The organism is Pseudomonas sp. TR47 (assembly GCF_044143025.1).
Lineage (GTDB): Bacteria > Pseudomonadota > Gammaproteobacteria > Pseudomonadales > Pseudomonadaceae > Aquipseudomonas > Aquipseudomonas putida_E.
Genome location: NZ_JBHFCS010000030.1, coordinates 1 through 49581 on the forward strand (window position 1 = coordinate 1; position 49581 = coordinate 49581).

Below are 49581 nucleotides of genomic sequence, written 5' to 3' on the forward strand. Positions count from 1 at the left end.
CACTCCAGCCGCTGGCTGAAGAACCAGTTTGTGATCCGCATGCACCATCGACTCAGCGACGCGGCACTGCATGAGATTCAGGAAGCCTTTGCCGATTTACGACTGAGCGGGAAGTACCATCAACATGCCGACAGTGGCGTAGAGCATGAAGTAGGCAACTACAACCATCTGACCCGCCTGACCTTTGCCTTCAATGGGCGTAATCAAGGGCGTCTGCGTGAGCTGGTGGATTTCATCAACCTGCCGGAGAACTGGGCAAAGCCACAGCCGATGCATACCACGCAGCGGGCGCGGGAGGCGTTGAAGGTCAGCTGAGTGCGCCTGCGATGTGGCTGTTAGATCAGTAGTCGTCCAAGTCTCGGCCGCTGAGCAGGCGGCCGATCATGTCCAAGGGAAACCCACGGTAAGCGAGAAACCGGGTTTGCTGGGCACGGCTGCGGGGGTCATGCGGACGTAGCCCGGCATATTTGCGCTGCCAGGCATCCTGTAGCCGCTCTGCCCAGTTCACACCACAGTCACGCAGTGCCTGGTCAATATCGCCTCGGTTCAGGCCACGCTGGCCCAGCTCCTCGCGAATACGCGCTGGGCCATAGCCGGCATTGGAACGGTACCTGATGAAGCTTTCAAGGTAGCGGGCCTCACTGAGCAGCCCTTCTTCGGCGAGCCGATCGAGAGCGGGCTCAATCAGCTCATCCGTAGCGCCGCGCTGGCGCAGTTTGCGCGTCAGCTCGACGCGACCATGCTCGCGGCGCGCAAGCAGGTCCATGGCTGTCCGCCGAACGGCGACGGGGGTGTCGAGTACGACGGACATGATCGGCCAAGCAGCTATCAATAACCGGCGTCGGCGTCAGCCACGTCGTCGGCTTTGGCATCGGCTGCAGCAGCCTTGCCCGCTTCGGCAACAACACCCGCCTTGAGCAGCTTCTCGCGAATCTGCTTCTCGATCTCGGCACCAATGGCCGGGTTTTCTTGCAGGTACTTGGCTGCGTTAGCCTTGCCTTGGCCGATCTTGTTGCCCTGGTAGGCGTACCAGGCACCCGACTTCTCGACCAACCCTTGAGCAACGCCCAGGTCAATGATTTCGCCGTTACGGTAGATACCCTTACCGTAAAGAATCTGGAACTCAGCCTGACGGAACGGCGGCGAGACCTTGTTCTTGACGATTTTGACGCGGGTTTCGCTGCCGACGACTTCGTCGCCTTCCTTGACTGCACCAGTACGACGGATGTCAAGGCGCACCGAGGCGTAGAACTTCAGGGCGTTACCACCGGTGGTGGTTTCCGGGCTGCCGAACATCACACCGATCTTCATACGGATCTGGTTGATGAAGATGACCAGGCAGTTGGCGTTCTTGATGTTACCGGTGATCTTGCGCAGCGCCTGGGACATCAGACGGGCCTGGAGGCCAACGTGCATGTCACCCATCTCGCCTTCGATTTCTGCCTTGGGCACCAGGGCAGCCACGGAGTCGACGATGATTACGTCAACGGCGTTGGAACGCACCAGCATGTCGGTGATTTCCAGCGCCTGCTCGCCGGTATCCGGCTGCGAAACCAGCAGGTCGTCGACGTTGACGCCCAGTTTGCCGGCGTACTCAGGGTCGAGAGCGTGCTCGGCGTCGACGAAGGCGCAGGTGGCGCCGCTTTTCTGGGCTTCGGCGATGACCGACAGGGTCAGTGTGGTTTTACCCGAAGACTCCGGGCCATAGATCTCGACGATACGGCCTTTTGGCAGACCGCCGATGCCCAGGGCGATGTCCAGGCCCAGGGAGCCTGTGGAAATGGCTGGAATGCCGGTGCGCTCGTGATCGCCCATGCGCATGACCGCGCCTTTGCCGAATTGGCGTTCGATCTGACCCAGGGCCGCAGCCAAGGCGCGCTTCTTGTTGTCGTCCATTGAAATCCTCACGTGTTCGACTTGGCCCTGATGGCCGGAATACCTGTATAAGTAGCCAGTATTATTCCACAGGGAAGCGTTTGAGCAAACCCCTGTCGTCGATTTACTCGGCACCAAGCTGTAACAAGCCGTCTAACGCGGCGATCACCGTCTGTCGGCGCACTGCTTCACGGTCGCCGTCGAAGTGGCGACGCTCACTGCTCACGTGACTGCCATCGGCCCATGCCAGCCACACGGTACCGACCGGTTTGGCCGGCGAGCCACCGTCGGGCCCGGCCACGCCACTGACTGCCACGGCAAAACGCGCACCGCTGGCCGCCTGGGCGCCGCGAACCATGGCTTCGACCACCTCCTGGCTGACTGCACCGACTTGGGCGAACAACGGTTCTGGGACCCCAAGCTGGCGAGTCTTCTGGGCGTTGGAGTAGGTGACATAGCCTGCCTCGAACCAGGCGGAGCTGCCAGGTACGCGGGTGATGGCTTCGGCGATGCCGCCGCCGGTGCAAGATTCGGCGGTGGTGACCTGGGCGCTGAAGCGGCGCAGGTGTTCGCCCAGCCGGGCGGAGAGAACGGTGATCGGGTCCATGGGCAACTCCTGGAAGAGGCTGAGCGACACCCTAGCATTTGAGGGGGCTGATCGGGACAGGCATTGTTCTACCCATGCTCAAACTTTCGCACGCACATCCTCCTGGTCATTCATCGCTCGACGCGGTGCCACGCAAGCCCAGCCGCCTGATCGCCCAGCACTCATAAAGGCGCATGGCTACATCGGCTCCACCTACCGCGGTCAGGCAACCAAATGCGCTGGCCGCCCAGATCGACAGGCCGCTGGCATACAGCAACATCACCGTCGAAACTCCGCAGACGATACAGGCGCCGGAGCGCAGCGCCAGCCGTCGCAGCAGCGACCAACCGGTGGCGCCCGCCTTGTCGGCCCGCCACATTTCGCCGCTGAGACCGCCCAGCGATGCCAGGACGATTACCAGCCAGAGCGGCATCTCCAGTAACACTTGTTGCTCGTTCGTCACTGTCCTGTCTCCTGTGTAACAAAGGCTCAGTCCGCCTCGAGATACAAGCTATGCGTTATCGCATATCCAGTCAATGCATTTATTCATTTAACTGTAGGCATGACTTTGCTAACACGCATGAGTGCTTTTGCTCATCAGGCTGTAGGGCTTTTCTCCAGACGAAAAAAAACCGCCGAAGCGGGTTTTCTTGAAAAAGGCCTGGTCAGCGGGCGTACATGCCCCACCAGAACACATGCCCGAGCAAGCTGATCTGCTCCTCCTGCAACTGCTGAAAGCTGTAGTCTTCATCAGGGTGTTCGTCGCGATTGAAGCTGCGCAGGCGAATACCGGTGGGCAGCCGATACACCTGCTTCACGCGCAATTGACCATTGTGGTTGATGGCGTAGAGATCACCATCGATGATGTCACCGATCGAACACTTGCCGGTGTTTACCCCGACCGTCGCCCCGTCGCGCAGTACCGGCAGCATGCTGTTGCCGCGCACGGTCACGCATTTGGCCTGGTCGAACTGCACGCCGTTATGGCGCAGGCTGCGCTTGCCGAAGCGCAGGCGGGCGCGCTCGCTTTCCTCGATGACGAACCTTCCTGATCCTGCTGCCAATTCGACCTCACGAAGAAAGGGTACTGACACCTCGTCGTCCTCGACGGGCGTTTCATCGTCCCACAGGCTGATGTCGCTGAGGTCCGCATGGCCGCGGGCCGGCAATGCGGCTTCGCGTGAGGCGCCAAGCTCGGCGCGGCCGCGCAGCTGTTCGGTGTTGACGCCGAAATAGTCGGCAATTTTCGACACGTGCCTATCCGAGGGATCGACGATCTTCTCGCTGAGGATCCGCGACAGGGTGGATTGAGGCACGCCCGTGCGCCGGTGCAGCTCTGTGGGGGACAGGCCGTGGCGGGCGAGCAACTCTCTGAGTACGGTGGCTACATTGCGTTTTTGCATAGCATGCATGATGCAGCGCCGCCGCAGGAAATGCAATCCATGCAGCCGGGGCGCGAGGGCACTTGCCCGCCGCCTGCATCTCGGCCAAAAAGCCTGTACCATTGCCGGTTTTACAATCGCCAACCAGATCCCCGCTGTAAGGCCCTGAATGTCTGATCTTTCCGCACACACCCCAATGATGCAGCAGTACTGGAAGCTGAAAAACCAGCACCCGGACCAGCTGATGTTCTACCGCATGGGCGACTTTTACGAAATCTTCTACGAAGATGCGAAAAAAGCCGCAAAACTGCTGGATATCACCCTGACAGCCCGTGGCCAGTCAGCCGGCCAGTCGATCCCCATGTGCGGAATTCCGTTCCACTCGCTGGAAGGCTACCTGGCCAAGCTGGTCAAGCTCGGCGAGTCGGTGGTGATCTGCGAGCAGATCGGTGACCCCGCCACCAGCAAGGGCCCGGTAGAGCGTCAGGTGGTGCGCATCATCACCCCGGGCACGGTCAGCGACGAAGCGTTGCTCGACGAGCGCCGCGACAACCTGATTGCCGCACTGCTGGGGGATGAGCGCCTGTTTGGCCTGGCGGTGCTGGATATCACCAGCGGCAATTTCAGCGTGCAAGAAATCAAGGGCTGGGAAAACCTGCTGGCCGAGCTTGAACGCATCAACCCTGTCGAGCTGCTGATCCCCGACGACTGGCCACGCGACCTGCCGGCCGAGAAACGCCCAGGCGCACGCCGACGAGCCCCTTGGGACTTCGACCGCGACTCGGCACGCAAGGCTCTGTGCCAGCAGTTCGCAACCAAAGACCTCAAGGGCTTTGGTTGCGACAAGCTGACCCTGGCCATCGGCGCCGCCGGCTGCCTGCTGACCTACGCCAAGGAAACCCAACGCACCGCCCTGCCCCACCTGCGCAGCTTGCGCCACGAGCGCCTGGACGACACCGTGATCCTCGACGGGGCCAGCCGCCGCAACCTGGAGCTGGACATCAACCTGGCAGGTGGTCGCGACAATACCTTGCAGTCGGTGATCGACCGCTGCCAGACCGCGATGGCCAGCCGCCTGCTGACCCGGTGGCTGAACCGTCCGCTGCGCGACCTCAAGGTCTTGCAGGCGCGCCAGGATTCGATTCGCTGCCTGCTCGATGGCTACCGCTTCGAAAAACTGCAGCCGCAACTCAAGGAAATTGGCGATATCGAGCGGATCCTCGCCCGTATCGGCCTGCGCAATGCCCGCCCGCGCGACCTGGCGCGCCTGCGTGATGCCCTCGGCGCCCTGCCCGAACTGCAGAACGCCATGGCTGAGCTGGAAGCCCCACACCTGGCGCGCCTGGCGGCCATCACCGGCACCTACCCGGAGCTGGCCAGCCTGCTGGAGCGGGCAATCATCGACAACCCGCCAGCAGTGATCCGCGACGGCGGCGTACTCAAGGCCGGCTATGACAACGAGCTGGACGATCTGCTGGCGATCAGCGAGAACGCCGGCCAGTTCCTGATCGACCTGGAAGCCCGCGAGAAGGCCCGCACCGGCCTTGCCAACCTGAAAGTCGGCTACAACCGCGTGCATGGCTACTTCATCGAGCTGCCGACCAAGCAAGCCGAACAGGCCCCGGGCGACTACATTCGTCGCCAGACCCTCAAAGGGGCCGAGCGTTTCATCACGCCGGAGCTCAAGGCTTTCGAGGACAAGGCGCTGTCGGCCAAGAGCCGCGCCCTGGCCCGCGAAAAAATGCTGTACGACGCGTTGCTCGAGACCCTCATCAGCCACCTTGCACCGCTGCAGGACAGCGCCGCGGCGCTGGCCGAGCTGGACGTGCTGAGCAACCTTGCCGAGCGGGCGCTCAACCTGGACCTTAACTGCCCCCGTTTCGTCGACGAACCTTGCCTGCGCATCGATCAGGGGCGTCACCCGGTGGTCGAACAGGTACTGACCACGCCGTTCGTAGCCAACGACCTGGGCCTGGACAACAGCACCCGGATGCTGATCATCACCGGCCCGAACATGGGTGGTAAATCCACCTACATGCGCCAGACCGCACTGATCGTGCTGATGGCGCACATCGGCAGTTTCGTTCCGGCGGCCAGTTGCGAACTGTCGTTGGTCGATCGCATCTTCACCCGTATCGGCTCCAGCGACGATCTGGCTGGCGGTCGTTCGACGTTCATGGTCGAGATGAGCGAAACCGCCAACATTCTGCACAACGCCACTGACCGCAGCCTGGTACTGATGGACGAAGTCGGCCGTGGCACCAGCACCTTCGACGGCTTGTCGCTGGCCTGGGCGGCTGCAGAGCGCCTGGCGCAGTTGCGTGCATACACGCTGTTCGCCACACACTACTTCGAGCTGACCGTACTGCCGGAAAGCGAACCACTGGTGGCCAACGTCCACCTGAACGCTACCGAACACAACGAGCGCATCGTGTTCCTGCACCATGTGCTGCCTGGCCCCGCCAGCCAGAGCTACGGCCTGGCCGTGGCGCAACTGGCAGGCGTGCCGTCGCCGGTCATCCAGCGGGCGCGCGAGCACCTGGGCCGGCTAGAGACCAGCAGCCTGCCCCACGAACAACCCGTGTCGAACAAAGCCAAGGGCGAGCCACAAGCACCGCACCAGAGCGACCTGTTCGCCAGCCTGCCACACCCGGCCATCGAGAAGCTGGGCAAGCTGGAGCTGGACGACATGACCCCGCGTCAAGCTATCGAAATGCTATATCAACTAAAGAACCTGTTATAACGGCGGGCACTACAAGCTGGTAGAATCCGCCGCGGTTTGCTGGTGCTGCAGGTTATTAGCCTGGCCTGCAGCCACATGCCCGTAAACCGCGCGGCCCTGAGAGGAAGGGCCGCCGCCGTTGCCTGAGGAGAGAACTAGAAATGACCTTCGTCGTCACCGACAACTGCATCAAATGCAAATACACCGACTGCGTGGAAGTCTGTCCGGTGGACTGCTTCTACGAAGGCCCGAACTTCCTGGTCATTCACCCGGACGAGTGCATCGACTGCGCACTGTGCGAGCCTGAATGCCCGGCCCAGGCCATCTTCTCGGAAGACGAAGTGCCTGCGGGCATGGAGAACTTCCTTGAGCTCAATGCCGAGCTGGCGGAGATCTGGCCGAACATCACCGAGCGTAAGGATGCCCTGCCTGACGCCGAAGAGTGGGATGGCAAGCCTGGCAAGATCGCCGATCTGGAACGTTAATCGCCCAGATACGAAAAAGGCCCGCAACGGGCCTTTTTCATTTTCTGCGGGCAAAAAAAGGGGCGGTTTGACCCGCCCACATTTTTTCCGTAGTCCCTGCTTGTCCTGAACATCGTCCTGATGAATCGCGTCTTGCGATGTCCTTGGCGTTCTTCCTGAACGCCTGTGCATGTCCGTGTGCACAGTTCGAATACTAGCGAGTTCTGCAGCGCAGGCAACCGCGAACCCTCACAAGACATTACCGGGGACACATTTCCACAAATCTGAAAAGTTCAATTATTTCAGTTAGTTGAGAAAAAAACAGATCTGGAAACGACAATGATTTACTGGCCTTTACGTGTATGGCTTACACAACAAGTAAGCAAAGGCTTACACGCAGTGCATCAGGGGTAGCAAGTTACACATTGATCACCCCCAGATAATTGCCAGCCGCTCTGGCCTGCGCATAAAAAAACGCCCCGAGGTCATCAGGGCGTTTTTGCATACCGGCATGCAGTGCTTACTGGAACAGCGACTCACTGGACAGGCCATTCTTCTCCAGGATCTCACGCAGGCGCTTGAGCCCCTCTACCTGAATCTGCCGCACTCGCTCGCGGGTAAGGCCGATTTCCAGGCCTACATCCTCCAAGGTGCTGCTTTCATGCCCGCGCAGACCAAAACGGCGTACCACCACTTCGCGCTGCTTGTCGGTGAGCTCGCCCAGCCACTGGTCGATGCTCTGTGACAGGTCGTCATCCTGCAGCAGCTCGCACGGGTCGGTAGGACGATCGTCGGTGAGTGTATCGAGCAGGGTCTTGTCCGAATCTGGCCCGAGCGAAACATCCACCGACGATACCCGCTCGTTAAGACCAAGCATGCGCTTGACCTCGGCAACGGGTTTTTCCAGCAGGGTGGCGATCTCTTCAGGGGAAGGTTCGTGGTCGAGCTTTTGGGTCAACTCCCGCGCGGCACGCAGGTAGACGTTGAGCTCCTTGACCACGTGGATCGGCAGACGAATGGTGCGGGTCTGGTTCATGATCGCCCGCTCGATGGTCTGGCGGATCCACCACGTCGCATAGGTCGAGAAACGGAAACCGCGCTCCGGGTCGAACTTCTCGACTGCACGAATCAAACCCAGGTTCCCCTCCTCGATGAGATCGAGCAAGGACAGGCCGCGGTTCACGTAACGACGGGCGATTTTCACAACCAGGCGCAGGTTGCTTTCGATCATGCGCTTGCGCCCGGCTGGGTCACCCTTCTGCGACAGCCGCGCGAAGTGAACTTCCTCTTCCGGTGAAAGCAGAGGCGAGAAACCGATCTCGTTGAGGTACAACTGGGTGGCATCGAGCGCCCGGCTGTAATCGATGTATTTATGCTGCTTGAGCGTAGAGCCTGACTTGGCCCTGGTCCGAACCGACGGTACAGCAGGTTCGTCTGACACCACATCCGTTTCCAAAACGATGCCCGTCTCCATCAGGAGAACGTCATCGTCGATGTCAAACTCCGGCGCTTCTTTATTGAGAGCCATTGTTATAGTCCTTTGCTGAGTTCGAACTCAGACTCGAGCGGCGCCTGCATCCCTGGCATCGCTGGAGCCTCTCCCCTCTACTTCAGAGGAACAGGCCGGGGACAACAATCAACGCCGTGGCAGGAACTGGAGAGGATCGACGGGTTTGCCCTGGCGGCGAATCTCGAAATGCAGCTTCACCCGATCAGTGCCCGTGGACCCCATTTCAGCAATCGACTGCCCTGCCTTGACCTTCTGCCCCTCCCGAACCAACAGCCTGCGGTTGTGACCGTAGGCACTGACGTAGGTATCGCTGTGCTTGATGATGATCAGTTCGCCGTAGCCCCGCAAGCCACTCCCGGCGTAGACCACCGCACCATCAGACGCAGCAAAAACAGGCTGTCCCAAATCACCGGCGATATCAATGCCTTTATTCAAACTACCGTTTGAAGCGAATTTTCCAATCAGCACGCCATTTGCAGGCCATGTCCAACCGCCCACCGCGCGCTCTGCGGCGGGCACCGTGGTAACGACCGGCGTAGGCGTGGTTCGCGTTGTTGGCGTCGTTTTCCCGCCGCTGGCGGGCGCCGTGATAGGTTTTCCAACGGGGCGACGAATGACCGTCGTCCTGCTCGAAGAAGAGGGGCTGGACACCACCGTGGTACTGCCGGTAGCGCCGCTGCTGAAGCGGATCGCCTGGCCAGGCCGGATGGTGTACGGGGCAGCGATGCCATTGCGTGCGGCGAGCTCCTTGTAGTCCCAGCCGTAGCGAAACGCAATGGAGAACAGCGTATCGCCTGGTTTGACCACATACTGCCCGGAGGTCACGGTCGGCCGCTTGGGCGCCGCATTGCTGCGGTCGACCACGCGTGCGCCGCCCGAGCCGGTGCTGGAGCAACCCGTCAGCAGGGCGCCCATGGCCAGTGCAATCACCAGAAGCTTGAAACCCAACCAATCCTTGCGCTGCCGAATGACTGTGTGCCCCACCCGCGCTCCCCTCATGGTGCCGAAAATCGAAAATACAGAAAGAAATGCAATAATGTTGCAATTATAACCGAGCGCCACTGCATTGGCAGGCTCGGTGCACAGGCTCAGTAAAGAGCCGGGATGCCCCGCCAGATAGACAGGGCGATGCGGCAAGAATTCGTCGCCACCACAAATATTCCCTGCAGCTCAAGCCACCGGGCCATTGAGCAGCGGTACAAAGCGCACAGCGCCCAGTACACGGCGAGAGAAGCCCTGCTCCTCACGCACGATAAGCATCAACTGCTGGACTTCACCAGCAGGGCCTACCGGGATGACCATTCGCCCACCAGGAGCCAGCTGGTCGAGCAGTGCCTGCGGCACTTCCGGCGCCACGGCGGTAACGATGATGCCGTTGTAGGGGGCCAGCGCCTGCCAGCCGTCGCACCCATCCCCCCAGCGGAACACCACGTTGCGCAGGTTCAATTCAACCAGGCGCTCCTTGGCTCGGTCCTGCAGGACCTTGATGCGCTCCACCGAGAACACCCGCTCCACCAGTTGGGCAAGGATGGCCGTCTGGTAACCGGAGCCGGTACCGATCTCCAGCACCTTGTCCAGCGGCCCGGCCTCCAGTAGCAGCTCACTCATGTGTGCGACCATGAATGGCTGGGAGATGGTCTGGTTGTGCCCGATCGGCAGCGCGGTGTCTTCGTAGGCGCGGTGGGCCAGGGCCTCATCGACGAACAGATGGCGCGGCGTACGGCGGATGGCATCGAGCACCTTGGGGTTCGATACACCCTCTTCGCACAAGCGCTGGATCAGGCGCTCGCGGGTACGCTGGGAGGTCATGCCGATACCTCGGCGCTGCAGATCGTCCTGTTCGCGCATCAGAGCACGCCCTCCAGCCAACCGTGGAGCTGCTCGAAGGCATCGTTGAAGGTGCGGTCCAGTTGCAGCGGGGTGATCGACACGTAACCTTGCATCACCGCGTGGAAGTCGGTACCCGGCCCACCGTCCTCGGCATCACCGGCCACGGCGATCCAGTAGCCTTCCTTGCCGCGCGGGTTGACCACCTTGGTCGGTGCCGCCGCCCGCGCCCGGTGACCTAGACGGGTGACCTGTATGCCACGGATGTGCTCCAGCGGCAGGTTGGGAATATTGACGTTGAGGACCGTACGCGGCGGCAGTTCCAGGCGTGACTGCGCCTCGACCAGCCGGCGGGCGATGAACGCTGCAGTCGGCAGGTTGTCGGGCAGACGCGACAGTAGCGAGAATGCCAACGACGTACCGCCGAGGAAGCGCCCCTCCAGCGCGGCAGCGACCGTGCCGGAATAGATCACGTCATCCCCCAGGTTGGCACCGAGGTTGATCCCCGAGACAACCATGTCCGGTGTTTCCGGTAACAGGCCATTGAGCCCCAGGTGCACGCAATCGGTGGGCGTGCCATTGAGGCTGATGAAACCGTTGGCCAGGGTTTGCGGGTGCAACGGCCGGTCCAGCGTCAGCGAACTGCCGGCGCCGCTCTTGTCTTGATCCGGGGCGATCACCACGCACTCGGCATAATCCACCAGCGCACCGTGGAGCGCGGCGAGGCCAGGTGCCGTAACACCGTCGTCATTCGAAATCAGAATACGCATGGGCTGTCCGTCTGCCCTGCCGGCACCAGATCGACGAGTTCGCGCACCACCACGGTGGCGAAGCATCCGGCCGGAAGGACGAATTCCAGTTGCAGGATATCAGGCTCGGGATAATGCCACGTCAGGCCGCCAATAGGGAGCCGCAGGATGCGCCGTTCGTGACTCATGCCTGCATTGGCCAACCATTGGCACAGCAATGCATGCTGCTCGCCTATCGTCGTCTCCAGCGTCGCGGCCGCGCCGGCCGCAGGAGACGGGCCTTCGCCCCACATCGGGCCGGTAGGATGCAAGTCCAGAATGGCCAGGCGAGGGTCTGAGCATTCCTGTTCACCCGCCGAAAAAAAACTGCGGCTATCGGTGAATGCCAACAGGTCACCGATTTGGGCCCGCTGCCAGCTGCCGTCGGCAACGCGGGCAGCCAGTACCTGGTTGAACAGGTAGCTGCGGGCAGCCGAGAGCAGCCGCGAACGTACGTTGCGCTGCTCGGGCAGGGCCTTGCGGGCAGCCCAGTGCTGGGCATCCTGGACATTGCCGCCGCCATGCCCGAAACGCTGGCCGCCGAAGTAGTTCGGCACACCCTGCTGTTTGAGCGTCTGCAGGCGGGCATCGAGGGCAGCATGATCAGCCGCCAGCGCCGTTAGGCGCAGGGTGAAGCCATTGGCCGAATGGGCGCCGCGCTGCAGTTTGCGCTGGTGACGCACCTGCTTGAGCACACGCAGGGTGGCATCTTCGGCACGCGACAGGTCGGGGTCTGCCTTGCCAGGCAGGTGCAGGCTGAACCACTGGCGCGTCAGGGCCTGGCGGTCCTTGAGGCCGGCGTAGCTGATCGAGCGCACCGGCACACCAGCGGCTCGCGCCAGGCGGCGGGCAGCTTCCTCAGTGTTGAGGTCGCGCTTCTCAACCCACAACCACAGGTGCTCGCCCTGGCCCGAAAGCGGAATGTCCAGCACCTCATCGACCTGGAAGTCTTCGGCCACAGCCTTGAGTATCGCAGTGCCCAGGGGTTGGCCCGATGCGCGCGGGCCCAGCAGTTCCAGTTCGGTCATGCTGGCAGCAGCAGGGCGACCGCGTGCACGGCGATACCCTCCTCGCGGCCGGTGAAACCGAGTTTCTCGGTGGTAGTGGCCTTGACGTTGACCTGGTCGAGTTCGACCTGCAGGTCCTCGGCGATCCGTTGGCGCATGGTTTCGATATGCGGAGCCATTTTCGGCGCCTGAGCAACGATGGTGGCGTCGACATTACCGACTTTCCAGCCTTTGGCCTGGACGATGCCGACCACATGGCGCAGCAGCACACGGCTGTCGGCACCCTTGAATTGCGGGTCGGTATCGGGGAAGTGCTTGCCGATGTCCCCGAGCCCCGCCGCGCCAAGCAAGGCATCGCTCAGGGCATGCAGCAGCACGTCACCGTCGGAATGGGCCAGGAGGCCGTATTTGTGGGGGATACGCACCCCACCCAGGGTAATGAAATCACCGTCGCAAAAACGGTGCACATCGTAGCCGTGGCCAATACGCATAGAAAAACGCCCTGATTGAGTCAGGGCGTGATTCTACCTTCATTTGGAGCTGCAAGCTGCAAGCTGCAAGCCACAAGCAAAAAGCAGGCGTTGTGCTGCCCGCACTTTCTTGCGGCTTGAAGCTTGCAGCGTGTAGCTGCAGCCCTACCCCCGGCCAAGTGCCACTGCGTGATGGCGCAGGTGCTCATCGATGAAGCTGGCGATGAAGTAATAGCTATGGTCATAGCCAGGTTGCAGGCGCAGGCTCAGCGCATGCCCCCCTTTGCGGGCCGCCTGCTCCAGCGCTTCAGGCTTGAGCTGCTTGGCAAGGAAGTCGTCACGGTCGCCCTGATCCACCAGCAACGGCGGGCATTCGCCCGCTGGCGTCTCGGCAAGCAGCACACTGGCATCCCACTCGCGCCAGCGCGCCCGGTCTTCACCCAGATAACGGCTGAAGGCCTTTTCACCCCAAGGGCAATCCATCGGATTGCTGATCGGCGAGAACGCCGACACAGAGCGGTAGCGCCCCGGGTTGCGCAGGGCGCAGACCAGCGCGCCGTGCCCACCCATGGAGTGGCCACTGATGCTGCGCTGATCCGAGGCCGGGAAGTGCGCTTCGATCAGCTCTGGCAGCTCCTGGACCACATAGTCGTGCATGCGGTAGTGCTTCGCCCAAGGCTGCTGGGTGGCATTGAGGTAGAAGCCGGCGCCCAGGCCGAAGTCCCAGGCGCCGTCAGGGTCGCCCGGCACCTGTTCGCCACGCGGGCTGGTATCGGGCGCGACGATGATCAGGCCAAGCTCGGCGGCCAGGCGCTGGGCGCCCGCCTTCTGCATGAAGTTCTCGTCGGTGCAGGTCAGGCCGCTGAGCCAGTACAGCACTGGCAGCTTTTCGTCCTGTTCGGCCTGCGGCGGCAGGTAAACGGCGAACACCATGTCGCAACCCAGCACCTTGGAGTGATGCCGGTAACGCTTGTGCCAGCCGCCGAAGCTTTTCTGGCAGGAGATGTTATCCAGGCTCATGGCTCACCTCAGAAGTGGATCACGCTGCGGATGCTCTTGCCTTCATGCATCAGGTCGAACGCCTTGTTGATATCTTCAAGGCCCATGGTATGCGTGATGAAGGTGTCCAGCGGAATCTCGCCCTTCTCGGACATTTCCACGTAGCTTGGCAGTTCGGTACGGCCGCGCACGCCACCGAAGGCAGAACCGCGCCAGACGCGACCGGTCACCAGCTGGAACGGGCGAGTGGCGATTTCCTGGCCGGCACCGGCGACACCGATGATCACCGACTCACCCCAACCCTTGTGGCAGCACTCCAGGGCCGCGCGCATCAGTTGCACGTTGCCGATACATTCGAACGAAAAGTCCACGCCGCCATCGGTAAGGTCGACGATCACTTCCTGGATCGGGCGATCGTAATCCTTCGGGTTGATGCAGTCGGTGGCGCCCAGTTGACGGGCGATCTCGAACTTGGCCGGGTTGATGTCGATGGCGATGATGCGCGATGCCTTGGCTTTGACTGCGCCTATGACCGCCGACAGGCCGATACCGCCCAGGCCGAAGATGGCCACTGTGTCACCCGGCTTGACCTTGGCAGTGTTGAGCACCGCACCGATACCGGTGGTCACGCCGCAACCGAGCAGGCAGACCTTTTCCAGCGGCGCTTGCTTCTGGATCTTGGCGACGGAGATTTCCGGCAGCACGGTGTACTCGGAGAAGGTCGAGGTGCCCATGTAGTGGAACAGCTGCTGGCCCTTGTACGAGAAACGAGTGGTGCCGTCCGGCATCAACCCCTTGCCCTGGGTGGCACGTATGGCCTGGCACAGGTTGGTCTTGCCCGAGCGGCAGAATTTGCACTGACCACACTCAGGGGTATACAGCGGGATCACGTGATCGCCGACCGCCACGGAGGTGACGCCCTCACCTACCGCCTCGACGATCGCGCCACCCTCATGACCCAGAATCGACGGGAAGATACCTTCCGGGTCGGCACCCGAGAGGGTATAGGCGTCAGTGTGGCAAACACCGCTGGCCACAACACGCAGCAGGACTTCGCCGGCCTTGGGCATGGCCACATCCACTTCGACGATTTCCAGAGGTTTCTTGGCCTCGAAGGCTACAGCGGCACGGGACTTGATCATCAAAGGTCTCCAGACAAAGGGTCAGTTCAGACATGCAGTGTAATTCAGCTTGTTTTGATGAATAATCGCGACGAAGACAAAACATTATTGCCGTACAGGGACAATCAATGAGCAGCCGCTGGGAGGGTATCGATGAATTCGTAGCCGTGGCCGAATCGGGCCAATTCACGGCCGCTGCCGAGCGCATGGGCGTATCGTCGTCGCACATAAGCCGGCAGATCGCCCGCCTTGAGGAGCGTTTGCAAACCCGCCTGCTGTATCGCAGCACCCGTCGCGTGACCCTGAGTGAGGCCGGGCAGACATTCCTGCAACATTGCCAACGCCTGCAGGATGGCCGTGAAGAAGCACTGCGTGCCATGGGCGACTTGGCCAGCGAACCCAAGGGGCTATTGCGCATGACCTGTGCTGTGGCTTATGGCGAGCGCTTCATCGTGCCGCTGGTGACGCGCTTCATGACGCTGTATCCACAGTTGCGGGTCGAGGTGGAGTTGAGCAACCGCAGGCTGGACCTGCTGCACGAAGGCATGGACCTGGCGATTCGCCTGGGGCGGCTTGCCGATTCGAGGTTGGTGGCGACGCGCCTGGCGCCACGGCGCATGTACCTGTGCGCTTCACCCGCCTACCTTGAGCGCTACGGCCGTCCACACAGCCTGTCGGAACTGGCCCGGCACAACTGCCTGGTGGGCAGCACGGACCTGTGGGCGTTGCAACAGGACGGGCGCGAGATCAGCCAGCGGGTGCAGGGCAACTGGCGGTGCAACAGTGGCCAGGCGGTGCTGGATGCCGCTTTGCTGGGAATGGGGCTGTGCCAGCTGCCGGATTACTACGTACTGGAACACCTCAACAGCGGCGCGCTGGTGTCGCTGCTGGAGGCGCATCAGCCGCCCAATACGGCGGTGTGGGCGCTGTATCCGCAGCAGCGGCACCTGTCGCCCAAGGTTCGGCGGCTGGTGGATTATCTGAAGGAAGGGTTGGCGGGGATGCCTGAGTACCGAATGGTCTGACAGTTTACCGGGTCCGCTTTGCGGCCCAATCGCCGGCAAGCCGGCCCCCCCACTGGGTTTGCGCTGAACTTGAGAGCAGCGGGGTAACCTGTGGCCGGCTTGCCGGCGATTGGGCCGTGAGGCGGACCCGGCAATCTCAGCGGCGCCCTGACCAACGCTGGCGCAGCCACTCCAGGTCTTCCGGGCGGGTCACCTTGATGTTGTCGCTGCGCCCTTCGATCAGCCGCGGCGCCTGGCCGGACCATTCGATGGCCGAAGCTTCATCGGTGACCACCACATCGGACACCAGGCACTCGGCCAAGGCCCGATGCAAAGCCCCCAGGCGGAACATTTGAGGCGTAAAGGCCTGCCAGATGGTGCTGCGATCCACGGTAGCGCTGACTCGCCCGCTGGCATCGGCCCGCTTCAGGGTATCGCGTGCAGGAACTGCCAGCAGCCCTCCTACCGGGTCATCAGCCAACTGCGACAACAAACGGTCAAGATCCGTGCGTGCCAAGTTTGGCCGCGCCGCATCGTGCACCAACACCCAGTCAGTGTCCGCCGCACCTTGGGCATGCAACAGCAACAAGGCATTGAGCACCGAGTCGGCGCGCTCACGCCCACCTGACGCTCGCTGGATGCGGGAATCGCTGGCGCAGCGCAAGCCAGGCCAGTAAGGATCATCCGCAGCAATGCTGACCACCACGCCCTTGAGCGCCGGATGGCCAAGAAAACAGTCGAGGCTATGCTCGAGAAGGGTCTGCCCACCCAATTGCAAATACTGCTTCGGGCGGTCGGCAGCCATGCGGGCACCAACACCCGCAGCAGGAATCACGGCCCAGAAGGCCGGTAGGGTTTCGATCATTTTTGCGGCAGCTGGAAGAGGGTTTCACCCTCTTTGACCATCCCCAATTCGTGGCGAGCCCGTTCTTCAACGGTCTCCATACCTTTTTTCAATTCCAGGACCTCGGCATAGAGCACGCGGTTACGCTCCAGCAGCCGCTCGTTCTCGGCATGCTGCTCGTCGATCTGCTGCTTGAGCTCAGCCACTTGCGCCAGGCTGCCGTTACCCACCCACAGGCGGTACTGCAGGCCACCAAGCAGCAGGAGCAGGACAAGGAACAACCAATAGGGACTGCGCATCAAGGTATCCAGGTTAAAAAGACCGCCGCGAACAGGCAGACCTCAAATAGCACGAAGCCTGGCCGAGGCCAGGCTTCGTCGACAGAAACCCGCATCATGTGTCAGAAATTTCAGTAAGAAAGTTCCGACAGCTTCGGCTGCTGTCTTTTTACCATCTCTTGCTTAGCCGCGAAACTCGGCACGACCGCGGTAAACCGCTTTGGCGCCCAGTTGTTCTTCGATGCGCAGCAACTGGTTGTACTTGGAGACGCGGTCGGAACGGCACAGCGAGCCGGTCTTGATCTGGCCAGCGGCGGTACCCACAGCCAGGTCGGCAATGGTCGAGTCTTCGGTTTCACCGGAGCGATGCGAGATCACAGCGGTGTAGCCTGCGGCCTTGGCCATCTGGATGGCTTCCAGGGTTTCGGTCAGCGAGCCGATCTGGTTGAACTTGATCAGGATCGAGTTACCGATGCCCTTCTCGATGCCTTCCTTGAGGATCTTGGTGTTGGTCACGAACAGGTCGTCACCGACCAGTTGCACCTTCTCGCCGATCTTGTCGGTAAGGATCTTCCAGCCAGCCCAGTCGGACTCATCCAGACCGTCTTCGATCGAGATGATCGGGAAGCGCTCGGTGAGGCCTTTCAGGTAGTCGGCAAAGCCTTCGGCGTCGAACGACTTGCCTTCGCCGGACAGGTTGTACTTGCCGTCTTCGTAGAATTCGGAGGCTGCGCAGTCGAGGGCCAGGGTCACGTCGGTGCCCAGTTTGTAGCCGGCTTTTTCCACGGCTTCAGCGATGGCGCCCAGGGCGTCTTCGTTGGAAGCCAGGTTCGGCGCGAAGCCACCTTCGTCACCCACTGCGGTGTTCAGGCCACGGGCCTTGAGCACAGCCTTGAGGTGATGGAAGATCTCGGTGCCCATGCGCAGGCCATCGGAGAAGGTCTTGGCGCCAACCGGCTGCACCATGAACTCCTGGATGTCGACGTTGTTGTCGGCGTGCTCGCCACCGTTGATGATGTTCATCATCGGAACCGGCATCGAATACTGGCCTGGGGTGCCGTTGAGGTTGGCGATGTGCGCGTACAGCGGCAGGTCCTGGTCCTGGGCAGCAGCCTTGGCAGCAGCCAGGGAAACAGCCAGGATGGCGTTGGCGCCCAGCTTGGCCTTGTTCTCGGTACCGTCCAGTTCGATCATGGCGCGGTCCAGAGCCTTCTGGTCGGAAGGGTCCTTGCCCAGCAGCAGGTCACGGATCGGGCCGTTGATGTTGCCAACAGCTTTCAGCACGCCCTTGCCCATGTAACGGCTCTTGTCGCCATCACGCAGCTCCAGCGCTTCGCGCGAGCCGGTGGAAGCACCGGACGGCGCGCAAGCGCTGCCGATGATGCCGTTGTCGAGCAGTACATCGGCTTCCACGGTGGGGTTGCCACGCGAATCGAGAACTTCACGACCTTTGATGTCGACGATTTTTGCCATTGTTGTAAGCACTCCAGAATTGACGAAAACAACGCAGCTTTAGGAAATTCTTGCCTTGCACCAGGCGTAGATGCAGCAGGCAGGCCTGGCAGAAGCAGCCCCTGACCGGCGGGTCAGGGGCAGAACGGACGGTACTTTACCCGAGAAATGAGCTTTGCGCGGTTTATACCGTCGGAAAACTCACAAAGCCTGGGCTCAGGCCTTGTTCTTCTGCGCCAGAGCGGCCTTGACGAAGCCGCTGAACAGCGGGTGGCCATCACGCGGGGTCGAGGTGAACTCAGGGTGGAACTGGCAGGCGACGAACCACGGGTGGTCCTTGGACTCGACCACTTCAACCAGCGCACCGTCTTCGGAACGACCGGATACCACCAGGCCGGCATCGACCAGTTGCGGCAGCAGGTTGTTGTTCACTTCGTAGCGGTGACGATGGCGCTCGGTGATCACGTCCTTGCCATAGCAGTCATGCACCTTGGAGCCGGCAGCCAGTTGGCAATCCTGCGCACCCAGGCGCATGGTGCCACCCAGGTCGGAGGCTTCGGTACGGGTCTCGACAGCGCCAGTGGCATCGGCCCACTCGGTGATCAGGCCAACGACCGGGTGGCCGCTGTTGCGATCGAACTCGGTGGAGTTGGCGTCTTTCCAGCCCATCACATTGCGGGCGAATTCGATCACGGCAACTTGCATGCCCAGGCAGATACCCAGGTATGGCACCTTGTTCTCACGGGCATACTGCACCGCGGTGATCTTGCCTTCCACGCCACGCAGGCCGAAACCGCCCGGTACCAGAATGGCGTCTGCGCCTTCGAGCAGGCTGGTGCCCTGGTTTTCGATATCTTCGGAATCGATGTAACGCAGGTTGACCTTGGTGCGGTTGGTGATGCCGGCGTGGCTCATCGCTTCGATCAGCGACTTGTACGCGTCCAGCAGCTCCATGTATTTGCCGACCATGGCGATGGTCACTTCGTGCTCAGGGTTGAGCTTAGCGTCGACTACCTTGTCCCACTCGGACAGGTCGGCGCTGCTGCACTGCAGGCCGAAGCGCTCGACGACGAAATCGTCCAGACCCTGGGCATGCAGAATGCCCGGGATCTTGTAGATGGTGTCGGCGTCTTCAAGGGCAATCACCGCACGCTCTTCAACGTTGGTGAACTGGGCGATCTTGCGGCGCGACGAGTTGTCGATCGGGTGGTCGGAGCGGCAGACCAGCACGTCAGGCTGCAGGCCGATGGAGCGCAGTTCCTTGACCGAGTGCTGAGTCGGCTTGGTCTTGGTCTCACCAGCGGTGGCGATGTACGGCACCAGCGTCAGGTGCATCAGCATCGCGCGCTTGGCGCCGACTTCGAAGCGCAACTGGCGGATCGCCTCGAGGAACGGCTGCGACTCGATGTCGCCCACGGTCCCACCGATTTCCACCAGGGCCACATCGGCATCGCCGGCGCCCTTGATGATGCGACGCTTGATCTCGTCGGTGATGTGCGGGATGACCTGGATGGTCGCGCCCAGGTAATCACCACGACGCTCTTTGCGCAGCACGTGCTCGTAGATACGGCCGGTGGTGAAGTTGTTGTTCTGGGTCATGGTCGTGCGGATGAACCGCTCGTAATGGCCCAGGTCGAGGTCGGTCTCGGCGCCGTCGTGGGTGACGAATACTTCACCGTGCTGGAACGGACTCATGGTGCCAGGATCGACGTTGATGTACGGATCCAGCTTGAGCATGGTGACCTTTAGCCCCCGCGCTTCCAGGATGGCCGCCAGGGAAGCCGAGGCAATGCCTTTCCCCAATGAAGAAACAACACCGCCCGTGACGAATATGTAGCGCGTCATGAAAAACCCTAGAAGTCTGCGTTAAGGCGGCCAGCGCCGCCGGAGAAAGCGAAGGAAGGCCGAAGCCCCCGATCACCTGCGTCAATCACAGTGCATCTCGAAAAACTGCCGCGTCTGTACAGACCAGGGTTATCCCCGGCATGGAGCTCGCTCGTCATTTCCAGAATCAGCCCAGCAAAAAACTGCGTGGTAATCGGCAACTGCCGTGTTTCCGAGGAACGCACAGAAGTTGTATCAAGAAGGGAGGGTAGTCTACCGGAATGTACCCTTCAGCTCAAACCTTGCGCGTTCGTCGGAGGCTGCCAGTGGAGCTGGCAATCGGCCTGCGCCAATCGGGGCAGATTGGCCACTGCCAGCAAGCGCTCGCCACGATACAGCAGTGGCAGGCGCGGTCGCACGAAGTGCGGGACGTGCAGCTCATTGAGCAGGCGCTTGAGGTCGCGCTTGCCCCGCCCTGGTATGTCCAGCACTTCCCCGCCCTGGCGGTAGGCGATGCGCAAATCACCTAGCGGGGCGCCCTGCAGGCTGACGCTGCCGTTCCCGGGCAATGGCAACGGGCTACCGGGCATCTCCCAGCGCAGCGTCCCGCCGACAGGCTGCAGCCAGTCGCCACACAACCACCAGATCCGCCCGTGGCTGCGCTCCAGCTTGCCGTCGGTCAGCTGCCACGCTGGCTGGGAATCGACTGCCGCATCACGCAGGGCTGCCCAACCGGCCCAATGCCGGGTGTCGGGCAGACGGGTGCGCAGGCTCAACCAATATTGCAGGGCATTGCGCTGACGGGCTGGCGAAAGCGCCACCAGGCTCGCGAGGTCAAGCGAGTCGATCCCTGACCACATGGCAGGCGCCCCCTCCCGGGCCACGGCCAGGTCAGCCTGGGCCAGCTCATCAAGCAGCCCGAGCGCCTCACCCAGATGCTCGGCACCGCGAGCCAGGGCCTGGCTGGCCTTCGGCCAACGCTGCTGCAATAGCGGGAACACCTCTGCGCGCAGGAAGTTGCGGGCAAAGGCCGTATCTGCGTTGGACGGATCTTCGGCCCAGATCAACCCATGGGTTTGTGCATACTCATGCAACTGCGCGCGAGAAACGTTCAGCAGCGGCCTGACCACGCGGCCGCGCCCCAGCGGGCGCTGCTGCGGCATTGCGGCCAGGCCACGCAGGCCGGCACCGCGCAGAAGCCGGAACAGCAAGGTTTCGGCCTGATCATCACAGTGCTGCCCCGTGAAAAGGACGTCGCCCGCGCCAAGAACGGTCTCGAATGCCGCATACCGAGCATCGCGCGCAGCCTGCTCCAGGCTCGCCCCGGCAGGGACCTGAACGTGGATGACGGTGAGTTCGATGCCCAGCCGCTCACACACCGCGGTGCAATGGCCTGGCCAGGCATCGGCGGCAGGTTGCAGGCCGTGGTGGATGTGGATGGCATGGAGCGGCGGCGTTGCGTGGATGCGGGCGTAGTCGGCCAGCCAGTGCAGGAGGACGGTGGAGTCGAGGCCACCGGAGAAGGCGATGTACCAGGCAGGGGCATTGAGCCAAGGGGTGAGGTTGATCATTGGAGCCTCACGCGGCTTGAAAGCGTTGGGGGCGCTTTGCGCCCCCAGCGGTGCATCAGAGACCGTAGCTCATCAAGCGCTCATAACGACGGGCCAGCAGCGTGTCGTTGTCGAGCTTGCCGAGCATGTCCAGCTGCTGAACCAGGTCAGCGCGAATGCTTTCGGACATCTGCGCCGGGTCACGATGGGCGCCGCCCAGCGGTTCCTGGATGACCTTGTCGACGATGTTCAGGCTTTTCAGGCGCTCGGCGGTGATGCCCATGGCCTCGGCAGCGTCCGCAGCCTTGTCTGCGGTCTTCCACAGGATCGAGGCGCAACCTTCCGGCGAGATCACCGAGTAAGTGGAGTATTGCAGCATGTTCAGCTGGTCACACACACCGATGGCCAGTGCACCGCCGGAACCACCTTCACCGATGACGGTGGCGATGATCGGGGTCTTCAGGCGTGCCATGACACGCAGGTTCCAGGCGATCGCCTCGCTCTGGTTGCGTTCTTCTGCGTCGATGCCTGGGTATGCACCCGGGGTGTCGATGAAGGTCAGGATAGGCATCTTGAAGCGCTCGGCCATTTCCATCAGGCGGCAAGCCTTGCGGTAGCCTTCAGGGCGCGGCATGCCGAAGTTGCGGCGAACCTTTTCGCGCACTTCACGGCCCTTCTGGTGGCCGATGACCATGACCGGCTTGCCATCCAGGCGCGCGGTACCACCGACGATGGCAGCATCATCTGAGAAGTGACGGTCGCCGTGCAGCTCTTCGAACTCGGTGAAGATGTGCTCCAGGTAGTCCAGGGTGTAAGGACGACGCGGGTGACGGGCCAGGCGGGCGATCTGCCAGCTGGTCAGGTTGCCGAAGATGCTTTCGGTCAGAGTGTTGCTCTTGTCTTGCAGACGGGCAATTTCATCGCTGATGTTCAGCGAGTTGTCGTTACCCACCAAACGCAGCCCTTCGATCTTGGCTTGCAGGTCGGCAATCGGCTGTTCGAAATCGAGAAAATTCGGGTTCATAGTTATCCGTCTTGGGTCTACGGCCAGGCGGCCGGCCGGTTGATCCGTTTGGCGCCCTACCTTAAGGGATCAGGCGCATTCAGGTCGAGATTAAATTTCGTCGGTTCAACGATATTGCAGGAAGACGTTCTCACGCCCGAACTGGTCACGCAGCGCCTGAATCAAGCCATCGGCCGGGTCGATCGACCATTGGTCGCCAAACTGCAGCATCGCCTTGGCGTCGCTGCCGGTGTATTCGAGGGTGATCGGGCAACCACCGCGATGGCGGGTGATCAGCTCGCCCAGCCAGTTCAGGCGGTCGCCCTTGAGGGCATCGTGGGTGATCTTCAGGCGCAGGCTCTCGGCCAGCTTGGTACGGGCATCTTCCATGGTCATCACCTGCTTGACACGCAGGCGCAGGCCACCGGAAAAGTCGTCATTGCTGACCTCACCCTCAACCACGACCATGGCATCGTTCTGCAACAACGCCTGGGCGCCCATGAAGGCATCGGCGAACAGCGACGCTTCGATACGCCCGGAGCGGTCATCGAGGGTGACAAAGCCCATCTTGTCGCCCTTCTTGTTCTTCATCACGCGCATGGCAATGATCATGCCGGCGATAGTCTGCGTCTCGCGGGAGGGTTTCAGATCGATGATGCGCTGGCGGGCGAAACGGCGGATCTCCCCTTCATATTCATCGATCGGGTGGCCGGTGAGGTATACGCCAAGGGTATCCTTCTCGCCCTTCAGGCGCTCCTTGAGCGTCAGTTCACGCACCTTGCGGTGGTTGGCGTAAACATCGGAGTCCTCCTCGACGAACAGCCCGCCGAACAGATCGACGTGACCGCTATCGGCGGTGCGTGCCGTCTGCTCAGCAGCCTTGATCGCTTCTTCGAGGGCCGACAGCAAGGTCGCGCGATTGATGTCGATACTGGCGTGGTAGGCCTTGATCTCATCATGAAAGTGCGGGCCCAGGCGGTCCAGTGCGCCACTGCGGATCAGCGCATCGAGTGTGCGTTTGTTCACCCGCTTGAGGTCGACCCGCTCACAGAAGTCGAACAGGTCCTTGAATGGGCCACCCTCGGCGCGTGCCTCGACAATGGCCTCCACCGGGCCTTCACCCACGCCTTTGATGGCGCCCAGGCCATAGATGATGCGGCCGTCGTCATTGACCGTGAACTTGAACTCCGAGGCATTCACGTCAGGCGCATCGAGGCGCAGCTTCATGCTGCGCACTTCTTCGATCAGCACCACCACCTTGTCGGTGTTGTGCATGTCCGCCGACAGGACCGCGGCCATGAACGGCGCCGGATAATGAGTCTTGAGCCAGGCGGTCTGGTAAGACACCAGACCGTAGGCCGCCGAGTGGGACTTGTTGAAGCCGTAACCGGCAAACTTTTCCACCAGGTCGAAGATGTTGCCGGCGAGGTCTGCATCGATGTTGTTGGCGACGCAACCTTCGATGAAGCCACCGCGCTGCTTGGCCATTTCCTCAGGCTTTTTCTTACCCATGGCGCGGCGCAGCATGTCGGCGCCGCCGAGGGTGTACCCCGCCATGACCTGGGCAATCTGCATCACCTGTTCCTGATACAGGATGATGCCGTAGGTCGGCGCAAGAACAGGCTTGAGGCCTTCGTACTGGTAGTCCGAGTGCGGGTAGGCGAGTTCGGCGCGGCCGTGCTTGCGGTTGATGAAGTCGTCCACCATGCCCGATTGCAGGGGGCCTGGGCGGAACAATGCCACCAGTGCGATAAGGTCTTCCAGGCAGTCGGGCTTGAGCTTTTTGATCAGCTCCTTCATGCCGCGCGATTCGAGCTGGAATACCGCCGTGGTTTCGGCCTTCTGCAGCAACTCGTAGGTCTTGCGATCGTCCAGCGGGATGAAGTCGATGTTGACGTCGGGCAGGTTGTTCTTGGCCTGCTCGCGGTTGATCGTCTCCATCGCCCACTTGATGATGGTCAGGGTACGCAGGCCAAGGAAGTCGAACTTGACCAGGCCGGCGGCCTCGACATCGTCTTTGTCGAACTGGGTCACCAGGCCGCCGCCCTCTTCGTCACAGGCGATCGGCGAGAAATCGGTGAGCTTGGTCGGGGCGATTACCACACCACCGGCGTGCTTGCCGGTACCCCGGGTGACACCTTCGAGCTTGAGCGCCATCTCCCAGATTTCGCGGGCGTCTTCGTCGCCCTTGAGGAAGTCGCGCAGGATCTCTTCCTGCTCATACGCCTTCTCCAGGGTCATGCCCACTTCGAACGGGATCATCTTCGACAAACGGTCGGCCAGGCCATAGGACTTGCCCTGCACCCGCGCCACGTCGCGTACCACTGCCTTGGCGGCCATGGTACCGAAGGTGATGATCTGGCTGACCGCATTGCGCCCGTAGGCGTCGGCCACGTAGTCGATCACCCGGTCGCGGCCATCCATGCAGAAGTCGACGTCGAAGTCGGGCATGGAAACACGTTCGGGGTTGAGGAAACGTTCGAACAGCAGGTCGTAGGCCAGAGGATCGAGGTCGGTGATCTTCAGTACGTAGGCCACCAGCGAGCCGGCACCCGAACCACGGCCCGGGCCTACCGGCACGCCGTTGTTCTTGGCCCACTTGATGAAGTCCATCACGATCAGGAAGTAACCCGGGAAACCCATCTGGATGATGATGTCCAGTTCGAACTTCAGGCGGTCCAGGTAGAGCTGGCGCTTCTCTTCGTAATTGGGCGTGGTCTCCTTGGGCCAGAGCACCGCCAGGCGCTCCTCCAGGCCTTCGTGCGAAACATGGCGCAAGTAGTCGTCGATGCCCATGCCATTGGGCGTCGGGAAGTCGGGCAGGAAGTACTTGCCCAGCTGGACCTGGATGTTGCAGCGTTTGGCGATTTCGACGGTGTTGGCAATCGCGTCGGGCAGGTCGCTGAACAGCTCGGCCATTTCATCCGCGCTTTTGAGGTACTGCTGGTCGCTGTACATGCGCGGGCGACGCGGGTCGTCCAGGGTCCAGCCTTCACCGATGCACACGCGGCTTTCGTGGGCGTCGAAGTCCGACTGCTTGATAAAACGCACATCATTGGTGGCCACCAGCGGCGCGCCGACCTTGTCGGCCAGCGCCACGGCAGCGTGCACGTATTCTTCATCACCGGCACGATTGGTACGCTGCACCTCGACGTAAAAACGTTCGGGGAACATGCCCATCCAGTCGTGCAGCAGCGCCTCGGCCTCAGTGGTACGGCCGGCCATCAGGGCCATGCCGATATCGCCCTCTTTGCCGGCGGACAGGGCAATCAGACCTTCGCTGGCCGGGGCGATCCACTCACGCTGCAGAATGACCAGGCCATTGCGCTGGCCGTCAGTCCAGCCTCGGGAGATCAGCTCGGTAAGGTTGCGGTAACCCTTGGGGTTCATCGCCAGGAAGCAGATGCGCGACAGCGGCGCTTCAGGGTCGGCACCGGCCAGCCACAGGTCAGCACCGCAGATCGGCTTGATGCCCGCGCCCATGGCGGCCTTGTAGAACTTCACCAACGCGCACATGTTGCTCTGGTCGGTGATCGCCACCGCGGGCATGTTCATCCCGGCCAGCGCCTTGGCCAGCGGTTTGATCCGCACCAGACCGTCGACCAGCGAAAATTCGGAGTGGACGCGCAGGTGAACGAAGGGAACCGACATGGAAGATCCTGTAGCAGTGCTGAACGACAAGGGCGGGATTGTAGCGTAAAAGCGAGGGGGTTTTGGGGACGCAAGGCGCCCCCAACAGGCTAGATCAGAGAATCGGTAATGCCTTCGCGGGCTTCCCAAGCGGCCCGTACCGGCGCAAAGGAGCGCCGATGAATGGGCGTGGGCCCTAGCCGGGCCAAGGCTTGCAGGTGTACCGGCGTCGGATACCCCTTGTGCCCGCCAATCCCATAGCCCGGATAGATCAGCTCGAATGCGCTCATCTCGCGATCGCGGGTCACTTTGGCCAGGATCGACGCTGCAGCGATGGCCGGCACCTGGCTATCACCCTTGATAACCGGCGCAGCCGGCACCGACAGTTTGGGGCAGCGGTTACCGTCGATCAGTGCGAGCCTGGGTGTGACACTCAAGCCCTCCACTGCACGCTGCATGGCCAGCATGGTGGCCTGAAGAATGTTCAGCCGATCGATTTCCTCGACCTCGGCGCGCGCGATGCAAAAGCTCAGGGCTTTGGCACAGATCTCGTCGAACAGCGCTTCGCGCTTGGCTTCGGTGAGTTTCTTCGAGTCGTTGAGGCCGAGGATCGGCCGCGCCGGGTCAAGAATCACCGCCGCTGTGACGACCGCCCCGCACAGCGGGCCGCGCCCGACTTCGTCGACCCCGGCAACCAGGTCCTCGACCAGGTTGAAATCCAGTCCTATCTGCATGTCAGCGGTCCTTGAGCAAGGCCAGCACCGCGTCGGCTGCCTGATTGGAGGCGTCGCGGCGCAGGGTGCGGTGAATCTCGTCGAAGCGCTCGGTCTGCTGGCTGCCATCGGCCACCAGGGGGGCCAGGGTTTGTGCGAGGGCCTCGCTGGTGGCGGCATCCTGCAGCAACTCTGGCACCAACTCGCGCTGGGCGAGCAAGTTGGGCAACGACACGTAGGGGCTTTTCACCAGACGCTTGAGAATCCAGTAGGTCAGTGGCGCGAGGCGATAGGCAACGACCATGGGGCGCTTGTACAGCATGGCCTCCAGGGTGGCGGTACCCGACGCGATCAGCACCGCATCACAGGCTGCCAGGGCCTGATGCGACTGGCCATCGAGCAGCGTCAGCGGCAAGTCGCGACCTTCAAGCATCTGTTCGAGCTGTGCACGCCGTGCCCCATTGGCGCATGGCACTACAAAGTGCACGCCGGGTATCAGCTCGCCCAAGCGCTGCGCCGCATCCAGGAACAACGCCCCCAGGCGCCCGACTTCCCCGCCACGGCTGCCAGGCATCAGGGCAACCACCGGCCCTGCACCCAGCCCCAGCGCCGTGCGCACAGCCTGCCGATCCGCAGCCAACGGTATGGTATCGGCCAACGGATGGCCGACGAACCTAACCGGCACGCCCTGCTCTTCATAGAAGCGCGCTTCGAATGGCAGCAGCGTCAGCATCAGATCGCAACCTTCACGAATCTTCAGCACACGCTTCTGCCGCCATGCCCAGACCGAAGGGCTGACGTAGTGCACGGTCTTGATACCGGCCTGGCGTAGCTTCAGTTCGATATTGAGGGTGAAGTCAGGTGCATCGATGCCAATGAACACATCGGGCTTTTCGGCAATCAGGGTCTGGATCAGTACCTTGCGCCGCTTGAGCAGCTCGCGCAGGCGCCCCAGCACTTCTACCAGGCCCATGACCGCCAGACGTTCCATGGGGAAATACGACTGCATGCCCTCGGCTTCCATCAGCGGGCCGCCGACGCCGATGAAACGCACCTGGGGATGGCGCGCCTTCAAGGCGCGCATCAGACCGGAACCGAGAATATCGCCGCTGGCCTCACCCGCAACCAGGGCTACGCAAAGTTGCGCCATGTCAGCGGGTAATGCCGCGGGCAGAATTCACGATCGACTGACGGAACAAGTCGACCTCTGGGTGTTTGCCTGCCAGCTCATCCAGTTCCTTGACCGCTTCTTCGACGGTCAGGCCCTGGCGGTAGACGATCTTGTAGGAACGACGCAGGGCATGGATGACCTCGTCGCTGAACCCGCGACGGCGCATGCCTTCGAAGTTCATGCTGCGGGCTTCGGCGGGGCTGCCGAATACCGTGACGAAAGCCGGAACGTCCTTGCCGATCGCCGTGCCCATGCCGGAGAAGGCATGCGCGCCGATGTGGCAGTACTGGTGCACCAGGGTGAAACCGGACAGGATCGCCCAGTCACCCACATGCACATGCCCGGCCAGCGCAGTGTTGTTGACCAGGATGCAATGGTTGCCGATCACACTGTCATGGCCGATGTGGGCATAGGCCATGATCAGGTTGTGGTCACCCAGCGTGGTTTCAGCGCGGTCCTGGACCGTGCCACGGTGAATGGTCACACCCTCGCGAATCACGTTGTGATCACCGATCACCAGGCGCGTTGGCTCCCCTTTGTACTTCAGGTCCGGGGTGTCTTCGCCGATCGAGGAAAACTGGTAGATGCGATTGTGCTTGCCGATCCGGGTCGGCCCCTTGAGCACCACGTGAGGACCAATGACGGTACCCTCCCCGATTTCGACATCAGGGCCAACGATCGACCACGGGCCGACCTCGACACCATCGGCCAGTTTGGCCGACGGATCGATGATCGCCCGCGGATCAATCGAATTCATAGCTCACGTTCCGCACAGGTGATCTCAGCCGAGCACACTGGCTTGCCATCGACCAGTGCCCGGCACTCGAACTTCCAGATGGTCTTCTTACGGCCGATGAACTTGGCCTCCAGCACCAACTGGTCGCCCGGCAGGACGGGCTGACGGAAACGCAACTTGTCGGAACCGACGAAGTAATAGAGCGTGCCGTCGGCCGGCTTGGCGTCGAGCATCTTGAAACCGAGAATGCCTGCAGCCTGTGCCATGGCCTCGATGATCAGCACGCCTGGCATCACCGGGTGTTCCGGGAAATGCCCGTTGAAGAACGGCTCGTTGATGCTGACATTCTTGTAGGCACGAATGCTCTGGGCCTCGAAGTCCAGATCCGTTACACGATCCACCAACAGGAACGGGTAACGGTGAGGCAGGTATTCGCGAATCTCGTTGATGTCCATCATTTCGGGGGGAAGCCTGTAATAAGAATAGGGAGCGCAGGTGCTGACCACACGCTCCTTTTGCAATCCAAAGAGGAGCCAGCTAGCGACTGTTCACTCTTGCTCAGGAAATGGTATCAGCCTTCTGATGTCGGCTGGCCACCTGAGGTCACGGTATCGACACGTTTTTCCAGCTGCTGGAGACGTTTGGACATGTCATCCAGCTGGCGGATACGCGCAGCGCTCTTGCGCCAGTCAGCCAGTGGCTGCATGGCAGTGCCGGAAGAATACGCACCCGGTTCGGTGATCGAACGGGTGACCATGGTCATCCCGGAAACGAATACGTTGTCGCAGACATCAATGTGCCCCACCATGCCCACGCCACCGGCAATGGTGCAGTGCTTGCCAATGCGCGTGCTGCCGGAAATCCCGACGCAGGCAGCCATGGCCGTGTGCTCGCCGATCTGCACGTTGTGAGCGATCTGGATCTGGTTGTCGAGCTTGACGCCGTCGGCGATCCGCGTGTCGGACAAAGCGCCCCGGTCGACAGCGGTGTTCACGCCGATTTCGACGTCATCACCTATGGTGACACCGCCGATCTGGGCGATCTTGCGCCATACGCCCTTCTCGTTGGCAAAGCCGAAGCCCTCACCACCGATCACCGCGCCAGACTGGATGACCACGCGCTTGCCTATGGTCACGTCGTGATACAGCGTGACCCGCGGTGCCAGCCAGCCACCCTCGCCAACCACACAACGGGCACCGATCACGCAATGCGCACCGATGCTGACGTTGGCGCCAATGCGTGCGCCGCTCTCGATGACCACGAACGGCCCGATGCTGGCACTGGCATCCACCTGCGCATCCTCGGCAACCACGGCGCTGGGATGAATTCCCGCTACAGCCTTGGGTTTGGGATCGAACAGGTGGGAAATGCGCGCGTAGGCCAGGTACGGGTCCGCCACGATCAACGCATTGCCGGCAAAGCCTTCAGCATCTGCAGCCTGCAGCAACACCGCTGCTGCCTGGCAGTTATCCAGGTATTTGCGGTACTGCTTGTTGGCGAGAAAGCTCAACTGACCGGGGCCGGCCTCCTGCAAGGTGGCCAGCCCGGTGATCTGCAGCGCCTCGGAGCCTTTGAGAGTGGCCCCGAGGGCCTCGGCCAACTGGCCGAGCGTCATGGTCACGGTCATATCAACGGGCTTGGTTCATGCGCTCGATGACTTGGCGGGTGATGTCGTACTGAGGCTTGACATCAATGACCGCGCCACGCTCGAGGACCAGGTCGTAACCGCCTTTCTTGATCACTTCCTCGACAGCGCCGTCGAGCTTGGGCTTGAGCTGCTTGAGCATGTCGCGGTCAGCAACCGCCTTGGCTTCATTCAGTTCCTTGGACTGGAACTGGAAGTCACGGGCCTTTTGCTTGAACTCAAGCTCCAGGCGCTCACGCTCCGGCTGGGCCATCTTGTCGCCGCCTTTGATCAAGCGGTCCTGAATGCCTTTGGCGCTGCTTTCCAGGGTCTTGAGCTTGGTCAGCTGCGGGCCGAACTTCTTCTCGGCATCCACCGCGTATTTCTTGGCGGCATCAGATTCGAGCAACGCCATCTGATAGTTCAGCACGGCAACCTTCATTTCGGCGAAAGCCGGGGTGGCGACCAGCGCCGCGGCCAGTAAGGCCAGTTGAGTCAACTTACGCACGATGCACTCCTGGATAAACCGTTGTCGTTAAGCAAGGGCCGACCTTAGAAGGTCTGGCCCAGAGAGAATTGGAACACCTGGGTATCGGCATCGTCCGGCTTCTTGACCGGCATTGCCAGGCTGAAGCTCAACGGGCCCAGCGCGGTGATCCAGGTCACACCCAGGCCCACAGAGCTGGCCATGTCCGAGAAACCGACCTTGGCGCAGTCAGGCTTGGAACCGCAATTGGTGTCGAACACGTTACCCACATCCCAGAACACGGAGGTGCGCAGCGAACGCTGGTCCTTCACGAACGGCAGCGGGAACAACAGCTCTACGCCACCTTGTACCAGGACGTTGCCACCGAACGGCAGTGGGTCTTGGTCCGGATCACGCTCGGTACCGTTGTTCCCGGTACTCGGTGTACTACGTGGACCCAGGCTGCTGTCCTTGAAGCCGCGAACTGAGTTGAAGCCACCCGCATAGTAGTTCTCGTAAAACGGCAGGCCCGAAGTGCCACCGAAACCATCACCATAGCCCAATTCGGTGTGCAGGCGCAGGGTGTACTCGTTGTTGATCGGCTTGAACAGCTGGCCGCGATAATCAAGCTTGTAGAACGACAGGTCGCTGCCTGGAATGGTCGATTCCAGGGTCAGGCTCTGGGAGTGACCACGGGTTGCCAGCACACCTTTGTTCAGGGTCGACTCGGACCAGCCGACGGACGCCTTGAAGTTCAGGAAGCTGTCGCCCTCCTCCTTAAGGAAGTCGAAGATCTCGTCAACGGTATAGCGACCGGTCTTGATCTTGTCCTGCTGCACGCTGAGGCCGTAAGTCAGACGCGAGGTTTCACTGATCGGGTAGCCAAGGCTGACGCCTGCACCCAGGCTGTCGACCGCATAGCTGGCCACGTCAACGTCAAGGTCGTCGTAGTCGGTGCTGCGGTAGAACGCGTTGTAACCCAGGCTGACGCCGTCGGCAGTGAAGTAGGGGTCAACGAAACCGAAGTTGTAGCGGGTCTGGTATTCCGAACGGGTCAGGCCGATGGACACCTTGTTACCGGTACCGAGGAAGTTGGTCTGGCTGATCGAACCGCCCAGGATCAGGCCGGCGCTCTGGGCGAAGCCCACGCTGGCGGTGATCGAGCCGGATGCCTGCTCTTCGACGCTGTAGTTGACGTCGACCTGGTCGTCGGTACCCGGCACTGCCGGGGTCTCGACGTTGACTTCCTTGAAGAAGCCCAGGCGCTCCAGGCGGGTCTTGGACTGGTCGATCAGGTAGGTCGAAGCCCAGCCGCCTTCCATCTGGCGCATTTCGCGGCGCAGCACTTCGTCTTCGGTCTTGGTGTTGCCGCGGTAGTTGATGCGGTTGACGTAGGCACGCTTGCCCGGGTCGACCACGAACATGATGTCGACGGTATGGTCTTCGTCATTGGGCTGTGGCACGCCGTTGACGTTGGCGAAGGTATAGCCTTCGTTACCAAGGCGGCGGGTGATCAGCTCGGACGTGGTGGTCATCACCTTGCGCGAGAACACCTGGCCCGGCTGCACCAGCAGCAGCGACTTGACCTGGTCTTCCGGCACCTTCAGGTCGCCCGACAGCTTCACGTCACGAACGGTGTACTTCTCGCCTTCGTTGACGTTGACGGTGATGTAGACGTGCTTCTTGTCCGGGGTGATCGACACCTGGGTGGAAGCGATGTCCATGTTGATGTAGCCGCGGTCCAGGTAGTAGGAACGCAGGCGCTCCAGGTCACCGGAAAGTTTTTCGCGGGCATACTTGTCGTCGTTCTTGAAGAACGACAGCCAGTTGGTGGTCTTGAGCTCGAACAGCTGCGCCAGTTCTTCATCGTCGAACACGGTGTTGCCGACGACGTTGATGTGCTGGATGGCAGCGACGGTGCCTTCGTTGATCTTGATCTTCAGGGCAACCCGGTTGCGCGGCTGCGGCACCACCTCGGCGTCGACCTCGGCCGAGTAGCGGCCCTGGGCCACGTACTGGCGCTGCAGTTCGTTACGCACGCCTTCGAGGGTGGCACGCTGGAAGATCTCGCCTTCGGCCAGGCCCGACTGTTTCAGGCCCTTCATCAGGTCTTCGGTGCTGATCGCCTTGTTGCCTTCGATCTCGATGCTCGACACCGACGGGCGCTCGACCACGTTGATGATCAGGACATCGCCGTCGCGGTTCAGCTGGATATCCTGGAAGAAGCCGGTCTTGAACAGCGAACGGGTGGACTCCACCAGGCGCCGGTCATCGGCCTGATCGCCCACGTTCAGGGGCAAGGCACCGAAAACGCTGCCGGCGGATACCCGCTGCAGGCCGTTGACACGAATATCGGAGATGGTGAAGGACTCGGCGTGAACTTCAGCGATCATCAATGCGGAGAGGACCGCAGTTAGCAGCAGACGTTTCATGAAGTCCTTTTATTCCAACTGGCAATAAACAACCTGCCGCAAATGGCGGCAGGTTTGCAATGCGAAGCTTTTATAGTCGACCCAGATCGTTGATCAGGGCGAGCAACATCACCCCTATGACCAAACTGATACCGATCTGGACCCCCCAACCTTGAACCCGATCCGACAATGGACGACCGCGCGCCCACTCGACCAGGTAAAACAGCAAATGCCCCCCATCCAGCACTGGAATGGGCAGCAGGTTAAGAACCCCCAGGCTAATGCTCAGGTAGGCGAGGAAATTCAGGAAATCCCCCACGCCGGACTGGGCTGAAGCGCCCGCCACTTTAGCAATGGTTATCGGTCCGCTCAAGTTTTTTACCGAGAGCTCACCGAACAGCATTTTCTTCAGGGATTCGAGGGTCAGGACGCTCATGTTCCACGTCCGGGACAGGCCCTCGCCTACCGCGTCCAGCGGACCGTAGCTGACCTCACGAAGCATGTCGGCAGGCCATTCGCCACTTTTCACCCCGGCACCCAGGTAACCACCGGCAGCCTCGCCCTCACCTTTTCGTGCCAGTGTCACCGGCACATCCAGCGCTGCACCGTCGCGCTCGACACGCACCACCACCTTGGCTTCAGGGCGGGCGCGCACGCTATCGACAACCTGCTGCCAGTCAGTCAAGGCGACCCCATCGAGACTCAGCAGCCGGTCACCGGTTTTCAGACCGGCAGCCGCCGCTGGCCCTTTTGGATCGATCTCGGCCAGCACGGGCGCAACCACAGGGCGCCATGGCCGCAGCCCGAGCGACTGAATCGGATCAGGCTCGTCCGCGCCCTTGAGCCAGCTGTCGAGCTTGACCTGCAACTGACGCTCGGCACTGGAGCCCTCATCGCGCACGCCAACCTGCAATGTTCCGCTTTCGCCCAGGCGACGCACCAACTGCAGATTGACGGCCGACCAGCCACTGGTCGCCTTGCCATCGATGGACACAATTTCCTGGCCGGCAACCAGGCCCGCCGATGCTGCCAGGCTGCCTGGCTCTACCGCACCGATGACCGGACGGATCTGCTGGGTACCGAGCATCGCCAGCAACCAGAAGAAAACGATGGCCAGCAGGAAGTTGGCAATCGGACCGGCGGCGACGATGGCGATGCGCTGGCGAACCGATTTGCGATTGAAGGACTGCTCGGCCAGCGCTGGCGGCACTTCGCCTTCACGCTCGTCGAGCATCTTGACGTACCCACCCAAAGGAATGGCCGCCACCACGAACTCGGTACCGTGGCGGTCATGCCAGCGCAATAGCCCGGGGCCGAAGCCCACGGAAAAGCGCAGCACCTTGACCCCGCAACGCCGGGCCACCCAGAAGTGGCCGAATTCGTGGAAAGTGACCAGTACACCCAGGGCCACCAGGGTGCCGATAATCATGTACAGCGCAGTCATGTCTTTCTCCGAATGACGTTCAGCGGAACGACTTTTCGCACATCCTCTGGGCCGGGCAGCATCAGCGGCCGTGGCGCCTCAACCACTCGCGGGACAACTCTCGGGCGCGCTGATCGGCAGCAAATACCGCATCCAGCGAAGGCACAGGCACCACGGGTTCCTGAGCCAGTACCTGTTCGATCATACCCGCGATCTCCGGGAAGCGGATACGCCGCTCAAGAAATGCATCGACCGCAACTTCGTTGGCCGCATTGAGTACCGCTGGCGCGCTGCTGCCCGCCTCGGCAGCCTGCCGTGCCAGGCGCAGGCACGGAAAGCGCAGTTCGTCGGGGGCCTGGAAATCCAGGCGAGCAATGGCGAACAGATCCAGCGGGGCCACACCAGAATCGATCCGCTCCGGCCAGGCAAGGGCGTTGGCAATGGGCGTGCGCATATCCGGGTTACCCAACTGGGCCAGCACCGAACCGTCAACGTAGTCCACCAGGGAATGGATAACGCTCTGCGGGTGCACCACCACTTCGACCTTGTCCGGCGCCGCATCGAACAACCAGCAAGCCTCGATCAGTTCCAGGCCCTTGTTCATCATGCTCGCCGAGTCCACCGAAATCTTGCGCCCCATGGACCAGTTCGGGTGGGCACAAGCCTGCTCTGGCGTGACATCGGCCAAGTCAGCCTGAGGCGTCTCGCGAAACGGCCCGCCCGAGGCTGTCAGCAGAATGCGACGCACACCCACCTGGCTCAGACCACGGTCATAGTCACCCGGCAGGCACTGGAAGATAGCATTGTGCTCGCTGTCGATCGGCAGCAGCACTGCACCACTGCGGCGCACAGCTTCCATGAACAGCGCGCCGGACATCACCAGCGCCTCCTTGTTGGCCAGCAGCACCTTCTTGCCCGCCTCGACGGCGGCCAGTGTCGGGCGCAGGCCAGCAGCGCCGACGATGGCAGCCATCACCGCATCCACTTCAGGGGCGGCCGCAACCTCACACAGGCCCGCCTCCCCTTCGAGCACCTCGGTGGCGCAGCCCGCAGCCGCCAGGCCTTCACGCAAGCGCACGGCTGCTTCGCCGTTGGGCACCACGGCATAGGCCGGGCGATGCAGCACGCACAGCGCCAGCAGTTGATCGATGCGCGAATAGCCGCTCAATGCAAATACCTGGTAGCGCTCGGGATGGCGGGCAATCACATCCAGGGTACTGAGGCCGATGGAGCCGGTGGCGCCCAGGACCGTAATGCGCTGTAGCGCTGTCACATCACACCCCATTCAGCAGCCCACAGCAATACCGCGAAAACCGGGATGGCCGCAGTCAGGCTGTCGATGCGGTCAAGCACCCCGCCATGGCCAGGCAGCAGGTTGCTGCTGTCCTTGATACCGGAGCGGCGCTTGAACATGCTCTCGGTCAGGTCACCAATCACCGATGACATGACCACCAGCGCAGCCCCCACGAGCCCCAGCAGAATCTGGCCGACGCCCCAATCGCGAGTGATGCCGACCGCAAGCGTAATCACCAGGCTGACCGCCAGGCCGCCATAGACGCCTTCCCAGCTTTTACCCGGGCTGACTTGGGCAGCCAGCTTGCGCTTGCCGAAAGCACGGCCCGAGAAGTACGCGCCGATATCGGCCGCCCACACCAGCACCATGACAGACAGGATAAGCCAGTTACCCAGCGGCCAGTGCTTGAGCAGCACCAGCCCTTGCCAGGCAGGCAGCAGGATCAGCAGACCGATCAGCAGACGGCAGGCAGCACTGGCCCACAGCTCACTGCTGCGCGGATAAGTCAGCACCAACCAGGTGGCCATACCCCACCAGATGACCGACGCACCAAGCACCCAGGGCGCCAGGTCAGGCATCAGGTAGAGCAGCATCAGCACACCGGCGACGACAGCGGCATAGGCAATGCGCAGCGGCTGGGCCATCAGCCCGGCCAGGCGCGCCCATTCCCAGGCCGCCAGGGTCACCACCAAGCCGATGAACAGAGCGAAATCCCCGCCGTTGAGCAGGAAGAAACCACCCAGCGCGACCGGCAGCAGGATCAGCGCGGTAATGATGCGTTGTTTAAGCATTAAGCACGAGCTCCAGCCTCGACCTGCTCGCTGGTCTTACCGAAGCGGCGCTGGCGCGAAGCGAAATCGGCCAGAGCATTGCGCATGGCCTCGTGTTTGAAGTCCGGCCAGTACAGGTCGGAGAAATACAGTTCGGCATAGGCCAACTGCCACAGCAGGAAGTTGCTGATGCGGTGCTCACCACCGGTGCGGATGCACAGGTCCGGCAACGGCAATTCGCCCGTCGCCAGGCAGGCTTGCAAAAGCCCTGGAGTGATGTCGTCCGGACGCAGATGGCCGGCCTGAACCTCACGCGCCAGGCGCTGGGCGGCCTGGGCAATATCCCACTGGCCACCGTAGTTGGCGGCGATCTGCAGGATGAAGCGATTATTACCGGCGGTCTGCGCCTCGGCCTCACGCATGGCGGCCTGCAGCTCTGGATGGAAACGCGAACGGTCGCCAATGATGCGCAGGCTGATATTGTTCTCGTTCAGGCGTTTGGCCTCACGGCGCAGCGCCGAGAAGAACAGCTCCATCAACGCCCCCACTTCCTCGGCAGGGCGCTGCCAGTTCTCACTGGAGAAGGCGAACAGGGTCAGCACCTCGACCCCGGACTTGGCGCATACCTCGATAACCGCACGTACGGCATCGACGCCGGCCTTGTGCCCGGCTACGCCGGGCAACAGGCGCTTCTTCGCCCAGCGATTATTGCCATCCATGATGATCGCGACGTGTCGCGGCACCGAAGACGGTGCCGCCAGCTTGGTCTTTTCCATTAAAAAACCTCGGCCTTAGACGGCCAACAGGTCCTTTTCCTTGGCTTTGAACGCAGCGTCGATTTCGGCGACGAACTTGTCGGTCAGCTTCTGGATCTCGTCAGCAGCACGACGCTCTTCGTCTTCGCTGATTTCCTTGTCCTTGGTCAGCTTCTTCAGGTCAGCCAGGGCATCACGACGCACGTTGCGCACGGCAACCTTGGCGTCTTCGGCAACGGCGCTGGCCTGCTTGGTGTAACCCTTGCGGGTTTCCTCGGTCAGGGCCGGCATCGGTACACGGATGGTGGTGCCGGCGCTGGACGGATTCAGGCCCAGATCGGAAGTCAGAATGGCCTTCTCGATGGCAGCGCTGAGGTTCTTGTCGTGGGCGACGATCTTCAGGGTGCGCGCATCTTCAACAGAGACTGCAGCGACCTGGTTCAGCGGCATTTCGCTGCCCCACGCCGGGACCTTGACGCTGTCCAGGATGCTTGGGTGGGCGCGACCGGTGCGGATTGACGCCAGGTTGCGGCCCAAAGCCTCGATGGACTTGCCCATGCGATCCTGAGCGTCTTTCTTGATGTCGTTGATCATTTTTGAACTTCCTCGATCAGAGTTCCTTCCGCGCCGCCATGCACGATGTTCAGCAAGGCGCCGGGTTTGTTCATGTTGAAGACGCGCAGCGGCATCTTGTGGTCGCGGCAAAGGCAGATTGCCGTGAGATCCATTACACCCAGCTTGCGATCCAGCACTTCATCGTAGGTCAGATGATCGAACTTCTCGGCATGCGGGTCCTTGAATGGATCTGCAGTGTATACACCATCGACCTTGGTTGCCTTCAATACCACGTCGGCATCGATTTCGATGGCACGCAGGCATGCGGCGGAGTCGGTGGTGAAGAACGGGTTGCCAGTACCGGCAGCGAAGATTACGACTTCTTTGGCGTTCAGGTGACGCATGGCTTTGCGGCGGTCATAGTGATCGGTCACGCCCACCATGGAAATGGCCGACATGACGATGGCGGTAATGTTCGCCCGCTCCAGCGCATCGCGCATGGCCAGGCCATTCATTACGGTCGCCAGCATGCCCATGTGGTCGCCGGTAACACGGTCCATGCCGGCTGCACTGAGCGCCGCGCCACGGAACAGGTTGCCACCGCCGATCACCAGGCCGACCTGGACACCGATGCCGACCAACTGGCCGACTTCCAGGGCCATGCGATCCAGGACCTTGGGGTCGATCCCGAACTCTTCCGAGCCCATCAGGGCCTCGCCGCTAAGTTTGAGTAGAATGCGTTTATAGCGAGCCTGATAACCACTGCCCTGCTGAGCCATTGCGAATCTCTCCTGCGGCGTTTGTAAAATTCTGGCGGGCTGCTTGAGCCTGCGTGTAACTCTAACGTGACGCAGCGACTGCGTCAGCGAGCACGGCCTTGAAAACCGCTCCCGCTTTGACAAAGAGGCTGCGCGCGTGAGCGGGCAGCCTCTTTGGGGCGACAGACGAGTCTGTCTTACTGCTTGGCGGCAGCTACCTGAGCGGCAACTTCAGCAGCGAAGTCGTCGACCGGCTTCTCGATGCCTTCGCCTACTTTGAAGTAGGTGAAGGAAACGATTTCAGCACCGGCCTTCTTGGCCAGCTCGCCGACTTTGACTTCCGGGTTCATGACGAAGGCTTGCTCTTTCAGCGAGGCTTCGGCCTTGAACTTGGTGATACGGCCGTTGATCATGTTTTCAACGATGTTTTCCGGCTTGCCGGCGATCTTGTCAGCGTTCAGCTGCAGGAAGACGTTCTTCTCGCGCTCGATGGCCTCGGCGGAGATTTCCGACGCATCCAGGAACTCTGGGTTCGAAGCTGCAACGTGCATGGCAATGTTCTTGGCCAGCTCGACGTCGCCACCCTTGAGGACGACAACAGCACCGATCTTGTTACCGTGCAGGTAAGCACCGACAACGTCACCCTCAACGCGCACCAGGCGACGGATGTTGACGTTCTCGCCGCACTTGGCGACCAGGGCTTCACGAGCAGCTTCGCGCGAGGCGATCAGCGGAGCGGCATCGGTCAGCTTCTGGGCGAAAGCTTCTTCGAGGCTTTCAGCGACGAAGTTCTTGAAGTCGTCTTGCAGAGCCAGGAAGTCGGTCTGCGAGTTGACTTCCAGCAGGACGGCGGATTTACCGTCGGTCTTGACGGCGATCGCGCCTTCGGCAGCGACGTTGCCAGCCTTTTTGGCGGCCTTGATGGCGCCCGAGGCACGCATGTCGTCAATGGCTTTTTCGATGTCGCCGCCGGCCTTTTCCAGGGCCTTTTTGCAATCCATCATGCCTTCGCCGGTACGCTCGCGCAGTTCTTTGACCAGCGCTGCAGTAATTGCTGCCATTTCAAAATCCTCTTGGAAAGTTTTTCAACCATTCCACCCGCTCATCACGGGCGTTCAATTCTGCAAATCCGCTGTTTCAACCTCAGCCGGCCCATAATGCGGGGCGCTTGCTGACAGCAGGATTTCAAGGTGGCAAAAAGGGGGCCAAGCCCCCTTTTTGCGTGCCAAGCAGACGCTAGCGTCTATTACTCGGCAGCAGGTGCAGCCGCTTCTTCAGCGTAGACTTCGGTGCCGCCAGCAACGTTGTTGCGGCCGCGGATGACGGCGTCAGCCATCGAAGTCATGTACAGCTCGATAGCGCGAATGGCGTCATCGTTACCTGGGATGATGTAGTCAACACCTTCTGGGCTGCTGTTGGTATCGACAACGCCGATAACCGGGATGCCCAGCTTGTTGGCTTCGGTGATGGCAATGCGCTCGTGGTCAACATCGATCACGAACAGGGCATCAGGCAGGCCGCCCATGTCCTTGATACCACCCAGGCTGCGGTCCAGCTTTTCCAGATCGCGCGAACGCATCAGGGCTTCTTTCTTGGTCAGCTTGGCAAAAGTGCCGTCTTCGGCCTGGGTTTCCAGGTCGCGCAGACGCTTGATCGAAGCGCGGATGGTTTTGTAGTTGGTCAGCATGCCGCCCAACCAGCGGTGGTCAACGTATGGCGAACCGCAACGAGCAGCTTGCTCGGCGACGATCTTGCCGGCGGAACGCTTGGTGCCGACGAACATGATCTTGTTCTTGCCCTGGGCCAGGCGCTCTACGAACGACAAAGCGTCGTTGAACATTGGCAGGGTTTTTTCCAGGTTGATGATGTGGATCTTGTTACGCGCGCCAAAAATGTACTTGCCCATTTTCGGGTTCCAGTAACGGGTCTGGTGGCCGAAGTGCACACCGGCCTTCAGCATATCGCGCATGTTGACTTGGGACATGATAGTTCCTTGATAAGTCGGGTTGGGCCTCCACGTATCCCAATGACCAACCCACGCACCTGAACAAGAACTTCGAGAATGCGGGGCACCCAGGTCATCGTGTCGACACGTGTGTGGGTTTGAGCTGACGGGGTCGTCCCCGAAAGCGGCGCATGTTATACCACAGACCGCCAACGAACGGAACCCGCAGAAGTGAACTGCGAATCCAGCCTCAAGCTTGATGCTGGGTTCGCAGCCGCCCTCTGATAGAATAAGGGCCTTTTCCGTTTGTTCGCGCCGCCTGCGGCGCCGTAGAGAGCCAGTAATGACCGTTACCATCAAGACCGCAGAAGACATCGAGAAGATGCGCATCGCCGGCCGCCTGGCCGCCGAAGTGCTGGAAATGATCGAAGAACACGTCAAGCCCGGTGTCACCACCGAAGAGCTCGACCGCCTGTGCCACGACTACATCGTCAACGTGCAGCAGGCCATTCCGGCACCGCTCAACTACAAGGGCTACCCCAAGTCGATCTGCACCTCGATCAACCACGTGGTGTGCCACGGCATCCCCAACGACAAGCCGCTCAAGGACGGGGACACGCTGAACATCGATGTCACCGTGATCAAGGACGGCTACCACGGCGACACCAGCCGCATGTTCCACGTCGGTACCGTGCCGGTATGGGCCGAGCGCCTGTCCAAAGTCACCCAGGAGTGCATGTACAAGGCCATCGAGCTGGTCAAGCCTGGCTGCCGCCTGGGTGATATCGGTGAAGTGATCCAGAAGCACGCTGAGAAGAACGGCTTTTCGGTCGTGCGTGAGTTCTGCGGCCACGGCATCGGCAAGGTGTTCCACGAAGAGCCACAGATCCTCCACTACGGCCGTGCCGGCACCGGCATGGAGCTCAAAGAGGGCATGACCTTCACCATCGAACCGATGATCAACCAGGGCAAGGCCGACACCAAGGTGCTGGGCGACGGCTGGACCGCCATCACCAAGGACCGCAAGCTCTCGGCGCAGTGGGAGCACACCCTGGTGGTGACCGCCACCGGCTACGAGATCTTCACCCTGCGCAAGGACGACACCATCCCGCGCACTTCGGCCTGAGTTCACGCCAAAGCCTCTACGACAGGAACGCGATGCATGCCCCAGGTGGATCCCGAGCTGTTCGACCGCGGCCAGTTCCAGGCGGAACTGGCCCTCAAGGCGAGCCCCATCGCCGCTTTCAAGAAGGCCATCCGCCAGGCCGGCGAGGTGCTCGACAGGCGTTTCCGTGACGGCCGCGACATCCGCCGGCTGATCGAGGACCGCGCCTGGCTCGTCGACAACATCCTGCAACAGGCCTGGAAGCAGTTTGACTGGGGCGACGCTGACGGTATCGCCCTGGTAGCGGTCGGGGGCTATGGGCGCGGTGAACTGCACCCGCACTCGGACATCGACCTGCTGATCCTGCTGCGCGACGCCGAACACGAGCAGTACCGCGACGCCATCGAGCGCTTCCTGACACTGCTGTGGGACATGGGCCTTGAAGTGGGCCAGAGCGTGCGTACCGTGGACGAGTGTGCCGAACAGGCCCGCGCCGACCTGACGGTCATCACCAACATGATGGAAAGCCGCACCATCGCCGGCCCCGAAGCCCTGCGCCAGCGCATGCTCGAGGTCACCAGCACCGCGCACATGTGGCCGAGCAAGGAGTTCTTCCTGGCCAAGCGCGCAGAGCTCAAGGCCCGCCACCACAAGTACAACGACACCGAGTACAACCTCGAGCCCAATGTAAAAGGCTCGCCCGGTGGCCTTCGCGACATCCAGACAGTCCTTTGGGTAGCCCGTCGCCAGTACGGCACCCTGAACCTGCACGCCCTCGCTGGCGAAGGCTTCCTGCTGGAAAGCGAAAACGAACTGCTGGCCTCCTCCCAGGACTTTTTGTGGAAGGTGCGCTACGCCCTGCACATGCTCGCCGGCCGCGCCGAAGATCGCCTGCTGTTCGACCACCAGCGCAGCATCGCCGCACTGCTGGGCTACAGCGACGAAAACCCCAAACGCGCCATCGAACAGTTCATGCAGCAGTACTACCGGGTGGTGATGAGCATCAGCCAGTTGTGCGACCTGATCATCCAGCACTTCGAGGAAGTCATCCTCGCCGACGATGACAGTGGCACCACCCAGCCGCTGAATGCGCGCTTCCGCCTGCACGACGGCTATATCGAAGCGGTCAACGCGAACGTTTTCAAGCGCACGCCGTTCGCCATGCTGGAGATCTTCGTGCTGATGGCGCAGCACCCGGAAATCAAGGGCGTGCGCGCTGACACCGTGCGCCTGCTGCGCGAGCACCGGCACCTGATCGACGACACCTTCCGCAACGATATCCGCAACACCAGCCTGTTCATCGAGCTGTTCAAGTGCGAAATCGGCATCCATCGCAACCTGCGGCGAATGAACCGCTACGGCATCCTCGGCCGCTACCTGCCAGAGTTCGGCCTGATCGTCGGGCAGATGCAGCACGACCTGTTCCACATCTATACGGTCGATGCGCACACCCTCAACCTCATCAAGCACCTGCGCAAGCTGCAGTACACGCCGGTGTCCGAAAAATTCCCGCTGGCCAGCAAGCTCATGGGCCGCCTGCCCAAGCCTGAGCTCATCTACCTGGCCGGGCTGTACCACGACATCGGCAAAGGCCGTCAGGGCGACCACTCCGAACTGGGCGCTGTGGACGCGAATAAGTTCTGCGAGCGCCATCAATTGCCCGCCTGGGATAGCCGCCTGATCGTCTGGCTGGTGCAAAACCACCTGGTGATGTCCACCACCGCCCAGCGCAAGGACCTGTCCGACCCACAGGTGATCAACGACTTCGCCCTGCATGTCGGCGACGAGACGCGCCTGGACTACCTCTACGTGCTGACCGTGGCCGACATCAACGCCACCAATCCCAGCCTGTGGAACTCCTGGCGCGCCAGCCTGCTGCGCCAGCTGTACAGCGAGACCAAACGCGCCTTGCGACGCGGCCTGGAAAACCCGCTGGACCGCGAGGAGCAGATCCGCCAGACACAGAGTGCGGCGCTGGATATCCTCGTGCGCGAGGGCACCGACCCGGACGACGTCGAGCAACTCTGGTCGCAACTGGGTGACGACTACTTCCTCAAGCACAACGCCGCCGATGTGGCCTGGCACAGTGATGCGATCCTGCAGCAGCCCGCCGACGGCGGGCCGCTGGTACTGATCAAGGAAACCACACAGCGGGAGTTCGAGGGCGGCACGCAAATCTTCATCTACGCCCCCGACCAGCACGATTTCTTCGCCGTGACCGTGGCGGCCATGTCGCAGCTCAACCTGAACATCCATGACGCGCGCATCATCACCTCGAGCAGCCAGTTCACGCTCGACACCTACATCGTGCTCGACAATGACGGCGGCTCCATCGGCGATAACCCGCAACGGGTCAAGCAGATCCGCGACGGCCTGACCGAGGCGCTGCGCAACCCCGAGGACTACCCGACCATCATCCAGCGACGGGTACCCCGCCAGCTCAAGCATTTCAACTTCCCGCCGCAGGTGACCATCCTCAACGATGCACAGCGGGCGGTGACCATCCTTGAGATCACCGCGCCGGACCGCCCGGGGCTGCTGGCGCGGATCGGGCGGATCTTCCTGGAGTTCGACCTGTCACTGCAGAACGCCAAGATCGCCACCCTCGGCGAACGCGTGGAAGACGTATTCTTCATTACCGATGCCGACAACCAGCCGCTGTCCGACCCGCAGCTGTGCAGCCGCCTGCAGGAAGCGATCGTGCAGCAGCTGCAGGCCGGCCAGGCCAGCGATGCCAGCCCGACTCGCGTGACCTTTTAACGATTAGACGATTGACGAGACCTTGCGCCGATGAACCATGCCTTGACCCAGCTTCAGCCCTACCCGTTCGAGAAACTCCGCGCCCTGCTGGGCAGCGTGAAGCCCGCGGCGGACAAGCGCGCCATCGCCCTGTCGATCGGTGAGCCGAAGCACGCATCCCCGGCGTTCGTCGCCCAGGCCATGGCCGACAACCTCGACAAGCTGGCGGTCTACCCCAGCACCATCGGCCTGCCAGAGCTGCGCCAGGCCATCGGCCAATGGTGCGAACGCCGGTTCGGCGTGCCGAGCGGCTGGCTGGACGCGGACCGCCATGTGCTGCCGGTCAACGGCACCCGTGAAGCACTGTTCGCCTTTACCCAGGCCGTGGTCAACCGCGCCGATGATGGCCTGGTGGTCAGCCCCAACCCGTTCTACCAGATCTACGAAGGCGCGGCCCTGCTCGCCGGCGCCACCCCGCATTACCTGCCGTGCCTGGAAAACAACGGTTTCAACCCGGACTTCGATGCCGTACCCACCGAGGTATGGAAACGCTGCCAGATCCTGTTCCTGTGCTCACCGGGCAACCCCACCGGCGCACTGGTACCGATGGACACCCTGAAGAAGCTGATCGCACTGGCCGACGAGCATGATTTCGTGATCGCCGCCGATGAATGCTACAGCGAGCTGTACTTCGACGAAGACGCGCCACCACCGGGCCTGCTCAGTGCCTGTGCCGAACTGGGCCGCAGTGATTTCAAGCGTTGCGTGGTATTCCACAGCCTGTCCAAGCGCTCCAACCTGCCGGGCCTGCGTTCGGGCTTCGTTGCCGGCGACGCGGCCATCATCAAGCCGTTCCTGCTGTACCGCACCTACCATGGCTGCGCCATGCCGGTGCAGACCCAGCTGGCCAGCATCGCCGCCTGGCAGGATGAAGCGCATGTGCGCGAAAACCGCGACCTATACCGCGCCAAATACGATGCCGTGCTGGATATCCTGCAGCCCGTGCTGGACGTACAGCGGCCCGATGGCAGTTTCTACCTGTGGGCCAAGGTACCGGGGTGCGATGCCGACTTCACGCGTGACCTGTTCCAAGCCCAGCATGTGACGGTGGTACCTGGTTCGTACCTGTCGCGTGAAGTGGATGGCGTGAACCCGGGGGCCGGGCGGGTACGCATGGCACTGGTCGCACCATTGGCCGAGTGCATCGAGGCGGCTGAGCGGATTCGTGCGTTTGTGCAAACCCGTTGATTGACCGAGTGCCGCACTGTAGCTCAAACACCGGCTCGCCGGCGCTTGAGCTACAGCGGCTCATTTGACTGCCCCCAGGTTCGCCTCGCTCAAGTCCAGCTCCCCCAACACTTGCCGCACCACCTCATCACCAACCAGATGCTGGCGATGCAGGTTATACAATTCCAACCGCTGCGCCCGAAGCGCCCGCAGGCGCAGACGTCGTTCCAGCAAGTCCATCTGCTCCGCCAAGGCCCTCGCCTCGGCCGTGTCGTTGTAACTGTCCAGCTCATCGCGGTATTCGGCCATCAACCTTGCCTTGAGCTCGGTGGCCAGGGTCGCCTGCGCCGCATCCTGAGGTGCGCTGGCATCAACCACGTCCTCGGCCTCCAGGGCATGAATCGCAGCCTCGGCCGTGCGCCGCCAGGCTTCCTGCACCTCCTGATGCAGCCGTTCGTCCGGGCTTCGGGTGACGCCTCTCAAGAGAAAGGGCAACGCCACGCAGGCGCTGACCAGCGACAGCAAGATGACGCCGGCAGCGATGAAAATCAGCAGGTCGCGCTCCGGGAAAGCCTGGCCTGCCCCGATCAGCAGCGGTATCGACATCACACCCGCCAGCGTCACCGCACCCCGCACCCCGCCAAGGGTCAGCAACCAGCATGAGCGCGCCGTGGGCATCAGCACCAGTGCCGGCTTGCCGCGCCAGCGACGCACTACCCCGACCGCCCGCCAGATGCTTTGTACCCAGATGAAACGCAGCAGGATCAGCGCCGCAAAGATCGCCAGCACATCCAGGCAACGCCATGCCAGTGTCGGCCAGAGGGTAGGTTCGTGGCTGACCACCGCCTTGATGATGTCCGGCAATTGCAGGCCCAACAGCAGGAAGATCAGGCCATTGAAGGCGAATTCCAGTAGCGACCAGACGCTACGGTTGAGCAGGCGGGTGCTGGTCTGGCGCGGCAGCAGGTCGAGCCAGCTCTGCATCATGCCGGCGGCCACCGCCGAGAGGATGCCCGACACCCCAAGGCGCTCGGCCAGCACATAGGCGGCAAACGGCAGCAGCAGCATGAAGACCACGTGGGTGGCCGGGTCATCCCAGCCACGTGCGATCATCCAGGCGCGCAGCCTGCCAATCAGCCAGCTCAGGGCAACACCGACCGCCAGCCCGCCGATGGCAACCAGGACAAAGCTGAAGCTGGCATCGGCCAAAGAAAATACGCCGGTGATCGCCGCTGCCAGCGCGAACTTGAAGGTCACCAGGCCAGAGGCGTCATTCATCAGCGCTACTCACCATATGTGGACACAAATCCACATCTCGCCATACACACAGATGGACAGACAGATCTTGCAGGCATGCGACCAAAAGGGAGTGCAGCCGCCCCTCCCCGTTACTAACACGAGGAGAAGGCAGGCAATAGAACAGGCTTTAGCTTAGGTGCGTCGCAGGAGAGGGTTAGGCGTAGAGGCTGAGTTTCAACTCACCTCAAGCCTTGATGTCCACGACGAACTGGCCACTTCGAGCAGCACAATAGTTGTCTTTCACGATGAAGCACTCAATGGTGTGGGTGCCGATGTACAAGGCCGTTTCATCCTTCCAGAGACTGCCCAGCTCAGAGGTCGACATTTCGAATCCGCCTCGAAGGCCCTTGTCCTTGGCAGCCTCCTTTCCTGTGTTCACGATCTGCCAATAAACCTTGAAAGGTGGCGCTACGTCGGTGGTTGCCATGAAGTTGAGAGAGCAGCCTCTCCTTACAGGCACTCCGCTGCTGACATAACCGGTGCGGAAACCGTTCTGTGACGAGCGAGCTAAAAGGTGCACGTTCCCTCCGGGGACTTTAGGCCAGGTCATTGGTTTCCGGTGCGGTGCATCAGCTAGGCGCTGGTTCGGGCTCCTGCGCTTCTCCCTCGATCTTGCGAGGGCCTGGAAGCTAGTCGGCAGAACTGCGCTCTCGACAAGAGGACGGCCCATGCGTGGCGCAAGTATGTCTATGACCGACTCCATGTCGTCCTGCTGAGCGGCGAGGGCAAAGTCTGACCTAGCCACTTCCAACCACTCATAGAATCCCTCTTTCAGGACAGGCTCATGCTCCCATCCGTCCGCGAAATTCTCACGGGGGTTAGAAGGGTTCTCAATCCATGTCACCCCGTTCCGCTCATGAATGAATTGATCCATGGAGGCAAGGATAGATAGGAGCGCCCCCGTTACAGACCCCTCTTGGTTGTAAGCATGAGCAGCCAAGGTACTGATGATTATCGATGAGGGTCTTCCGTCTTCCACCTCAGAAAACCGCATGTCTCGATGTCGCTTCAGCAGTTGGATGGCCGCCTGCAGAGGTGTCTTCACCCGGAACGATGGGATGTCTTCAACATCTGCTTTCGCTTCAGCCAGCATCATCGCTCGACGCCTCTGATCGAAGGCAGGCTTCATCCTGGCGTAGAACCAATCCGCATACCCCTTGGGATTGCTCGAAGGCCAGTCATCTGATCGAAGCCTGTAGTTTACGTGGGTGCGATCAGTGATGGAGATTGAGGTCTGGACGTGTGCCAAGCTCAACATTCGTTGTTCACGAAGAACCCGCTGTCGCTGTCCATCAGGAACTGAAGGCAGCAGATCCATGTGAAACTGTGCAGAGTCCGAATAATTCAGCGTCCAGCAGCGATCCCAACCCTGCGGCGGCTCCATACCGTAGCGTCTTGCATAGGCCATCAGCTCGGCCCCCAGAGCCTCGTACACGTCTTCCTGGGTATTGCGCCCCTTACTCAGGTCAAACTCGAACACGACATCTAGGTCGTATTCCTCCTCCCCGCTTAACGGACGGATGACGGTGCCCAGTCGAAATGAGCCTTGGGCATACGCCTGGATATCAACACCGTTGAACTGCGAATCGGCTCTCTCCAGCCAGGTGCACACCGACCGGTAGCTCCGATCCGCAGCCTCGTATCGCTCAGGCGGAATATCCAATGCAGTCGCGAGATCGCCAATGAAGTGTTCGCCAGCTGTTGCTCGATTCATCGCTGGCCCTCCTTTCGGAATGCCTCAGGAAGGAAGCAGTCAACTTCATCGTTCGAGAGGGTGTATTCCTCGTTGAGCTTCAGGGCATCCTGAGCCTTTTTGTAGGCTTTCCCATTGGTCTGTGGGGCGCTCTTGTAGACTGCAGCCAGCTGGGCCTGCAGAGCTTCGCGACGTATCGCAGCCTGGTCGTAGGTAATCTGGCCGGCGTTGATATCCGTGAGCAGCGATAGGTAGGACTCACGGATAGTCCAAATACTCGCAGCAGCATCGCGGTGCTTTTGAGCAACCCCTCCTGGATCAAAACCCTTCATGTAGCTGGTGATAAGCAGGGTTATGACGGAACATACCCCGGTAGCAATTTTGATCCACTCCGGGTCACAGAAGCCTGCTGCAACGGCGACCGTAGCCGTCGCAGCCGAGGCAATGAGCTGGGCCATTTTCCACCCATTGAGCCTTGCTGAGCAGGCATCCGCCATTTTTTCATGGGTCTTGTGGGTGTAGACGACACGGCCAAAGCAATCCCTTACTTGGGCCTCAAGG

43 protein-coding genes and 2 pseudogenes are annotated in these 49581 nt (G+C 61.5%); 7 read left to right on the forward strand and 38 right to left on the reverse strand.

Going from position 1 to position 49581, the window contains the following annotated elements; all coding sequences use genetic code 11:
• Positions 1 to 315: pseudogene (locus tag ACEWE8_RS23225) on the forward strand (cytochrome D ubiquinol oxidase subunit II); the annotation flags it as partial.
• A 25-nt stretch (positions 316 to 340) separates the two neighbouring features.
• Here ACEWE8_RS23225 and recX read toward each other — a convergent pair.
• The 5 genes from recX to ACEWE8_RS23250 form a co-directional block, all read right to left on the reverse strand.
• The gene (recX, locus tag ACEWE8_RS23230) at positions 341 to 811 is read right to left on the reverse strand and encodes a recombination regulator RecX (protein ID WP_046788328.1); all 471 of its coding nucleotides are present in this window, start codon (positions 809 to 811) and stop codon (positions 341 to 343) included.
• A 17-nt stretch (positions 812 to 828) separates the two neighbouring features.
• Complete coding sequence (recA, locus tag ACEWE8_RS23235; protein WP_046788327.1) at positions 829 to 1896, reverse strand: recombinase RecA; 1068 nt, start codon at positions 1894 to 1896, stop codon at positions 829 to 831.
• Positions 1897 to 1999: 103 nt separating this feature from the next.
• Complete coding sequence (locus tag ACEWE8_RS23240) at positions 2000 to 2482, reverse strand: CinA family protein (protein WP_012315851.1); 483 nt, start codon at positions 2480 to 2482, stop codon at positions 2000 to 2002.
• A 106-nt stretch (positions 2483 to 2588) separates the two neighbouring features.
• Complete coding sequence (locus ACEWE8_RS23245) at positions 2589 to 2924, reverse strand: phage holin family protein (protein ID WP_115274050.1); 336 nt, start codon at positions 2922 to 2924, stop codon at positions 2589 to 2591.
• Between the two features lie 202 nt (positions 2925 to 3126).
• Positions 3127 to 3873, reverse strand: coding sequence for a S24 family peptidase (locus ACEWE8_RS23250; protein ID WP_046788325.1), 747 nt, complete (start codon positions 3871 to 3873; stop codon positions 3127 to 3129).
• Positions 3874 to 4012: 139 nt separating this feature from the next.
• On the opposite strand from ACEWE8_RS23250, the gene mutS reads away from it, so the two are divergent.
• Positions 4013 to 6586, forward strand: a complete 2574-nt coding sequence (gene mutS, locus ACEWE8_RS23255) for a DNA mismatch repair protein MutS (RefSeq protein ID WP_046788324.1) — start codon at positions 4013 to 4015, stop codon at positions 6584 to 6586.
• A gap of 140 nt (positions 6587 to 6726) precedes the next feature.
• On the forward strand, positions 6727 to 7050 hold the full coding sequence (gene fdxA / locus ACEWE8_RS23260) for a ferredoxin FdxA (RefSeq protein ID WP_012315871.1): 324 nt from the start codon (positions 6727 to 6729) through the stop codon (positions 7048 to 7050).
• A 499-nt stretch (positions 7051 to 7549) separates the two neighbouring features.
• Here the strand turns inward: fdxA and rpoS are convergent, their stop codons facing one another.
• From rpoS to ACEWE8_RS23300, 8 genes are all read right to left on the reverse strand, one after another.
• On the reverse strand, positions 7550 to 8557 hold the full coding sequence (gene rpoS / locus ACEWE8_RS23265; protein ID WP_012315872.1) for an RNA polymerase sigma factor RpoS: 1008 nt from the start codon (positions 8555 to 8557) through the stop codon (positions 7550 to 7552).
• Between the two features lie 108 nt (positions 8558 to 8665).
• Positions 8666 to 9523 carry a peptidoglycan DD-metalloendopeptidase family protein gene (locus ACEWE8_RS23270; RefSeq protein ID WP_046788323.1) on the reverse strand — a complete coding sequence of 286 codons (858 nt, stop codon included), beginning with the start codon at positions 9521 to 9523 and terminating at the stop codon, positions 8666 to 8668.
• A 186-nt stretch (positions 9524 to 9709) separates the two neighbouring features.
• On the reverse strand, positions 9710 to 10348 hold the full coding sequence (locus tag ACEWE8_RS23275; RefSeq protein ID WP_161872020.1) for a protein-L-isoaspartate(D-aspartate) O-methyltransferase: 639 nt from the start codon (positions 10346 to 10348) through the stop codon (positions 9710 to 9712).
• A gap of 38 nt (positions 10349 to 10386) precedes the next feature.
• Positions 10387 to 11136: a 5'/3'-nucleotidase SurE gene (gene surE / locus ACEWE8_RS23280; RefSeq protein WP_039601868.1), complete on the reverse strand. Its 750-nt coding sequence runs from the start codon at positions 11134 to 11136 to the stop codon at positions 10387 to 10389.
• Positions 11124 to 12182 carry a tRNA pseudouridine(13) synthase TruD gene (truD, locus tag ACEWE8_RS23285; RefSeq protein ID WP_046788322.1) on the reverse strand — a complete coding sequence of 353 codons (1059 nt, stop codon included), beginning with the start codon at positions 12180 to 12182 and terminating at the stop codon, positions 11124 to 11126. Before truD ends, surE begins: the two co-directional genes overlap by 13 nt.
• Positions 12179 to 12652, reverse strand: coding sequence for a 2-C-methyl-D-erythritol 2,4-cyclodiphosphate synthase (gene ispF, locus ACEWE8_RS23290; protein ID WP_046788321.1), 474 nt, complete (start codon positions 12650 to 12652; stop codon positions 12179 to 12181). The genes truD and ispF overlap by 4 nt, the downstream gene beginning before the upstream one ends.
• Before the next feature lie 144 nt (positions 12653 to 12796).
• On the reverse strand, positions 12797 to 13651 hold the full coding sequence (fghA, locus tag ACEWE8_RS23295) for an S-formylglutathione hydrolase (protein ID WP_046788320.1): 855 nt from the start codon (positions 13649 to 13651) through the stop codon (positions 12797 to 12799).
• 8 nt (positions 13652 to 13659) lie between these two features.
• On the reverse strand, positions 13660 to 14772 hold the full coding sequence (locus ACEWE8_RS23300) for an S-(hydroxymethyl)glutathione dehydrogenase/class III alcohol dehydrogenase (RefSeq protein WP_046788319.1): 1113 nt from the start codon (positions 14770 to 14772) through the stop codon (positions 13660 to 13662).
• A gap of 107 nt (positions 14773 to 14879) precedes the next feature.
• Here ACEWE8_RS23300 and ACEWE8_RS23305 point away from each other — a divergent pair, with 107 nt between their 5' ends.
• Positions 14880 to 15776, forward strand: a complete 897-nt coding sequence (locus ACEWE8_RS23305; RefSeq protein WP_046788318.1) for a LysR substrate-binding domain-containing protein — start codon at positions 14880 to 14882, stop codon at positions 15774 to 15776.
• Positions 15777 to 15912: 136 nt separating this feature from the next.
• Here the strand turns inward: ACEWE8_RS23305 and ispD are convergent, their stop codons facing one another.
• From ispD to rpsB, 22 genes are all read right to left on the reverse strand, one after another.
• Positions 15913 to 16620 (reverse strand): 2-C-methyl-D-erythritol 4-phosphate cytidylyltransferase, encoded by a 708-nt coding sequence (gene ispD, locus ACEWE8_RS23310; protein WP_046788317.1) that lies wholly within the window; start codon positions 16618 to 16620, stop codon positions 15913 to 15915.
• Positions 16617 to 16898, reverse strand: a complete 282-nt coding sequence (gene ftsB / locus ACEWE8_RS23315) for a cell division protein FtsB (protein ID WP_012315882.1) — start codon at positions 16896 to 16898, stop codon at positions 16617 to 16619. Before ftsB ends, ispD begins: the two co-directional genes overlap by 4 nt.
• Before the next feature lie 162 nt (positions 16899 to 17060).
• Entirely contained in the window at positions 17061 to 18350 is a 1290-nt protein-coding gene (gene eno / locus ACEWE8_RS23320; RefSeq protein ID WP_012315883.1) for a phosphopyruvate hydratase, read from the reverse strand.
• 195 nt (positions 18351 to 18545) lie between these two features.
• Positions 18546 to 20174, reverse strand: a complete 1629-nt coding sequence (locus ACEWE8_RS23325) for a CTP synthase (RefSeq protein WP_046788316.1) — start codon at positions 20172 to 20174, stop codon at positions 18546 to 18548.
• 269 nt (positions 20175 to 20443) lie between these two features.
• Positions 20444 to 21724, reverse strand: a complete 1281-nt coding sequence (gene tilS / locus ACEWE8_RS23330) for a tRNA lysidine(34) synthetase TilS (RefSeq protein WP_046788315.1) — start codon at positions 21722 to 21724, stop codon at positions 20444 to 20446.
• 55 nt (positions 21725 to 21779) lie between these two features.
• Positions 21780 to 22727 (reverse strand): acetyl-CoA carboxylase carboxyl transferase subunit alpha, encoded by a 948-nt coding sequence (gene accA, locus ACEWE8_RS23335; RefSeq protein WP_042111686.1) that lies wholly within the window; start codon positions 22725 to 22727, stop codon positions 21780 to 21782.
• Positions 22728 to 22832: 105 nt separating this feature from the next.
• The gene (dnaE, locus tag ACEWE8_RS23340) at positions 22833 to 26357 is read right to left on the reverse strand and encodes a DNA polymerase III subunit alpha (protein WP_046788314.1); all 3525 of its coding nucleotides are present in this window, start codon (positions 26355 to 26357) and stop codon (positions 22833 to 22835) included.
• A gap of 89 nt (positions 26358 to 26446) precedes the next feature.
• Positions 26447 to 27070: a ribonuclease HII gene (gene rnhB, locus ACEWE8_RS23345; RefSeq protein WP_046788313.1), complete on the reverse strand. Its 624-nt coding sequence runs from the start codon at positions 27068 to 27070 to the stop codon at positions 26447 to 26449.
• A gap of 1 nt (position 27071) precedes the next feature.
• Positions 27072 to 28199, reverse strand: a complete 1128-nt coding sequence (lpxB, locus tag ACEWE8_RS23350) for a lipid-A-disaccharide synthase (protein ID WP_046788312.1) — start codon at positions 28197 to 28199, stop codon at positions 27072 to 27074.
• Position 28200: 1 nt separating this feature from the next.
• The gene (gene lpxA, locus ACEWE8_RS23355) at positions 28201 to 28977 is read right to left on the reverse strand and encodes an acyl-ACP--UDP-N-acetylglucosamine O-acyltransferase (RefSeq protein ID WP_012315890.1); all 777 of its coding nucleotides are present in this window, start codon (positions 28975 to 28977) and stop codon (positions 28201 to 28203) included.
• On the reverse strand, positions 28974 to 29414 hold the full coding sequence (gene fabZ / locus ACEWE8_RS23360; RefSeq protein WP_012315891.1) for a 3-hydroxyacyl-ACP dehydratase FabZ: 441 nt from the start codon (positions 29412 to 29414) through the stop codon (positions 28974 to 28976). Before fabZ ends, lpxA begins: the two co-directional genes overlap by 4 nt.
• Positions 29415 to 29527: 113 nt before the next feature.
• On the reverse strand, positions 29528 to 30583 hold the full coding sequence (gene lpxD, locus ACEWE8_RS23365) for a UDP-3-O-(3-hydroxymyristoyl)glucosamine N-acyltransferase (RefSeq protein ID WP_012315892.1): 1056 nt from the start codon (positions 30581 to 30583) through the stop codon (positions 29528 to 29530).
• Between the two features lies 1 nt (position 30584).
• A complete protein-coding gene (locus tag ACEWE8_RS23370; protein ID WP_012315893.1) occupies positions 30585 to 31088 on the reverse strand; it encodes an OmpH family outer membrane protein in 504 nt (167 codons plus the stop codon).
• Positions 31089 to 31132: 44 nt separating this feature from the next.
• A complete protein-coding gene (gene bamA, locus ACEWE8_RS23375) occupies positions 31133 to 33478 on the reverse strand; it encodes an outer membrane protein assembly factor BamA (protein ID WP_395589374.1) in 2346 nt (781 codons plus the stop codon).
• A 70-nt stretch (positions 33479 to 33548) separates the two neighbouring features.
• Positions 33549 to 34901, reverse strand: coding sequence for an RIP metalloprotease RseP (gene rseP / locus ACEWE8_RS23380; protein WP_115274038.1), 1353 nt, complete (start codon positions 34899 to 34901; stop codon positions 33549 to 33551).
• 61 nt (positions 34902 to 34962) lie between these two features.
• Positions 34963 to 36153: a 1-deoxy-D-xylulose-5-phosphate reductoisomerase gene (gene ispC, locus ACEWE8_RS23385; protein WP_046784285.1), complete on the reverse strand. Its 1191-nt coding sequence runs from the start codon at positions 36151 to 36153 to the stop codon at positions 34963 to 34965.
• Positions 36150 to 36965 (reverse strand): phosphatidate cytidylyltransferase, encoded by an 816-nt coding sequence (locus ACEWE8_RS23390; protein WP_046784286.1) that lies wholly within the window; start codon positions 36963 to 36965, stop codon positions 36150 to 36152. The genes ispC and ACEWE8_RS23390 overlap by 4 nt, the downstream gene beginning before the upstream one ends.
• Positions 36965 to 37720 (reverse strand): polyprenyl diphosphate synthase, encoded by a 756-nt coding sequence (gene uppS, locus ACEWE8_RS23395; protein WP_046784287.1) that lies wholly within the window; start codon positions 37718 to 37720, stop codon positions 36965 to 36967. The genes ACEWE8_RS23390 and uppS overlap by 1 nt, the downstream gene beginning before the upstream one ends.
• A 15-nt stretch (positions 37721 to 37735) precedes the next feature.
• The gene (gene frr, locus ACEWE8_RS23400) at positions 37736 to 38293 is read right to left on the reverse strand and encodes a ribosome recycling factor (protein WP_008094910.1); all 558 of its coding nucleotides are present in this window, start codon (positions 38291 to 38293) and stop codon (positions 37736 to 37738) included.
• Positions 38290 to 39033, reverse strand: coding sequence for a UMP kinase (gene pyrH / locus ACEWE8_RS23405; RefSeq protein WP_008094912.1), 744 nt, complete (start codon positions 39031 to 39033; stop codon positions 38290 to 38292). Before pyrH ends, frr begins: the two co-directional genes overlap by 4 nt.
• Before the next feature lie 176 nt (positions 39034 to 39209).
• Positions 39210 to 40073, reverse strand: a complete 864-nt coding sequence (tsf, locus tag ACEWE8_RS23410) for a translation elongation factor Ts (protein ID WP_008094914.1) — start codon at positions 40071 to 40073, stop codon at positions 39210 to 39212.
• A gap of 185 nt (positions 40074 to 40258) precedes the next feature.
• Positions 40259 to 40996: a 30S ribosomal protein S2 gene (rpsB, locus tag ACEWE8_RS23415; protein WP_012315900.1), complete on the reverse strand. Its 738-nt coding sequence runs from the start codon at positions 40994 to 40996 to the stop codon at positions 40259 to 40261.
• A gap of 304 nt (positions 40997 to 41300) precedes the next feature.
• On the opposite strand from rpsB, the gene map reads away from it, so the two are divergent.
• The 3 genes from map to dapC are packed head-to-tail and all read left to right on the forward strand — an operon-like array spanning position 41301 to position 46049.
• Positions 41301 to 42083: a type I methionyl aminopeptidase gene (map, locus tag ACEWE8_RS23420; RefSeq protein WP_004375406.1), complete on the forward strand. Its 783-nt coding sequence runs from the start codon at positions 41301 to 41303 to the stop codon at positions 42081 to 42083.
• Positions 42084 to 42119: 36 nt separating this feature from the next.
• A complete protein-coding gene (locus ACEWE8_RS23425; protein ID WP_046784288.1) occupies positions 42120 to 44822 on the forward strand; it encodes a [protein-PII] uridylyltransferase in 2703 nt (900 codons plus the stop codon).
• Positions 44823 to 44852: 30 nt separating this feature from the next.
• Entirely contained in the window at positions 44853 to 46049 is a 1197-nt protein-coding gene (dapC, locus tag ACEWE8_RS23430) for a succinyldiaminopimelate transaminase (RefSeq protein WP_046784289.1), read from the forward strand.
• A 60-nt stretch (positions 46050 to 46109) separates the two neighbouring features.
• Here dapC and ACEWE8_RS23435 read toward each other — a convergent pair.
• The 3 genes and pseudogenes from ACEWE8_RS23435 to ACEWE8_RS23445 all read right to left on the reverse strand — a co-directional run.
• Positions 46110 to 47312 (reverse strand): annotated as a pseudogene (locus ACEWE8_RS23435) (cation:proton antiporter); the annotation flags it as partial.
• Positions 47313 to 47511: 199 nt separating this feature from the next.
• Positions 47512 to 49041 carry a nucleotidyltransferase gene (locus tag ACEWE8_RS23440; RefSeq protein WP_046784290.1) on the reverse strand — a complete coding sequence of 510 codons (1530 nt, stop codon included), beginning with the start codon at positions 49039 to 49041 and terminating at the stop codon, positions 47512 to 47514.
• Positions 49038 to 49581 (reverse strand): SLATT domain-containing protein (locus tag ACEWE8_RS23445; RefSeq protein ID WP_395589375.1); only part of this gene is annotated, 544 nt, incomplete at its 5' end. The genes ACEWE8_RS23445 and ACEWE8_RS23440, both read right to left, overlap by 4 nt.

Coding starts and splice junctions, on each gene's coding strand:
- recX (WP_046788328.1), bottom strand. CDS start 811: ATGTCCGTCGTACTCGACACCCCCGTCGCCGTTCGGCGGACAGCCATG.
- recA (WP_046788327.1), bottom strand. CDS start 1,896: ATGGACGACAACAAGAAGCGCGCCTTGGCTGCGGCCCTGGGTCAGATC.
- ACEWE8_RS23240 (WP_012315851.1), bottom strand. CDS start 2,482: ATGGACCCGATCACCGTTCTCTCCGCCCGGCTGGGCGAACACCTGCGC.
- ACEWE8_RS23250 (WP_046788325.1), bottom strand. CDS start 3,873: ATGCATGCTATGCAAAAACGCAATGTAGCCACCGTACTCAGAGAGTTG.
- mutS (WP_046788324.1), top strand. CDS start 4,013: ATGTCTGATCTTTCCGCACACACCCCAATGATGCAGCAGTACTGGAAG.
- fdxA (WP_012315871.1), top strand. CDS start 6,727: ATGACCTTCGTCGTCACCGACAACTGCATCAAATGCAAATACACCGAC.
- rpoS (WP_012315872.1), bottom strand. CDS start 8,557: ATGGCTCTCAATAAAGAAGCGCCGGAGTTTGACATCGACGATGACGTT.
- ACEWE8_RS23275 (WP_161872020.1), bottom strand. CDS start 10,348: ATGACCTCCCAGCGTACCCGCGAGCGCCTGATCCAGCGCTTGTGCGAA.
- surE (WP_039601868.1), bottom strand. CDS start 11,136: ATGCGTATTCTGATTTCGAATGACGACGGTGTTACGGCACCTGGCCTC.
- truD (WP_046788322.1), bottom strand. CDS start 12,182: ATGACCGAACTGGAACTGCTGGGCCCGCGCGCATCGGGCCAACCCCTG.
- ispF (WP_046788321.1), bottom strand. CDS start 12,652: ATGCGTATTGGCCACGGCTACGATGTGCACCGTTTTTGCGACGGTGAT.
- fghA (WP_046788320.1), bottom strand. CDS start 13,651: ATGAGCCTGGATAACATCTCCTGCCAGAAAAGCTTCGGCGGCTGGCAC.
- ACEWE8_RS23300 (WP_046788319.1), bottom strand. CDS start 14,772: ATGATCAAGTCCCGTGCCGCTGTAGCCTTCGAGGCCAAGAAACCTCTG.
- ACEWE8_RS23305 (WP_046788318.1), top strand. CDS start 14,880: ATGAGCAGCCGCTGGGAGGGTATCGATGAATTCGTAGCCGTGGCCGAA.
- ispD (WP_046788317.1), bottom strand. CDS start 16,620: ATGATCGAAACCCTACCGGCCTTCTGGGCCGTGATTCCTGCTGCGGGT.
- ftsB (WP_012315882.1), bottom strand. CDS start 16,898: ATGCGCAGTCCCTATTGGTTGTTCCTTGTCCTGCTCCTGCTGCTTGGT.
- eno (WP_012315883.1), bottom strand. CDS start 18,350: ATGGCAAAAATCGTCGACATCAAAGGTCGTGAAGTTCTCGATTCGCGT.
- ACEWE8_RS23325 (WP_046788316.1), bottom strand. CDS start 20,174: ATGACGCGCTACATATTCGTCACGGGCGGTGTTGTTTCTTCATTGGGG.
- tilS (WP_046788315.1), bottom strand. CDS start 21,724: ATGATCAACCTCACCCCTTGGCTCAATGCCCCTGCCTGGTACATCGCC.
- accA (WP_042111686.1), bottom strand. CDS start 22,727: ATGAACCCGAATTTTCTCGATTTCGAACAGCCGATTGCCGACCTGCAA.
- dnaE (WP_046788314.1), bottom strand. CDS start 26,357: ATGTCGGTTCCCTTCGTTCACCTGCGCGTCCACTCCGAATTTTCGCTG.
- rnhB (WP_046788313.1), bottom strand. CDS start 27,070: ATGCAGATAGGACTGGATTTCAACCTGGTCGAGGACCTGGTTGCCGGG.
- lpxB (WP_046788312.1), bottom strand. CDS start 28,199: ATGGCGCAACTTTGCGTAGCCCTGGTTGCGGGTGAGGCCAGCGGCGAT.
- lpxA (WP_012315890.1), bottom strand. CDS start 28,977: ATGAATTCGATTGATCCGCGGGCGATCATCGATCCGTCGGCCAAACTG.
- fabZ (WP_012315891.1), bottom strand. CDS start 29,414: ATGATGGACATCAACGAGATTCGCGAATACCTGCCTCACCGTTACCCG.
- lpxD (WP_012315892.1), bottom strand. CDS start 30,583: ATGACCGTGACCATGACGCTCGGCCAGTTGGCCGAGGCCCTCGGGGCC.
- bamA (WP_395589374.1), bottom strand. CDS start 33,478: ATGAAACGTCTGCTGCTAACTGCGGTCCTCTCCGCATTGATGATCGCT.
- rseP (WP_115274038.1), bottom strand. CDS start 34,901: ATGACTGCGCTGTACATGATTATCGGCACCCTGGTGGCCCTGGGTGTA.
- ACEWE8_RS23390 (WP_046784286.1), bottom strand. CDS start 36,965: ATGCTTAAACAACGCATCATTACCGCGCTGATCCTGCTGCCGGTCGCG.
- uppS (WP_046784287.1), bottom strand. CDS start 37,720: ATGGAAAAGACCAAGCTGGCGGCACCGTCTTCGGTGCCGCGACACGTC.
- frr (WP_008094910.1), bottom strand. CDS start 38,293: ATGATCAACGACATCAAGAAAGACGCTCAGGATCGCATGGGCAAGTCC.
- pyrH (WP_008094912.1), bottom strand. CDS start 39,033: ATGGCTCAGCAGGGCAGTGGTTATCAGGCTCGCTATAAACGCATTCTA.
- tsf (WP_008094914.1), bottom strand. CDS start 40,073: ATGGCAGCAATTACTGCAGCGCTGGTCAAAGAACTGCGCGAGCGTACC.
- rpsB (WP_012315900.1), bottom strand. CDS start 40,996: ATGTCCCAAGTCAACATGCGCGATATGCTGAAGGCCGGTGTGCACTTC.
- map (WP_004375406.1), top strand. CDS start 41,301: ATGACCGTTACCATCAAGACCGCAGAAGACATCGAGAAGATGCGCATC.
- ACEWE8_RS23425 (WP_046784288.1), top strand. CDS start 42,120: ATGCCCCAGGTGGATCCCGAGCTGTTCGACCGCGGCCAGTTCCAGGCG.
- dapC (WP_046784289.1), top strand. CDS start 44,853: ATGAACCATGCCTTGACCCAGCTTCAGCCCTACCCGTTCGAGAAACTC.
- ACEWE8_RS23440 (WP_046784290.1), bottom strand. CDS start 49,041: ATGAATCGAGCAACAGCTGGCGAACACTTCATTGGCGATCTCGCGACT.